Below are 53785 nucleotides of genomic sequence, written 5' to 3' on the forward strand. Positions count from 1 at the left end.
CAACCTCGCCGAAGCCGCCGCGCAGTCCGGGCTTTCCGAGTATGAGTTGCTGACTGGGCTCGGCGCCCGCTATGAGCGCGTCTACACATGAACGCACTCGTCACCTTCTTCGCCCACCCGGGCCGCGCCACGCTCGGCGCGCTCGCCAGCATCGGCCGGGTCGCGCTGTTCACGCTGCGCGCACTCGGCGCTGCGGTGCGTCCGCCGTATTATTTCGGCCGTCTCATCGAGCAGATGCTGATCATCGGCTGGTTCTCGCTGCCGGTCGTCGGCCTCACCGCCGTGTTCACCGGCGCGGCGCTCGCGCAGCAGATTTTCGTCGGCGGCAGCCGCTTCAACGCGGAAAGCACCGTGCCCGCCGTCACCGTCATCGCCATCGTGCGCGAGCTCGGCCCCGTGCTCGGCGGGCTGATGGTGGCGGGCCGCGTCTCCTCCGCGATGGCGGCGGAACTCGGCACGATGCGCGTCACCGAACAGATCGATGCACTGACGACGCTGCGCACGGACCCGTTCCAGTATCTGATCGCGCCGCGCCTCGTTGCCGCCGTGATCGTGCTGCCGCTGCTGGTGCTCGTCTCGAACGCGCTCGGGGTGATGGGCGGCTTCCTCATCGGCACGCAGCGCCTCGGCTTCAACGTCACGTCCTACCTCGCCACGACGCGCCAGTACCTCGAATGGGACGACGTCTCGTCGAGCCTCGTGAAGGCCGCCGTGTTCGGTTTCATCATCGCGATGATGGGCTGCTACCACGGCTTCCGCAGCATGGGCGGCGCGGCAGGTGTCGGCCGCTCGACGACGAACGCCGTCGTTAGCGCGTTCGTGCTCATCCTGCTCGCGAACCTCATCATCACCGTGCTGGTGTTCGGCACATGAAGGGCGGCAGCATCGAACTCATCGGGGTCCGCAAGGCGTTCGGGCCGAAGGTCGTGCTCGATCATATCGATCTCAACGTCACGCCGGGCGAATCGCTCGTTGTCATCGGCGGTTCGGGTACGGGCAAATCGGTTATGCTGAAATGCGTGCTCGGCATCCTGCCCATCGACGGCGGCACGATCCGGCTGGACGGCGTCGACCTCGCCGCTGCCTCGCGTGCCGAGCGCACCGAGCTTAGGAACCGCATCGGCATGTTGTTCCAGGGCGGCGCGCTGTTCGATTCGCTGCCCGTATGGCGCAACATCACCTTCGGGCTGACGCGCGGCCGCGCGACGAACGCGAAAGCGATGCACGCGAAGGCGGTCGAGCTGCTCGCGAAGGTCGGCCTCGATGCGCCGGTCGCGGATTTGAAGCCATCCGAGCTTTCGGGCGGGATGCAGAAGCGCGTCGCGCTCGCCCGCGCCATCGCCGCAGAGCCGGAGATCATCTTTTTCGATGAGCCGACCACGGGTCTAGATCCCATTCGCGCCGACACCATCAACCGCCTGATCCGCAGCCTCGTTACCGATCTCGGCGTCACCGCCGTCACCATCACGCACGATATGGCGAGCGTCCGCCGCATCGCCGACCGCGTCGCCATGCTGAAGGACGGGCGCATTCACTGGGAAGGCAAGGTCGCCGACCTCGAAAACAGCGGCAACGACTATGTCGACCGCTTCGTCCACGGTCGCGCCGAAGACGGCGAGGCTGGTTAGACGCCGCCCGCCGCCCTATATCGGCCGCGATGTCCGAACCCCTCTACAACACCGCGATCCTGCGCCTCGCCGCCACGATCCCGCACCAGGCGCGCCTCGCCGCGCCGCAAGGCACGAGCCGGAAGGTCTCGCCGATCTGCGGCAGCCGTGTCACTGCCGACGTCGATCTCGACGACGCGGGCCGCATCACGGCATTCGGGCAGGAGGTACGCGCCTGCGCGCTCGGGCAGGCCTCAGCCTCGATCCTCGGCAGCGGTGTCATCGGCAAGTCCGCGTCAGAGCTTCGTAATGCCCATACTGCGCTCGCCGCGTTCCTGAAAGGTGAAGGCGATGTCCCGGCAGGCTGGCCGGACCTCGAAATCTTCCGCCCCGCGCAGGCCTACAAGGCCCGCCACCCCTCCATCCTTCTCGCCTTCGACGCGGCGGCAAGCGCGGCGGAGGACGCGGCGGTTACAGCCAGCGCCTGACCTTTTCCTTGTAGGCGCGGTATTCGTCGCCGAACTTCGCTTCGAGATAGCGCTCCTCGCGCGCGATTACCTGCCGGTCGATCAGGATCACCACGAAGGGCAGCAACAGCAGCGTCGCAAGACTGTCGAAGATGAGCGCGAGCCCGGCGAAGATCAGCGCCATGCCGAGGTACATCGGGTTCCGCGTCCAGCGGTAGACGCCGCTCGCCACGAACGCCGTCGTTTGCCGCCACGGCTCGGGATGCGTGCCCGCCCGGCGGAAACGCAGCAGCGCTGCGGAGATGAGGCCGAGCCCCGCGATGGCCAGAATCATGCCGGCAATGCTCGCCGCCTTGATGTCGAGCCCGATCGGCGGGTCCCCGAGCAGCCGCCCGATTCCCAGCCCCAGAAGCAGCATCCCGGCGTAGACGAACGGCGGCGGGAAGCGTACCTGTGGGCTGTCCTCGTCGATCTTCATAACCGGTGCCGATGCCTCCGTTTCGCTCTCTTCCTATCTATCGGCCTGTCTCGCGCATCGCAAATCGGGCCGCGCGCTGATGGCGGTTGGCGGCGATTCGACCCTGCTTCGGGACGGTGTGGTGTATCTTGCGGCAGCGGTCGCGGTGGTGCCGCTGTTCCACCGGCTGAAGCTTGGCGCTGTACTCGGCTACCTCGTCGCGGGCATGATCATCGGCCCGCATCTGCTCGGCCTCGTCACCGATCCTGAAGCGACACTCGGCTTCGCCGAGTTCGGCGTCGTGCTGCTGCTGTTCGTGATCGGCCTCGAGCTGCGCCCGAAGCGGCTATGGGATCTGCGCTACGACATCTTCGGGCTGGGCAGCGCGCAGGTGTTGCTCTGCGGGTTCGCGATCACCGGCGCGCTGCTCGTCACGACCGAATTCACATGGCAGGCCGCGCTCGTCATCGGCCTCGCATTAGCGCTGTCCTCCACCGCGCTCGACGTGCAGATCCTGCGCGATCAGGGCAAAATCAACACGCCGCTCGGCACGCGCATCATCTCGATCCACCTGATGCAGGACCTCGCGATCGTCCCGCTGCTGATCGTGACGACCGCCCTTTCCCGCACGCCGGTCGCCGAGGCGCCGGAAGGCTGGGAACTCGTCTGGAAGTCGCTCGTCGCGATCGGCGCGCTGGTGCTTGCCGGTCGTTTCCTCGTGAACCCGCTGTTCCGCCTGATCGCGCAGACGGGCACGCGCGAGGTGTTCGTGATCGGCGCGCTGCTGATGGTCGTCGGTTCCGCGTTCCTGATGGCGAGCTTCGGGCTTTCGATGGCGCTCGGCGCCTTCATCGCGGGCGTGATGCTGGCAGACAGCCCCTACCGGCACGAGGTGGAGGCGGATATCGATCCGTTCCGCGGGCTTCTGCTCGGCCTGTTCTTCATGGCCGTGGGCATGATGCTCGACCTGTCGATCATCCTGCAGCAGCCCGGCCGCATCCTCCTCTACGTCACCATCCTGCTCGGCGTGAAATTTGCGGTGATCGCCATCCTCGCGCGCCTGTTCGGCTCGAACTGGCGGGATGCGGCGCTCACCGGTGTCCATCTCGCGCAGGGCGGCGAGTTCGCCTTTGTCGTGCTGACAGCGGCCGAAAGCGGGCTTCTGCTTGCCTCCGAAGCCTCCAGCCTGTTCGCAGCCGCCGTCACCGTCTCGATGGCGCTGACCCCGCTCCTCATCGCCGGCGTCGACAGGCTCGTTGAGCGCGAAAGCGAGGACCATGACGTCGAAGGCCCGGAAAAGGCCGAGAACGCACCCGCGATCATCGTCGGCTACGGCCGCTTCGGCCAGACGGTGAACCAGCTTCTCGCCGCACGCGGCATCCCGGTCACACTCATCGACCGCAAGCCTGGGCAGATCGAGCTTTCGGGCCGCTTCGGCCAGAAGGTCTATTACGGAGACGGCACCCGCCTCGACGTGCTGCGCATTGCGGGCGCGGAGGAAGCGCAGCTTCTCATCTACTGCAACGACGGCCACCAGATGACGAACGAGATGCTGGGCGCCGTGCGCCGGGCTTTTCCGAACCTGAAGGTGCTGATCCGCGCCTTCGATCGTCGGCACGTCATCCAGCTCGTGAACGCGGACTGCGACGCGGTGGTGCGCGAGGTGCATGAAAGCGCCGTGATGATGGGCCGCGCGGCGCTCAAGGCCGCGGACGTTGACGACGAAGCCATCGACCGGATCGAAACGGAATACCGCCAGCGCGACAGCGAACGCCTCGCCCTCCAGATCGCCAGCGGCGACCTGCGCGCCGGCCTCGATCTCACCTACGGCACCTATCCGCTGCCTGCGAACGAAGGCCTCGGCGAGATCCCGCAGGATATCGACGACGAGGCCGTCCCGGAACGCAGCGCGTAGGCTACAAGAGCACGTCCCGCCGCCGCGCGACAACCTCGTCGATCCACTGCGAAAATGCCGCGATGCGCGCAAAGCGGCGCATGTCCCGGTGCATCACCAGCCAGAAGCTGCGCCTGATCGACACGTCCTCCGCCAGCACCGGCACAACACGCGCATCCTGCGCCGCCATGAATCGCGGCAACACACCGATGCCGCCCCCGCCTGCGACCATCTCGTACTGCGCGCTGATGCTGGTGCTGCGGATGGCGGGCTCAAGGCCGGGCAGCACCTCGCCCAGATAGTCGAGTTCGGGCGTGAAGATGTGATCGGGCACGTAGCCGACGATGCTGTGATCGAGGAGGTCGGCGCGCGCGCCGGGCATTCCCGCGTTTTCGATATAGGCGGGGCTCGCATAGAGGCCGAGCCGATAGTCGGTGAGCTTGCGCGCCACGAGCGGGCCGTGCTGCGGGCGCGCGAGCATGATGGCGATATCCGCCTCGCGGCGCGACGGGCTCAGCACGCCGCTGCCTGCGACGAGATCGATGACGATGCGCGGGTGGCGACGATGGAAATCCGGAAGCGCGCGCGCCACGATCCACGTGCCGAAGCCCTCGACGACACTGACCCGCACCATGCCGCCCGGCCCGGCCTCGCCGGAAACCTCGCCGCCAAAGCGCAGCGCCGCCTGCTCCGCCGCCTCGGCATGTTCCACGAGGGCGCGGCCCCGCTCCGTCAGCACATAGCCTGCAGGCCCCTGCTCGAAGAGTGTCGCGTCGACGTCGCGCTCCAGCCGCGCCAGCCGCCGGCCGATCGTCGTCGCATCGACGCCGAGTTCGCGCGCCGCCGCATTCAGGCGCTGCGTGCGTGCGACGCACAGGAAAATGCGCAGGTCATCCCAGTTCACTGGGCTTCCATACTGCAAAATCGCAGCAGCGTAATGCGAATCTGGGGAATTGCCCGCCGCAGACCGAAAGCGGATAAGCGCGCCAACGCCACTTTCGGCCTATCCTTGGGGAACGAGCATGTCCGGCACCTTGCGCGAAATCGACCTTTTCATCGGCGGCGAGACCGTCCGCAGCACGAGCGGCCGCTTCGGCGACGTGTTCAACCCCAACACCGGCAAGGTGCAGGCGCGCGTCCAGTTCGCGACCGACGCCGAGATCGCCCGCGCGGTCGAGGTGGCGAAGGCTGCACAGATCGGCTGGGCCGCGACCAATCCGCAGCGCCGCGCCCGCGTGATGTTCGAATTCAAGCGCCTGATCGAGCGCGACATGGACAAGCTCGCCGAGCTGCTCTCGTCCGAGCACGGCAAGGTGATCGCCGATTCGAAGGGCGACATCCAGCGGGGGCTTGAGGTCATCGAGTTCTCCTGCGGCATCCCGCACGCGCTGAAGGGCGAATACACGCAGGGCGCCGGCCCCGGCATCGATGTCTACTCGATGCGCCAGCCGCTCGGTGTCGTCGCGGGCATCACGCCGTTCAACTTCCCGGCGATGATCCCCATGTGGATGTTCGGTGTCGCCATCGCTGTGGGCAACGCCTTCATCCTGAAGCCGTCGGAGCGCGACCCTTCCGTGCCGGTGGAGCTTGCCAAGCTGATGATGGAAGCGGGCCTTCCAGCGGGCGTGCTCAACGTCGTCCACGGCGACAAGAGCGCGGTGGACGCCATCCTCGACCATGCCGATATCCACGCCGTCAGCTTCGTCGGCTCGTCGGACATCGCGCACTATGTCTACCAGCGCGGCGCGGCCGCCGGTAAGCGCGTGCAGGCGATGGGCGGCGCCAAGAACCACGGCATCGTCATGCCCGACGCCGATCTCGATCAGGTGGTGAACGATCTCGCGGGCGCTGCCTTCGGCTCGGCGGGCGAGCGCTGCATGGCGCTTCCCGTCGTCGTTCCGGTCGGCGAGAAGACCGCCGCGAACCTCCGCGAAAAGCTCCTGCCCGCCATCGCTGCGCTGCGTGTCGGCGTTTCCACGGATGCCGAGGCGCACTACGGCCCGGTCGTCACCGCCGCGCACAAGGCGAAGATCGAGAACTATATCCAGATGGGCGTCGATGAAGGCGCCGAGCTCGTCGTCGACGGCCGCGGCTTCAGCCTGCAGGGCCACGAGGACGGTTTCTTCGTGGGGCCGAGCCTGTTCGACCGCGTGAAGACAAACATGCGCACCTATCAGGAAGAGATCTTCGGCCCCGTGCTGCAGATGCTCCGGGCCGACAGCTTCGAAGAGGCGCTGCAGCTCCCCACGCAGCACCAGTACGGCAACGGCGTCGCCATCTTCACGCGCAACGGCCACGCCGCCCGCGAGTTCGCGGCGCGCGTCAACGTCGGCATGGTCGGCATCAACGTACCGATCCCGGTGCCGGTCGCCTACCACACCTTCGGCGGCTGGAAGCGCTCGGCATTCGGTGACACCAACCAGCACGGCATGGAAGGCGTGAAGTTCTGGACCAAGGTGAAAACCATCACCCAGCGCTGGCCGGACGGCTCCGCCGACGGCGGCAACGCCTTCGTCATCCCGACGATGGGATAAACAGGTGCCGCGCCAGCGCACCGGGTCCGCCTCACCTTACGAGGCTGAAATCGGCTTCTCCCGCGCCATTCGCGTGGGAGACCGCATTCTCGTTTCGGGCACCGCACCCGTCGAGCCGGACGGAAGCTCAACGCCCGGCGATGCCGAGGCGCAGGCCCGGCGCTGCTTTGCGATCATCCTTGCCGCGATCGAACAGCTCGGCGGCAGCACCGCGGACGTCGTACGCACACGCATGTTCATCACCGATCCCACCGATGCCGACGCTGTCGGCCGCGCCCACGGTGCCGTTTTCCGCGAAATCCGCCCTGCCGCGACCATGGTCGTGATCGCCGCGCTGCTGCGCCCGGAATGGAAGGTGGAAATCGAGGCCGAGGCCATTATAGGAACGAGCGCATGACCCAATTCGATCTCACCGACGACCAGCGCGCGATCCAGGAAATGGCGCAGCGATTCACCGCCGACGCCATCACGCCCTTCGCGGCGAAGTGGGACGAAGACCACGTCTTCCCGCGCGACACGATCAAGTCCGCCGCCGAGCTCGGCTTCGCGGCGATCTACGTGTCGGAAGCCTCGGGCGGCATCGGCCTCGGGCGGCTCGAATCCGCGCTCATCATGGAAGCGATGGCCTACGGCTGCCCGGCAGTCTCCGCGTTCATCTCGATCCACAACATGGCGTCGTGGATGATCGACAGCTTCGGCTCCGAAACCGTGAAGACGAAGTACCTGCCGAGCCTCGTCACGATGGACCGGATCGCGAGCTACTGCCTCACCGAGCCGGGCTCGGGGTCGGACGCCGCCGCGCTCAAGACCAAGGCGGTGCTTGATGGCGACCATTATGTCGTCACCGGCTCGAAGGCATTCATCTCGGGCGCCGGGCAGAACGAGGTGTACGTCACCATGGTCCGCACCGGCGGCGAGGGCCCCAAGGGCATCTCCTGCCTCGTGATCGAAAAGGACATGCCGGGCGTCAGCTTCGGTGCGAACGAGCGCAAGATGGGCTGGCGCGCCCAGCCGACCGCGCAGGTCAATTTCGACGGCGTGCGCGTTCCGGTCGAAAACCTCGTCGGCGCCGAGGGCGACGGCTTCAAGATCGCGATGGCGGGCCTTGACGGCGGCCGTCTCAACATTGGCGCGTGCAGCCTCGGCGGCGCGCAGCGCGCGATCGACGAGGCGCTTGCCTACACGCGCCAGCGCAGCCAGTTCGGCAAGGCGATCGCCGATTTCCAGAACACGCAGTTCCGCCTCGCCGACATGGAGACGGAGCTTCAGGCCGCGCGTATCCTGCTCTATGCCGCCGCTGCGAAGGTGACGGCGAAGTCGCCCGACAAGACCAAGTTCTCGGCGATGGCGAAGCGCTTCGCGACCGACACCGGTATGTCGGTGGTGGACCGCGCGCTGCAGATGTTCGGCGGTTATGGCTATCTGCAGGATTATCCGGTCGAGAAGCTGTACCGCGACCTTCGTGTCCACCAGATCCTCGAAGGCACGAACGAGATCATGCGCGTCGTCATCGCACGCGAATTGATGCGGGCCGCAAACTAGTGGCGCCGCTCGCCGCGCTCGCCGCCCTCAACGGTCTTCTTGCCGTTGCGGTCGGCGCGTTCGGTGCGCACGCGATGACGGACCCGCAGGCGAAGGCCTGGGTCACGACCGGTGCCGTCTATGGTCTCGCTCATGCTGCGACGGCGCTTGCCGTGCTGACGCGTGCGCCCACGGCAGCATGGAGCATGACGCTCGGCGCGCTCATCTTTTCGGGCACGCTCTATCTGATGGCACTCGGCCTGCCGCGCTGGCTCGGCGCGGTGACGCCGATCGGCGGCGTGCTGATGATCGTCGGCTGGGCGCTCCTCATCTGGCACGCGCTTCGCGCCTGACGGCTTAAATAGCGGTGCCGTTCGCCGAAACACGCTAGCTTCCCCTCGATTCGAATCGAGGGAAGACACGCCATGACCATCTCGCAGCAATGGACACTCGCCAGCCGCCCGCAGGGCGCGCCCACGGCAGAGAACTTCAAGTGGGTCGAGACCGAGCTTCCTGCGCCCGGCGAGGGGCAGGTGCTTGCCCGCACGCTGTGGATGTCGCTCGATCCCTATATGCGCGGCCGCATGTCGGAGGGTGCCTCCTACGCTTCGCCCGTGCCGATCGGCGGCGTGATGGAAGGCGAAACGGTCGGCGAGATCATCGAGTCTCGCGACAGCCGCTTCAAGCCGGGCGATATCGTCGCCGGGCGTTCGGGTTGGCAATCGCACTGGGTGCTTCCCGCCACCGAACTGCGCCCGCTCCCCAAAGGCCCCTTCCCGCTCTCCTACCACCTCGGGATACTCGGGATGCCCGGCCTCACCGCCTACACCGGCCTCATGCGGATCGGTCAGCCGAAAGCAGGCGAAACCGTCTGCGTCGCCGCCGCCTCAGGCGCCGTCGGCGCCATCGTCGGACAGATCGCGCAGCGTCTCGGTTGTCGCACCGTCGGCATCGCGGGCGGCAAGGCGAAGTGCGATTTCGTCGTGAACGAACTCGGCTTCGACACCTGCCTCGATCACCATGACGCAAACCTCGGCACCGCGCTCAAGGAAGCGGCCCCCAAGGGCATCGACATCTATTTCGAGAACGTCGGCGGCAAAGTCTGGGAAGCCGTGCTCCCTCGCCTCAACGACTTCGCTCGCGTCCCCGTCTGCGGTCTCATCGCCGGCTACAATGCCGCGAGCCGCGAGGAGCTCTCCGGCAGCATCCTGATGGCCGAGCTGATGCGCGCCGTTCTCGTGAAGCGCCTCCACCTCGAAGGCTTCATCGTCAGCGATTACTGGGCCGAGACGATGCCGAAGTTCGCCGCCGACATGACGCGCTGGCAGGGCGAGAAGCCCTTCGTCTACCGCGAGGACGTGACCGAGGGGCTGGAGAACGCGCCCAAGGCCTTCATCGGGCTCCTTGAGGGCAAGAACTTCGGCAAAGCCGTGGTGAAGGTGGCGGACTAAGCCGCGCGGAGTTCCGCGAGGACGCTTCGCACCGTCTGATCGAGTTCATTCGATCGCTCCGACACGCTGGTCGCGATCTGGTCGGCCTGCTGCATCGCGTTCGCGACTTCACCAAGAACGCGGCCAAGCGCCTCAACGTCGCCCGACGCAGCGTCGATCTGCACGGCCATCTCATCGGCAGCGGATGCGATCTCGGTCGTTGCCCGGATCTGATGGCTGACAGCATCCGCGATGCCCGCTGTCGAGGTGTCGATCGAATGCACCTTGCCTGTTGCATCCGAGATCGCGCTCGAAACGCTGGCGGTCGCCGCGCGGATGTCCGCGAGGTGGCGCTCGATCTGACGCGTCGCGTCTGCGGTCTGAGACGACAGCAGTTTCATCTCGTTCGCAACGATCAGGAAGCCCGACCCGTCACCGGACTGACGCGCGGCCTCGATCGCTGCGTTGAACGAGAGCATGTGGCTCTGCGCAGCGACCTGCGAAATGATGCCGAGAATCTGGCTCGCGGCATCAACGGTGTTGCCGAGCGCCTTGATCTCCGGCTCCAGCTGCTGCGTTGCGCTTGCCGCTTCCCGCGCCGTGTCGCGTGCTTGCCCTGAATTAGCGCCGACGGCGTGGATCGATGACACGAGCGCGCCCGTGTCGGCGACGACGGCCCGCACTTCCTGCTCGGCGCGCCGGTGGGATTTGCGCAGTTGCTCGGAACGGAGAGCCGCACCGGAGAGCAGGCGCACCAACTCCTCCTTGCTGCTCGCGAGCTGCACACCCATGCTGTTGAGATCGGAAACAATCGCGCCGAGCCGCGCCTCCAGTGCATCGGCGACGAGGCGTCTGCGGTCCGCCGCCTCGGCGGCACGGCGCATACTTTCTTCCGCGACGCGATGATGTTCTGCTTCCGCCTGCGCGATCTTCAGTGCCTTCAGACTGGCTTCGGCCTCGCCCCTCGCCACATCGGCTTCCACGCGCAGCGCAAGGCTGCGCTGCGCCTCTTCCGCCTTGCCGTTGACGAATTCGGAGAGCTGACCGACGATCCACAGCAGCATCCCCGTTTGCAGCACCACGATCACGGCATGTAGCAGAACCCGCGGAATATCGCCGCCGCCGGCGAAGACCCAGTCCGGCGCGAGGACGCTGAGCGCAAGATGATGAACGGCGATAAGCCCGGCAGCCGCGATCAGTGCGCGGCGATCACACAGGACTGTGAGCCCGGCCAGCATGGAGAAGAAGTACATGTGCATGTCCATCTGCCACGGGTGGCCGTTCATCAGGTACAAGAACATACCCGGAAAACACACTGCCGTGAGCGCCAGCGTGGTACGCTGGGCAGCATCGACCACCGGAGACCGTAAAACCCAAAGCGTCGGAACAACGGTAAGGGCGAGCGCAATGGCGACGACCGAGAACGTCTCAGCCTTGCCGGTCATTACGCCGACGGCACTGAGGGCAATGCAATTCGCTGCGAACGCGCCAACGAGAAGCCGCGCACCGGCGCGGCGGATCGGGAAAAGGGCGGCGGCGCTCATGCCCGCCTCACCGTTCGGGAAGCGCACGCATTGTCCGTGCCCACAAGTGGCAGCGGCAAGGCTCCTGCGCGAAACAGCGCGGCGACCATCGCGCCCGGCGAGCCACTTGCAACGATCGCGCTGCCGTCAGGGCTGATCTGCAGGATGCGCGCATTGACCGCGCTGAGGTGGGGCACAAGACGCCCCGCGTCGCCGCCCTGCAAATCGACACCCCTGACGAATGCCGTGGGCGCGGAAAGCCAGAGCGCAAGCGGCGCTGCGGCAATGCATATGAGTTGAACGAAAGTCCGCACCTTCACCATACGCAACTCCCTGCCTGTTCAAAGGCTTAGAGCTTAAATGGTTAAGGACACGTTTGCCGTGGCACGCTCATTCACTTCCTGGTGCGCGCGGCGCCGTTACGCCAAAGCGGACGCTGACCATCCGCAAAGCGAATGTCGCCAACGCGCCCACGATGCCCACGGCGGCCGACGGCAGGCCGAGCGCGTCGCCCACGACGACGACCGCAGCGCCGAGCATTGCCGCGAGCGCATAGAGTTCGCCGACCTTGAGGACGCGTGGCACCTCTGCGAGGAGGACGTCGCGGAGCGCGCCGCCACCAACGGCTGTGAGCACGCCGAGCAGCACCGCGGGGAGCGGATCGATACCGTAGGTAAGCGCCTTGCGCGCACCGGCGACGGCGAAGAAGCCGAGCGCCATCGCATCGAACAACATCACGGGCTGGCTCGCCCGTTCGATCAGGCGGTGCCCGAAGAACACCACGATCGCGGCCGCCAGCGCGGAGGGCAGGTATAAGGGATTCGCCAACGCCGCAACGGGGGTTGCGCCGATGAGCATGTCGCGCGCCATGCCGCCCGCGAGACCGGTGACAATCGCCAGTACGAACACCCCGAACACATCAAGCTTGTGCCGCACAGCGAGCAGCGCGCCGCCAAGCGCGGAGACGAAGATCCCGGCAAGGTCTGCCCAGAGCTCGACGGGGCCGAGCACGACCGGAGGAAGTTCGTTCATTGCGCCGGCTCCTGCACGGTCGCTTCTATGCGGAACAAGGCCGGGCCCCGACTTTCCACGAAACGCGCGTCGTTGAGTACAACGCGGGCGGCACCGCTTTCCCGCGTCACCTCGGCGAACGGTAGCCGCGACCAGTAGAGGAAGTCGGCGATTTCCTTGCTTTGCGCCTTAGCGGCGAGAATGGCCGGGTCGTCCATGTGCGTCGCGAACGGCACCTCCACAGACAAACGCGGCGGGAGCAGGCTCGCCTCGCCGTAGCCGTAGCGGCCTCCCACGTCGTAAATCATCTGGCGCCGGAACGGGTTGATCGGCGGCGTGTTCGCCACAACCTGTTGCGGCTTTCCATAGCCCGCGGCGTCCACGGCTTCCGCCATTTTCACCTCCGCGACGTGGCTACCGTAGCCCATCAGACCGATATAGGCCGCCACAACGACGAGTGCCGCACGCGCCGGGCCCTCGCGCTTTCGGCGGCGGGCAAGGAACACACCGAGGCCGAGCGCAAGCCAGACCCACAGGTCGATGATGAACAACGTGTCGCCGTAGAACCAGCGCTCGGAAAACGGCATCAGCAGGCGGATACCGTAGACGTTCAGGAAATCGAGCGCTGGATGCGAGAGCACGCCGATCGCCGAGAGCACGAAGAGCCAGCCGAGATGCACCGGCAGCCGGCTTTCCGGCCGCGTTCCGCGCCGGGCCTGCCAGCGATCGAACGCCTGCATTGCAAAGGCAAGGCCGGGGATCATGATCGCCCACGCCAGCGGCCCGTGCGTGATGCCGCGTCGGAATGCGAGGTTCTCGCCAAACGCGAGCCCGATCACATCGATGTCGGGCAGGTTGGCTGCGATGACGAGCGTGGCGACGCCAAGCCCCGTCCTGCGTTTCAGCCCCGCTTCGCCGAGCGCCCATCCGGCGAGTGCGTGTGTGAGATTATCCATTGGCCGCGCACCTTATTGGGCGGTGCGCCCGCGTTCAACGGCGCTCGGTCAGTTACGGAACGAGGGGTCGATCCGGTCCAGCTTCCGAAGGAGTGCAGGCCATGCGAGCATCTTGTTGAGCATCATCATCCCCGGCCCGGTCGACTGGTCCTTCACCTTTTCGGGCGTGCCCTGCGGCGGCGTGTTCAGGTTTTCGCGCCCGGCAGCGAGCATGTGGACCTGCGCTTCGCAGGCACGCTCCAGGAAATACATGCGCATGAACGCGTCAGCCACCGTCTCGCCCACGGTGAGCGTGCCGTGGTTACGCAGGATCATGGCGTTCTTCGTACCCATGTCCGCGACCAGCCGCTCGCGCTCATCAAGGTCGGTCGCGATGCCTTCATAGTCGTGGTAGGCGATGTCGTGCTGCGCGACCATCGCGGTCTGCGTGTGCGGCAGCAGGCCGAAATCCATCGCCGAAACTGCCTGCCCATAAGGCGTGTGCAGGTGAACCACGGCCTTTGCATCCTCGCGCGCCATGTGGATCGCAGAGTGGATGGTGAAGCCAGCCGGATTGGTGACGTAGGGCGTTTCGCCGACAGCGTTGCCGTGCACGTCGATCTTCACGAGGCTCGACGCGGTGATCTCTTCGAACATCAGGTTGTACGGGTTTATCAGGAAGTGATGCTCCGGCCCCGGCACGCGCACCGAGAGGTGCGTGAAGATGAGGTCGTCCCACCCGTAGTGCGCGACGAGGCGGTATGCCGCCGCGAGATCGACGCGGGCGCTCCACTCCTCGTCCGAAACCTTGCTCTGCACCGACGGCATCTGGATCGCGGTGGCCATGATCGTCTCCCCGGCATTGTTCAGCCTTTCAACAAGTGTGCCCCAGCCGGCGCGCAATGCAAAGCTGGCAGGTTTTGGGGTTTGGGGCGCGTGATCTCAGTGTCACATTCCGGGCCTAACAGGCTGCCGAACGCTACCCTGAAAGGCCACCATGAGCATCAACCTCCGCCGCCGCGATCTTTTCGGTGCCGGTCTCGCCGGTCTCGCCACCATCCCCGGCCGCGCATGGGCGACCGCGCTGAACCGGGGCTTCACGCACAACGTGGCAAGCGGCGAACCGTCGCAGACGGGCGTGCTGCTGTGGACGCGCTACGTGCCCGCCGGGGATGCGGCCGCACTCACCGCCGAGGTCGCCGAAGACGCGGGCTTCACCCGGATCGTGACGCGGAGCGAAACGGCGGCGGCGGCTTCGACCGATTACTGCGCCCGCGCCCGCGCCGAGGGGCTGGAGCCGGGGCGCTGGTACTATTACCGCTTCCGCACCGCGAGCGGCGAAACCTCGCCCACGGGACGGACCCGGACGCTGCCGGCGGGGCGCTTGGGGCGCTTCAACATCGCGGTCTTCTCCTGCTCCAACCTGCCGTTCGGTCTGTTCAACGCCTATGCCCACGCAGCGGAGCGGCAGGACATCGACCTTCTCGTCCACCTCGGCGACTACATCTACGAATATGGCCGCGGCACCTACCCGAGCACGGCCGACGCGATGCCGGGACGCATCCTCGAACCGGCAAACGAGATCGTGACGCCCGCCGACTATCATGCCCGCTACGCAACCTATCGCCGCGATCAGGACCTGCAGGCGCTGCACCAGCGCTTTCCGATGATCTCGATCTGGGACGACCACGAGTTCGCGAACGACACGTGGAAGGACGGCGCGCAGAACCACCAGAGCGAGAGCGAAGGCCCATGGGAGGCACGCAAGGCGGCGGCGAAGGCGGCGTACCGGCACTGGCTGCCAATGTCGGACGAACCCTACAAAGCCTATGAGATCGGCGACCTCGCGACGCTGATCCGGCTCGATACGCGCGCCGAGGGCCGCGACGAGCAGCTTGAACTCGCCGACGCTTTCAAGCTTTCCGACGACCCGGCGAAAGCACTTGCCACGTTCCGCGATACCGTGTGGGCCGACCCTGCGCGGCAGATGCTCGGCGCGCCGCAGGAGGCGTTTCTTGCGGATGCGATCAGCCGTTCCGTGAAAGGCGGCACGCGCTGGCAGGTGGTGGCGCAGCAGATCCTCGCGGGCGAGACGAAAACGCCCGTGGACGCCGACGCCTCATGGCTCGGCGGCACGCCGCCCGACTATGTGAAGCAGCGTTTTCAGGCAGGCGTGCTCGCCGGAAAAGTGGGCCTGCCGTTCAACTTCGATTCGTGGGGCGGCTATCCGGCGGCGCGGGCGCGCTACCTCGGCGCGGCGCAGGCGGCAGGCGCGAACCTGCTGAACCTCGCCGGAGACAGTCACAACGCGTGGGCCTACGACCTTGCGAACGGCGGCAAGCCGGCGGGCGTCGAGTTCGGCGTGCAGGGCGTCACTTCGCCGGGGATGGAGACTTACATGCGCGGGGCGGACCCGAAGCAGGTGGCGGCGGCGCTGGTCGGTGCGAACTCCGAACTCAAATGGTGCGAAACCCAGCACCGGGGCTACATGACGCTGTCGCTGACACCCGACGCTGCGCAGTGCGACTGGCATTTCCTCGAAACGATCCGGGCACGATCGACGGCGATTGCGGCGACGCACAGCGCGTTGGTGCGGCCGGGCACGAACCGCATCGCGTAACCGGGCTTGTAAAATAGGACGGGAGGCGCTGGAGTGATCGCTCCGGTGCGCCGCTGAGGCCCGGATTTCCTGGGAAGTTGATGAAGTTGAGACATGCCCCGCGCGGGCGTGCGTGAGTTTGCTCGCATTTCGTGCACGGCGAGCCCCCGCGCGTTCGATGTTGACGATTTCCATGCGCGCAGGACGCCGCGCGCTTCAAAGAGCAGCGGCCCTGCCTTGCATGGCAAACCCTATTTCGGAAGCCTCTTTGTCCACTCGTCATACCGGCGAAGGCCGGGATGACGAGTGAAGGAAGGCTCAGAGCCTTGGTGCGAGGAAGGCGGCGACATCGGCCAGCGCAACGGTTTTGTCGAGATAGGCGTTGCCGATCGCGCGGGCGAGGACGAAGGGGGTGGTGCCGCCTGCGGATTTCTTGTCCTGCTGCATGTGGTGGATGAGCGCCTCGACGTTGAAGCCGAAGCCCGCCGGGCTGACGGGCAGGCCCGACGCGGCGAGGTGCGCTTCGGCGCGGGCGGCGTCCTGCGCGCTGCAGAGGCCCCGATGCGCCGAGAAGGCGAAGGCCATGACCATGCCCATCGCGACGGCTTCGCCGTGCAGAAGCCGGTCGGAGAAGCCGGTTTCGGCTTCGAAGGCATGGCCGAAGGTGTGGCCGAGGTTGAGGAGCGCGCGGCGGCCGCTCGTTTCGCGCTCGTCCTCCGCGACGATCACCGCTTTCATACGGCAGCTGCGCGCGATGGCGTGGACCTGCGCGGCGCGGTCTCCGGCGAGGAGCGCGGTGCCGTTTGCCTCGCACCACGCGAAGAACGCCGTGTCGCCGAGGAGCCCGTATTTCACGACCTCGGCATAGCCTGCGCGCATTTCGCGGGGGCCGAGCGTATCGAGAAGTTCGGGATCGATGAGCACACGGGAGGGCTGGTGGAAGGCGCCGACGAGATTCTTGCCTGCCGCTGCGTTGATCGCCGTCTTGCCGCCGACCGACGAATCGACCTGCGCGAGCAGCGTCGTCGGGATCTGCACGAATTCGCAGCCGCGCCGCGCGACGGCGGCGGCAAAGCCGGTGAGATCGCCAATGACACCGCCGCCGAACGCGATGACGGCATCGCCGCGCTCGACACCCGCCGCGAGAATGCGCTCGACGAGCGTTTCCAGCGACCGCCAGTTCTTGGTCGCCTCGCCTGCCGGGAAGATCACGGGATCGACCGGGCGGCCGAGCGCGTCCACGAGCCGCTCAAGATGCGCGGCGGCAACGGTTTCATCGGTGACGACGAGCTGCGGACGTCCACTCTTCGGTGGCGCGATCTCGCGCCCCGCTTCGGCGAGGATGCCCGGCGCGATGACGATATCGTAGGCGCGCGCGCCAAGCTCGACCCGAACCACTTCCTTCACGCGGATTCCCCCAGACGGCGGAGCTCCGCCACAATGGCCTCGACGGCGATATGATGCGGCGCCGGCTGGCTCGGCACACGAATCTGCGCCTCGGCATAGAGCGGATTGCGCACCGCCGCGAGATCGCGAAGCACCTGCCCGGCATCCTTGTCCTTGAGCAGCGGGCGGTGATCGCGCTTGGAAACACGCTCGACGAGCGTGTCGATATCGGCATCGAGCCAGACGGCGATCGCGTTTTCGAGGACGCGCGCGCGCGTTTCGGGATCGACGAAGGCGCCGCCGCCAGTGGCGATCACCTTCGGCATACCGGAGATGAGGCGCGCGATCACGCGGCGTTCGCCTTCACGGAAATGCGCCTCGCCATAGCGCGTGAAAATCTCCGAAACCGTAAGGCCCGCCGCCTCCTCGATCGCCTCGTCGGCATCCACGAATTCAAGGCCCAGCCGCTTCGCAAGGCGGCGCCCGATCGTGGTTTTCCCCGCGCCCATCAGCCCCACCAGCACGACGGAACGGCTGACACCGCGCCTGCGGCGAACAGGCGGCGGGGAGGCGTTTTTTGGTTCGCAAGCGTTCATCGCACTCGCTATACACAGGCGCCTTGCCGAAGGCCAAGCGCGCTCCGCCGCGCTCACGTCTGGAGCGAACCGAAACCAACGCGATTGCCCCGGAGATACGATTGTCCCGCCTGATTTTCTGGCTGTTTGTCATCATCCTCGCCGTCGTCGTCATCGGCGGCGTGGTGCTGATGTTCGTCGATATTCCGCACACGACTGCGCGCGTGGAGCAACCGGTTTCGAATGAAACGCTGGGTCTCTAGCACCGCCCTTGCCGCGCTCCTGATAGCAACGGCGGCATCCGGGCAGGACGCCCCGAAGTCGCTGCTGCCTGACGTGTTCGGCGCGCCGCCGCCCGAAGCGCCGCCCCCGGCGCCGCGGCCTGTGGCACCCGCTGCGGCGGGCGCGGACGAGACACCAGCCGCCGCGGCTGAGGGTGTGCCCGTGCCGGGGCTTCCCGGTGCACCTGCGCCGGCAACGCCGGTTGCCGCCGATCCCTTCGCGGGGCCAGCGCGCGCGGGCAGCTTCGATGTCGCGGGGCCGCTGACCGCGCGGCTCGGCGGATACGGCATGGGCGCGTTCCAGAACAGCGACGGGCGCTTCCTGAACGGGCTTCTGCAGCGCACCAAGCCGCCGATCGCGTCGCGCTGGGGGCATATCGTGCTGCGCCGCGCACTGCTTTCGCACGTGCCGACGCCGCAGGGCGTGCGCCCGGCCGATTGGCTTGCCGAGCGCGCGCTGCTGCTGCTGCGGATGGGTGAGGTGGACGGCGCCAAGCTGCTCGTCGATGCGCTGCCGCTCGATCGCTACACACCGCGGCTTTACGCCGTGGCGAGCCAGGTGCACCTCGCTGCCGGAGACTTGCCGGCACTCTGTCCACTCGCGCCGAACGCGAAAGCGTTTTCGAAGCTGCCGTTCTGGGAAGCCGCGAATGCGATCTGCGCGGGGCTTGAAGGCGACGACATCACCGCCGCCGCGCAGTTCGACCGGCTGCGCGCACGCCGTGCGATGCCGATGATCGACATCGTGCTTGCCGAACGCGCCGCGACCGTGGTGACGGGCGAAGGCCGGGGCGCCAATGTCGATTGGGACGAGGCGAAGACCCTTAGCGCATACCGCTTCGGGCTGGCGACGGCTGCGGGGATCGAGATTCCCGAAACGCTGCTGGCGAATCCGTCGGTCGCGCTTTCCGGGTGGATGATGCGCGCGCCGGGGCTTTCGATCGCCGAGCGCTCCAAAGCGGCGCCGATCGCGGCTGCATACGGCATCGCTTCGGCGCGTGAACTCGCCGCCATCGCCGCCGCGCGCATCGCCGCGATCGAGCCGGGCGCCGAAGGCGAAGACGCGATCGCCGACATCCGTGCCGCCTATGCGGGCCGCAACGCCGAAGAGCGCATCGCCGCGATGCAGCGCATCTGGCAGGCCGCCGAAACGCCGCAGGAACGCTATGGTGCGCTCGTACGTACCGCCGCCGCCGCCGCGCGCATCCCGCCCGCCGCCGCGCAGGCGGACGACGCGCCGGGGCTTATCGAATCGATGCTTTCGGCGGGCTATGTGCGCGAGGCGCTGAAGTGGTGGCCGGTGCTGGCGGACGGGCCGGAGGACGCGCGGCGCGCGGCGTGGCCGTACCTTGCGCTCGCCGACCGCACCGGGAAAATCGCGAACGGCGACGTCGGCGAGGCGCGCGCGTGGCACGGATCGCTTTCGGGCAAGCGCGGTGATCGCAAGGCCGCGATGTTCGCCGCCGCGATGCAGGCGCTCGACCCCAAGGGCGACTGGAGCGGCCTTGCCGAAGACTTCGGCGTCAAGGCGCTCGACAATCGCTATACGCGGCGGATCGCGGCGGCGGCGGTGGAAAAGCGGCGCGGTGAAGTGGCGATCCTGGCCGGGGTCGGCCTGCAATCGAGCTGGGCGGGCGTGTCCCCTGCGCAGCTTTCGGTCGTCGTCGGTGCGCTCAATCGCGCGGGGTTCACGCGCGAGGCGCGGATGATGGCGATCGAGGCGGTGACGCGGAGTTGAGCCTCCCGGACGACGCCCGCGCGATCGCGCTGTTCCTCGATATGATGGCAGCCGAGCGCGGCGCGGCGGCGAACACCATCGCTGCCTATGGCCGCGACCTTGCGCAGGCGAGCGAGGCGCTTTCGGGCGGGCTTGCAGCCGCTGACGCGCGGACGCTCGAACGGCTGATCCACGAATGGCGCGATCTTGCGGCAACGAGCCTTGCGCGCAAACTCTCGGCGGTGCGGCGCTTCTTTGCGTTCCTCGTGTCGGAAGGGCTGCGCGCCGACAATCCGGCGGGCGACCTTGCGTCTCCCACAAAGGGTCGGCCGCTGCCGAAGACGCTGTCGCGCGAGGAGGTGGACCGGATCTTCGCCGTTGTCGAAGAGGAGGCCGCCAGCCCGGCGGGGCTGCGGCTGAAGGCGCTGATCGAACTGCTCTACGGATCGGGACTGCGCGCGACCGAGCTCGTCTCGCTGCCGCGCGCAGCGATCAAGCCGGGTACGCCTTATGCGGTGCTGAAGGGCAAGGGCGACAAGGAACGGATGGTGCCTGTGTCCTCACGCGCCGGGGAAGCCGTGGCGGTGTGGGCGGCAACGCTGGCGCCGGGTGAGAAATACCTGTTCCCCTCCGGCAAGACGCACATGTCGCGCGTGCGGCTGTTCCAGATCGTGAAGACGCTGGCGGCGGCGGCCGGAATCTCGCCGCTGCGCGTCTCCCCGCACGTGCTGCGCCACGCCTTCGCAACGCATCTTCTGGAGGGCGGCGCGGACCTTCGCGCGCTGCAATCGATGCTGGGCCACGCCGACATCGCGACGACGCAAATCTACACGCACGTGCAGTCCGCGCACCTCGTCGAACTCGTCAACCGCGCGCATCCGCTTGCGGGCACGGGCCAAGACGATTAGGCGGGGGCGATGATTACGTATCTCGAATTCGAGAAGCCCGTCGCCGAGCTGGAGACGCGCATCAAGGAACTGAAGGCGTCGGCCGGCGAAGGCGCGGTCAACATCGACGCTGAAGTGAAAAAGCTGGAAGCCAAGGTCGAGGCGCAGCTGAAGGCGATCTACGCGAAGCTGACGCCGTGGCAGAAGACACAGGTGGCGCGCCACCCGGCGCGGCCGCACCTGAAAGACATCACCGCCGCGCTCATCACCGACTTCACGCCGCTCGCGGGCGACCGCAAGTTCGGCGAGGACTGCGCGATCATCGGCGGACCGGGGCGCTTCCGGGGCCGGCCGGTGATGATGATGGGCCACGAGAAAGGCTCCGACACGGCGAGCCGCCTCAAACACAATTTCGGCATGGCGAAGCCCGAAGGCTACCGCAAAGCCGTGCGACTGATGGAAATGGCGGACCGCTTCGGGCTGCCCGTGATCAGCTTCGTCGATACCTCGGGCGCGTTTCCCGGCATCCACGCCGAGGAGCGCGGACAGGCGGAAGCCATCGCCCGCTCGACGGAAGCCTGCCTGAAGCTCGGCACACCGATGGTCGCCGCGATCGTCGGCGAAGGCGGATCGGGCGGTGCGGTGGCGCTGGCGACGGCAAACCGGATCATCATGCTCGAACATTCCGTCTATGCGGTGATCTCGCCCGAAGGCTGCGCCTCGATCCTGTGGCGCACGTCGGACAAGGCGGCGGACGCGGCGGCGGCGATGAAGCAGACCGCGCAGGACCTGAAAGCGCTGAGCCTGATCGACATGATCGTGCCCGAACCCGTGGGCGGCGCGCACAGGAGCCCGCAGGCCGCGATCAAGATGCTGGGCGATGCGGTCGAGACGCAGCTCGCGACGATGGACGGCATGGGCGCCGACGCCGTGCGCGACGACCGGCGCGCGAAATTCCTCGCGATGGGGCGGTAGCATCTTGCCCCTCCCTTCCAGGGAGGGGTTGGGGAGGGTCTGAGCCATCGACCCCCACCCGGCCTCCCCCTTGCCAGGGGGAGGAGAAGGTGGAGCTACTTCTTGCCGAGCTTTTCGAGCTTCGCCTGAAGCTCCGCCATCTCGCGCTTGAGATCGGCGAGTTCGGAGGCTTCGTCGGCGGGCGGGGAACCTTCCGGCGGATTCTTGCCCGACATCATGCTGGCCGCCGCCTCGAACATCGCCATGTTCTGCTTGGCGATCGCCTCGAACGGGTTGAACGCGCCCGCCATCGATTTGCGGAACTGTTCCTGATTGCGCCGCAGCGCAGCCATCGAGGCTTCGAGATAGGGCGGCACCATTGATTGCATCGAATCGCCGTACATCGCGATGAGCTGGCGAAGGAACGGCGTCGGCAGCATGGTCTGGCCGCGGTTTTCCTCTTCCATGATGATCTGCGTGAGGACGGAGCGGGTGATGTCGTCCCCCGACTTCGCATCGACGACCTTGAAGTCCACGCCCGCACGCGTCATCTCGCCGAGGTGATCGAGCGTGATATAGCTCGACGAGCCGGTGTTATAGAGGCGGCGGTTGGCGTATTTCTTGATGATGATCGGGTCGGATTTGGTTTCTTCGTCGGACATGAACGACCTCGATGCTGCGGGTGCGAAAGCCATAGCACGCGGCGATGCTGCGCAGCAACACGCAGCATCGGGCGCCCCGCGCGGCCCGCATCCGCTGCCGCTGTTCCTGGATCACGCCCGGCAGGCGATCGGAGACGATCGGGCGCGCATGGAACGCTTCCTCGCTGCGCTTGCCGCCTACCAGCAGTCCGGCTGGCGGCGCGACCTGCCGGAGATGCCGGTGATCGCATCGTCTGGGAGCGCACTGCTGCGCGATTACAGCGGCAGCGGACGCCCCGTCGTGTTCGTGCCGTCGCTGATCAACACAGCCAACGTGCTCGACCTGACGGCAGAGCGCTCGCTGTTGCGGTATCTCGCGGGTCGGGGCGTGCGGCCGCTGCTCGTCGACTGGCAGTCTCCCGGTGCGGCGGAGGCCGATCTCTCCGTGGGCGGGTATGTGACACAGCGGCTGCGGCCGCTGCTCGACAGCGTGGGCGAACCGCTTGATCTCGTGGGCTATTGCCTCGGCGGCACGATGACGCTCGCCGCCGCGTCGCATCCGCTGGTGCGGCGCGTGGCGACGATCGCCGCGCCGTGGGATTTCGCGGGCTACCCGGCGGCGCGGCGGCAGGACTTGCTCTCCCACTGGCGCAGCCTCGCCCCTTCCCTCCCCCCGCTCGGCGGGATGCCGATGGATCTGATCCAGCCTGCGTTCTGGTCGCTCGATCCGGCAGGCGCAGTTGCGAAGTATGAGCGCTTCGGGCGCCTTGATCCGGCCTCCGAGGAGGCGCGGCTGTTCGTCGCGGTCGAGGACTGGGCGAACACCGGCCCCGCGCTCACCATCCCCGCCGCGCGCGAATGCTTCGAAGACTTCTTCGGCGCCAACGTGCCGATCGAGGGCGGGTGGCGCGTGGGCGGCGAAATCGTTCCCCCGCCGCGCAAGCCGACACTCAACATCGTCTCGCGCACCGACCGGCTGGTGCCCGCCATCGCGGTGGAGCCGTTCGGCGAAACGCGGCTGATCGATGCGGGGCATGTGGGGATGATGGTGGGATCGAATGCGCGCGCGCAGCTCTGGCAACCGCTCGCCGATTGGCTCACGGCCTGAAGCGCACTACATAGGCGGGGAAATCGGAAAGGATTCCCCATGGACGCAGTCATCGTCGCCGCCAAACGCACTCCGGTCGGCAGTTTCCTCGGCAGCTTCGCGAATACCCCCGCGCACGAACTCGGACGCATCGCCATTTCCGCGGCGCTTGCCGAGGCAGGCGTGGAAGCGGACGCGGTTTCCGAAGTGATCCTCGGGCAGGTGCTGACCGCGGCGCAGGGCCAGAACCCGGCGCGGCAGGCGGCCATGGCTGCGGGTATCGCCAAGGAAACGCCCGCGTGGAGCGTCAACCAGGTGTGCGGGTCGGGCCTCCGTGCCGTCGCGCTCGCTGCGCAGGCAATCGAGAACGGCGACGCCAGCATCATGATCGCGGGCGGGCAGGAATCGATGAGCCTCGCGCCCCATGCACAGCACCTGCGCGCCGGGCAGAAGATGGGCGCGATCGAATTCGTCGACACGATGATCAAGGACGGCCTTTGGGATGCCTTCAACGGCTATCACATGGGTATCACGGCAGAGAACCTGGCCGAGAAATATCAGGTGAACCGCGAGGCGCAGGATGCCTTCGCGGTGAGTTCCCAGAACAAGGCCGAGGCCGCGCGCGCCGCAGGACGTTTCAAGGACGAAATCGTCCCCGTGACGATCAAGGGCCGCAAGGGCGACACGGTCGTCGACCAGGACGAATATATCCGCGCCGGCGCCACGATCGAAGGCATGCAGAGCCTGAAGCCCGCCTTCAAGAAGGACGGCACCGTGACCGCCGCGAACGCCAGTGGCCTGAACGACGGCGCAGCCGCGCTGGTGCTGATGTCGGCGGACGAAGCGGCGAAGCGCGGCGCCAAGGTGCTGGCGCGCGTCGCATCCTGGGCGAGCGCGGGCGTTGACCCCGCGATCATGGGCATCGGGCCGGTTCCCGCCTCGAAAAAGGCGCTGGCGAAGGCTGGATGGAGCGTCGGCGACCTCGACCTTATCGAAGCCAACGAAGCCTTTGCCGCGCAGGCGCTGTGCGTGGGACAGGAACTCGGGTTTGATCCGGCGAAGCTCAACGTCAACGGCGGTGCCATCGCGATCGGCCACCCGATCGGCGCATCGGGCGCACGCATCCTGACGACACTCCTCTACGAGATGCAGCGCCGCGACGCGAAAAAGGGCCTCGCCACGCTCTGCATCGGCGGCGGCATGGGCATCGCGCTGTGCGTGGAGCGGTAGCACCGTCACTGTGATGCGGCCGGGCCTGGATACGCTCAGGGCCTATTATGCGGGCGCGGACGGGCGCCGGACTGCGCGGCTGCTCGCGCAGATCGTCGCCCCCGCCGTCCGTACCGATGCATCGGCGCGGCTGCTTGCACTCGGCTATCCGGCGCCGTTGCTGCAGGGTCTGGACCCCGCGCGGATCGAGCGTCTGTGCATGGTGATGCCTGCCGATCAGGGCGCCCGCGCATGGCCCCGCCGGGGACCATCCTGCGCTGTGAGCGCCCGCGAAACCGCGCTGCCGTTCGTGGAGGCGCTGTTCGATCAGGCGCTGCTCGTACACGCGCTCGAATTCGCCGATCCGCCGAAGCTGCTGCGCGAACTGTGGCGTGTTCTCGCGCCCGCGGGGGAACTGATCCTGATCGTTCCCAACCGCGCCGGCATGTGGACGCATTTCGAATCGACACCGTTCGGTCAGGGACATCCTTATGGCCGCAGCGGCCTTGGCGCCGTTCTGCGGGAGGCGATGTTCGAGCCGGTGGCTTGGAAAACCGCACTGGTGGCGCCGCCCGTGCGCGGGCTCAAATGGCTGGACCGGCCGCTGACACGACTGCTGCCCGCGCTAGGCGGCATTCACTTCGTGCTGGCGAGGAAGACGGACGGGCTTGCTGTCAGCCCCGTAGGCCGCGCGCACCGCGTGTCACGCGCAGGAGCCGCCGCTCGGCAGCCAGCTCCGGATTTGCCGCGCGAACCCCATCGACGAGCGCCGCCCCAGCCATGAGCACCGCGAGCATACACGCCGCGAAGAGCGCCCAGCCGAAGCCGCCCGGATATGCCTTGAGATATGCCTCGCCGCGAAGCGCCGCACCGAGAGCGAGCGCATAAATGATCACCCCGGCCTCGAAGCCGTTGGTAATCTTGAACAAGCGTCCAATGCGATGCAGCCTGCGCATGGCATATTGATAACACTGATGCCGCGGTCGCCAAGGCAGAAATTTACGACTCGTTAACTTTTGGCGGCAGAGCCCCTCAGTTGTGCCAGTCTCGTTCGATCCGGCGGGAGGCCAACCAAAGGAAGGCGGCGGCGAGGAGGTAAAATCCAAGACCGGTGAGGATGGCGTAGCGGAGTGATTCGGCGCCGAAACGGCTGCCGTAGAGATCGGACACCGCGCCAAAGAAGAGCGTGCCCGCGCCGATGCCGAGGAGATTGTTCACGAACAGGAAGCAGGCCGACGCGGTCGCGCGCATCGTGGGCGGCACGAGGCCCTGCACGGCATTGATGACAGGGCCAAGCCACATCAGCGCCAGCGCCTGCGGCACGAGGAACAGTACGAACGCCAGCGCCAGCGACGATTGCAGGATGCCCGCCGCATACAGGGGAACAGCGACGACAAAGGCGGCCGCGGGAACGAGGACATAAGCGCGCTTGTTCGCACGGCCGAGGCGATCGCCAAGCCAGCCGCCCGCCCACACACCCGCGATGCCGCCGAAGAACAGGATCGCGCCCATGTAGAGGCCGATCTCCGCAAGGCCGAGCCCGAGGCTTCGCCCGAAGTAGGACGGCAGCCAGAACATGAGACCGTATCCGCACATCGAGCTGCAGGAAGCCCCGAGCGAGATGAACCAGAAGGTGGGCTTGCCGACCACCGTTGCGAGCACGCGCCCCACCGGCGGGCGGTCTCCGGCAGGCGGATCGAAGCGACCGCGCTCCGGCTCCGGCACGCCGAGCTTGAACACGGGCACGATGAGGAGACCGGCCAAACCCACGGCAATGAAGGCGAAACGCCAGTCGACCGTGCTTGCGACCCAGCCGCCGAGCATGACGCCGAGCGCCGAACCCACCGGAATGCCGAACGAGAACACGGCTAGCGCCCGCGCGCGCTGTTCGGGCGGAAAATAGTCGGCGATCAGGGAATAGGACGGGGCGACGCCGCCCGCCTCCCCCACCCCGACGCCGAGCCGGGCGAGAAAGAGCTGCCAGAAGTTCGTCGCGAAACCGCAGAGCGCGGTGAACAGACTCCAGAGCGCGAGCGAGATGGCGATGATGCGGCTGCGGCTCATGCGGTCCGCCGCGATGGCGATCGGGATGCCGAGCCCCGAATAGAAGAGCGCGAAGGCAAGCCCGCCCATCAGGCCGAGTTCGGTGTCGCTGAGGCCGAGCTCCGCCTTGATCGGCCCCGCGAGGATGCCGATGATCTGCCGGTCGATGAAGTTGAACGTATAGACGAGCAGAAGAAGCCCCAGCACGCGCGTTTGCATGCCGGGGCCCAGGTTGGGGGTGGAGGAACCGTTCAGAACTTATACCCGGCTGTGACGAACACCTGGCGCGGGTTGCCGTAGTAGGCGGTGAGCACGCCGTCTGCGCCGAGCGAGGAGATCAGCGCGCCGGTGCCGGTGCGCAGATATTCGCCGGTATCCGGGTTCTGGCGAAGGAACACGTAGCCCGAGGTGATGTACTTCTTGTTGAGCAGGTTCTTGCCGTGGACGCCGAGGCTGAAGCGGTCGCTGTCCGACGTCCAGACCAGGCTCGCGTCCCAGAGCGAATAGCCCTTCTGATCGAGGCCGGGCGCCGGCAGCTCGAACTGGTAGGTCTTGCTGCGGTACGAAAGCGTCGTGCTTGCGTTGAGCGTGCCCGAGGCGACCGGCACGGCGTAAGCAAGCGTACCCGAGGCTGTCCATTCCGGCGTGTTCTGGAAGTTGCGGCGATCGGCGACGTCGATGCCGCGGCTGTCAATGAACTGCTTGTAGTCGGCATTGATGTAGCCGAGCGCCCAGTTGAAGCTGAGCTGATCGTCAGTCGCGCCGAAGCTCTCGGCAAGCACGGCGTTGCCTTCGAATTCGATGCCCTGGATGCGCGCCTTGCCGGCGTTCGTCGTCACGCCGATGAAGGTCTGCTGGCCGCCGATGACGGTGCCGACCGAGCCCGGAATCTGCACGTCCTTGTAATCGGCATGGAAGGCCGCGAGGCTGAAGCGCAGACGGCGATCGAACAGCGAGGCTTTCCAGCCGATCTCGTAGCTGTCGACGGTTTCGGGCTCGAACGAGATGAAATCGTAGATCTCGTCGTAGCTGCGCACGCCGTCGCCGTTCGCGTCGGGCGCAGCGGTGCTGACGCCGCGCGGATCGAAGCCGCCGCCCTTGAAGCCCTTCGAATAGCTTGCGTAGAGGTTGTGGTTCTCGCTCGGCTTGAAGCTGATCGAGGCGCGCGGCGTGAACTCCTTGAAGGTCGCCTTGCCCGTGAAATCGGACGTTGTGGCGAAGAGCGTGCCGCCGCCGCCGAAGAACGGCGAACCGCCGCCGAGGAAGGTTTGCCGCAGGACCGTGGAGCTGCGCTCGTCCCACGTGTAGCGACCACCGACCGAGACGCTGAACTGCTCGCTGAGATCGTAGGTGAAATCGCCGAAGATCGCGAACGTCTCCGTATCGACATCGCCGAAGGTGAGCGCGGTGACGCCGCCCGGCAGGCGCACGTCGAACGCCGTCTTCGCGCTCGCATCGAGGAAGTAGCCGCCGATGAGGCCGCTGAAACCGCCGTTCTGGTAAAGGAACTGGATTTCCTGCGAGAGCTGCTTGTTGTTGTAGGTCGCGGGCACGTCCACGTCGACGGCGGGCAGCGCGTCGAAATCGATCGGCGTGCCGCTGTCGTCCTTGCGATAGGACGTGATGCTGCGCAGCGTGACGTAATCGGACGGGTTCGCTTCAACGAATAGCGTTGTGCCCCACGCCTTCACTTCCTGCTTCGGATCATCGAGAGCGCCCTGGCTATCGAACACGTCGCTCAGCACCGGCGCACCGCTGGAAATGCCCGCGATCAGGCGGTGGCCGCCGCGCGGGTTGCTCTTGTCCTTGGTGTAGTCGCCCGACAGGCGCACGAAGACGGCGTCGCCGTGGATTTCGGCCGTGGCGCGGCCGGCCCAGATGTCCTTGTTGTAGTTGTCGTCGCCCGTGGTGAGGTTCTTGCCGAAACCCCCGCGGCTGAGGCGCGCGATCGAACCGCCGAGCCGGAGCGTGCCGTCGCCGACGGGCATGCTGCCGGTGACGACGAGGTCCGCCTGCTCGTCGGTGCCGAGCGTGCCGCGCAGGCGCAGCATCGGATCAGCGTCGAGCTTCTTCGTCACGTACTTCACCGCGCCGCCGATGGTGTTGCGGCCATAGAGCGTACCCTGCGGCCCGCGCAGCACCTCGATGCGCTCGACATCGTAGATATCGAGCACGGCGGCCTGCGGGCGGTTGAGGTAAACGTCATCGAGATAGAGGCCGACGCCCGCCTCGAAGCCCGCGACCGGATCCTGCTGGCCGACGCCGCGAATGAAGGCGGTGAGCGTGGTGTTGGTTCCGCGCGACACTTCGAGCGTCACGTTCGGGGCGCTTTCGCTGATCTCGGTGATGTCGAGGGCGCCCTGCTGTTCGAGCTGGGCGCCGCTGACCGCCGTTACGGCGATCGGAACATCCTGCAGGCTTTCCTCGCGGCGGCGAGCAGTAACGACGATCGCGTCCTCGATGGTTTCGCTCACCGCTGCGTCCTGCGCGAAGGCCGGAAGCGGCCCGAAAGCGGCCAGCGCGGTGGTTGCGACAAGTACGGAATGAATCGAAATGCGGCGCATTCTTCCTCCCCAATGCTGTAAAGCCGAGCCCGATGGCTCTTGTGTTGAATCGCCAATACTGAAAGTTGAACCACCTTTCAAATTGAATTATGGGGTCGGGAAAGAATGAAGGGGAGGTCGATGGCAACCGATGCAATTCCGCAACAGGCGGACCGCGAGCCGCGAACCGCGCGCGGACGCAAGACGCAGCGCGCGCTGCTCGACGCAGCGGCCGTCGAATTCGGCGAAAAAGGGTTCCACGAAGGCTCGATCAGCGGGATCACGCGGCGGGCGGGTGTGGCGCTCGGCAGCTTCTACACCTACTTCGAATCGAAGGACGAAATCTTCCGCGCGCTGGTGCGCGACATGTCCGCCCGTGTTGGCCAGCGCGCCGGCGAGGCGATCGCGCGCACCACGGACACGCTTTCAGGCGAGCGCGCGGCGCTGAAGGCCTTTCTGGAGTTCGCGCGCGAACACAAGGAAGTGTACCGAATCATCGACGAGGCCGAGTTTGCGGACCCCGAAAGCTACCGGCAGCACTATCAGGGAACGGCGCGCCGCATCCTCGACAGGCTGAAGGTGGGCGCCGAACGCGGCGAGATTCGCGAGGACGTGAGCGAGGCCCACGCCTGGGCGATCATGGGCATCAACGTCTTCCTCGGCCTGCGCTACTGCGTGCTCGACGATTCGTCCGACCCGGAAACCGTGGCGACACTCGCCAACGAGATGATCGCCGAGGGGATTCGGCGGCGCTAGTCCTCGATCGCGGGAAGCGGCGCGGCCTCAATTTGGTGCGTGGGCGGTTCGGCGAGGGCTTCGCGGCCTTCGATCGCGGGACCTTCCTGCGGCAGCGACGCAGCGGCGCCCCGCGTTTTTGCGACTGACGGATTGGCGATGCCCGCGCGAACGGCGGCCGAGATCGTGGGCAGCGTCGCCGAAGGCGGGCGGTAGCCCGGCGTCGCGGCATCGGGCACCGGGGGCGGCACCACGGTGCTGCCGTCCGACAGCGTTTCGGTGAGCGCGGGAAGCGGGACCGGCTCGTCGATGATATCGCCGGTGTCAGGCAGTACGGCGAGTTCGGGCTCAGAGAAGCCCGGCGCCGCGCCTTGCAGAACCGGACGCAGTTCGCTGGTTGCGGGCTGCGCGATATCGGGAAGGTGCAGGAACGCGGAGATGCGGTCCCACCCGAAAGTGTCGACCGCGTAGGCGAGCGCTGCCGCGATCAGAAGGCCGAGCGCGCCCGTGGCCACGACGAAGCCGCGCACACCGAGACGACGGCGCGGCTCTTCCGGCACCCACGGTATCATGGACCCCGGCGCTTGGGATTCCGGCTCCGCAACCACGATCGGCGCGGGCTGCAGCGGCGTGGCGCGCTGCGGCCACTGCGGCGCTTCGAGGACATAATCGGGCTCGGCCGCGGGGAGCGGCGGGCGCGCGGCAATCGCGGCGAGCACGTGGCGCTGCTCGACGACGACCCCGCCCTCGAACATCGCTTCCAGAAGCGCAGCCCCGGCGATCTGCTTCAGAACGCGCGGATTGCCCGAGACCGCCTCGACGACCGCTTCCTGCGCAGCGACCGTGAACAGGTCCGGCCGACCTGCTGCGGCGGACGCGTCCACGAGGAAATCCGCGATTTCGCTGCCCGCCATCGGCGCCAGTCGGACGAGCCGCCCCGGTTTGCCGAGCCGCGAGGGATCGAGCGCGGCAAGCACGGCGGTGACACGGTGCTGTGCGGCCTTGGCGAGCACGGCTTCAAGCACGCGCGGCGCAGCGGCATCGGCCTCGTCGACGAGGATCGCATCAAGATTGGCGAAATCGGCCTGCGCAGCGAGCGTGGGACCGGCGAAGCTCGCCGCCGAAACGCCGCGCGCGGCAAGCTCACGCGCTGCCGCCGCCAGCAGCTGCGATTTGCCCATGCCCGCAGCGCCCGTGAGCGCCACACCCTCGCACGCCAGCACGGCGTCCACGATTTCCGAGAGTGCCGTTTCGAAAGCATGATGCAGATAGAGCTGCCCGTGCGGTTCCTGCCGGAACAACACATGCTTCAAACCAAAATGCCGAAGAACGTCCATGAAGATCCATCGCGCCGTGGGGCCGGTGAAAGAGGAACGCCTACAGACCCGATACCGCGCATGTGCCGCAGCGCGGCCAGAGCGTCAACGTCATGACGTCATGAAAGTCGCCGATTCGGCCTTGCGCTCATTCGATGCGTCCACCACGCCCGGCACCGTCGGCGAAGCGCGCCGCACCGGCACGGCTTTCGTCCGATGCCAGCGTTTCCATGCCAAGCGCGAACTCACGCGCCATCGCCTCCGCTTCCGGTGCGCCCCACTGGCCCCGTGCGCTGGCGCGATCGTTGCGCAGGCAGGTTTGCGGGAACGCCGAGATCGCTTCCGCGAGCGCGACCGCCGCCTCCAGCGCCGCACCGTCCTCCACGACGCGGTTCGCGAGGCCCCAGCGGAGCGCCTCCTCCGCCGCGACCGCCCGCCCGGTGAGGATCATGTCGAGCGCGTGCGATTCGCCGACGAGGCGCGGCAGCCGCACGGTGCCGCCGTCGATCAGCGGCACGCCCCAGCGGCGGCAGAACACGCCGAACACCGCCGAGCGCGCCGCGACGCGCATGTCGCACCAGACGGCAAGCTCCAACCCGCCCGCCACTGCAAAGCCCTCGATCGCGGCGATCACGGGCTTCGAAAGCACGAGACGGCTCGGCCCCATCGGGCCGTCGCCCGCGACATCGACGCGGTTGCCGCGCGCAGTCCCCATCGCTTTCAGGTCCGCGCCCGCGCAGAAATTGCCGCCCGCACCGGTCAGCACGGCAACCGACAGCGACGCATCGGCATCGAACGCACGGAAAGCTTCGACGAGCGCGGCGGCGGTGGGACCATCGACGGCATTCCGCGCATCCGGACGATTGATCGTCACGACGAACACCGGACCCCGGCGTTCGGTGAGGACGTTTATTTCGGAAGAACCTGCCGCCATGCCGTTACCGCGACCGAGGCGAACAGCCCGGCCTGCGCATAGGGATCATCCGCCGCAAACTGGATCGCGGCCTTGCGATCATCGAAGTCGATGATGAGCAGCGAGCCGATCGGCCGCCCCTCTTCATCGAGCAGCGGCCCGGCGACGAGGAGACGATCGCCGACGCTTTCCAGATGTTCGAGGTGCGCGGGCCGGGTTGCGGTGCGCAGGTCGGCGCTGGCGGGCTTGTCGATGCAGTGGATCGCGAAAAGAGGCATGATTCCCGTCTAGAACGGAAAGATCGGCGATGAAAGAGCGGTTTGCGCGCACCCGGCCCGGCGAGACTTTTGGGATACACTGCGCTATGCCGGAGCATCAGCAAGGCGGGCGGGGGTGCGGTGCCGCAGTGGCTTGAAGCAGGCTTGTGGGGGTTCGGCAGCGGCTGTGCGCTGCTGATCGGCGCCGCGTTCGCCACGCTCCGCCGCCCCTCGCAGCGGCTGATCGCGGTGGTGATGGCGTTCGGTTCGGGCGTGCTGATCTCCGCCGTCGCCTTCGACCTGATGGACGAGGCCTATCGCCAGGGCGGCTTCGATGCCGCCGCCGTGGGCTTCCTGGGCGGCGCGATCCTCTACACCGCCGCCAACATCGCGATCTCCCGCCGGGGGGCGCAGCACCGCAAGCGATCCGGCTACAACCCCGGCGAAAGCCAGACGCCAGCCGCGGAAAGCGGCGGGCTTGCCATCGCGGTCGGCGCACTGCTCGACGGCATTCCCGAATCGATCGCGATCGGCGTCAGCCTGCTTGACGGCACGGGCGTCAGCCTCGTGATGGTCGCCGCCGTGTTCCTCTCGAACGTGCCTGAGGGGCTTTCGAGCGCCGCCGGGATGCGCGCGGCGGGGCGCGGGCCCGCGTATATCTTCAGCGTTTGGGGCGGCATCGCACTTGCCTCGGGGCTGGCGGCGATGCTCGGCAACCTGCTGCTCGCGGGTGCAGATCCGAACGTGCTCGCCGCGACGACGGCAGTTGCGGCAGGCGGCATCCTCGCCATGCTCGTCGACACGATGATCCCCGAGGCCACCGAGGAAACGCCCGAATTCGCAGGGCTCATCGCGGTGACCGGGTTTCTGTTCGCCTTCGTGCTTTCGAAGCTCGGCAGCGGATGAGCGCGGTTGACGGGGAGGCCTCCCTCCCCTATAGGCGCCCACTTTCAAGCCACGGCTGAAACACAAGATTCGAGGACGAAAAGCATGTCGCGCGTTTGCGAGCTGACCGGTAAGGGCCGCCAGGTGGGTCACAATGTGTCCCACGCCAACAACAAGACCAAGCGGGTGTTCCTGCCGAACCTCCAGAACGTGTCGCTGATTTCCGACGCGCTCGGCCGCACGGTTCGCCTCAAGGTTTCGACGCACGGCCTGCGCTCGGTGGAGCACAACGGCGGCCTCGACAACTGGCTGGTCAAGACCCGTGACGAGAAGCTGAGCCTGAAGGCGCGCCGCCTGAAGCGCGACATCAAGAAGAAGCTGAACGCCGCCGCAGCCGCCTGAGCGCGTTCGTTTCTGACGATTTGAAGGGGCCGGTGGAGCGATCCGCCGGCCCCTTTCTTATTCCGGGAGCAGCTCGAACTTCAGCAGCAGCGTGCGCTGCGCGGCGTTGAAGTTGTCGTCGCTGACGAGATAGACGAACACCCGCCCGTCCTCGCGGCGGATGTCGATCCCCTCCATATTGTCGATGCTGACAGGCGGCCGCAGCCGCGCGATCTCGCGGCCCTGCACGGTGGCGCCCTCCTTGATCTCCGCGAGCGGCAGCTCGACAAGCGCCATCGCCACGCCGGTAAGCGGCGAGAAGGCGCGATTGAGAACAATGAGGCGTTCATCATCGAGCAGCGCGGCGTCGGTCGGCGAGAAATTCGCAGGTGGGCGGTAACGGAACGCGAGGTTCGCGCGCGTGCCGTCCGGGCGTTTCACCGCGCCGATGGCGATGGCGGGACGGTCGCCGCCGTCCGGCGCCTCCTCGGCGATAACGAGCGGCACGCCGCCCGGCAGCATGGCAAGTGTCTCCGCGCCGCCGTTCAGCGGCCAGTCCTTCATTTCGGGAAGGGTGTAGACCTGCCTTGCGCGCCATTCCGGTTGCCCCAGAGGCACGACCCACAGGCTGTTAGACCGCTCGAAACCGACCAGCGCCTCCGCGCCGCCGGGACTGAGCACCAGCGATTCCGCATCGCGCGTCGCCTTGGCCCCGGCCGCGCCTTCGCGATCGAGGAGCGCACGGCCACGGACGTTTTGAATGCCGACGAGCCGGCCGTCCCGCTCCACGCGGTCGAAGCTCAGAAGAACACCGGCGTCACCGACTGCATAACAGCGATCGGGGCAGCGAAGTCCCGAAAGGCCACCGAACCACGGTGTCGACGAGCGCAGCGCTACGCCGCCCGCATAGCTGAGGCGCCCCTCCCCCTGCCGCGCCGCGTCGCGCGCATCGAAAGGCACGGCAATGCTTTCAACGGCAACGGGTTCGATCGCGGGCGGAGCGGCGTTGCCGCAGGCGGCGATGGCGAGCGAAAGCAGGACGGGGACGCGCATGGGCAAGCGGCATAAGCGGCGCCAACGGCGAATGCAAACAGCGGCCCGCGGACGAGGGATGCCGCGAGCCGCTGTACGCGTCTATCCTGGGATCACCAGTAGGGGTTCACACCATAATGCGAATAGACGCGATGCTGGTACGCACGGTCGAGTGCCGTCTCCGTATGCGCATCGTCGAACGTCGGGCCGCTGCGAAGCTGATCCTCGGTCACATCGAGGCGGTAGCCATCCACATCCGTGTCGTATTTCAGAGTGGACCACGGCAGGCTGTGATACTTCTCGCCGATCCCCAGAAAGCCGCCGACGGAAACGACAGCGTCCGTTACACGGCCGCCGCGCTTCTCGATCATCAGCGACTTGACCGACCCGATGCGTTCGCCGTCGCGGGCATAGACGGAGGTGCCATCCACCTTCTCCGAAGAGATGAGATCGCTGGTCTCGCGCGTTCGTTCGTTCTGCATGATGAACTCTCCTCCTTTGGTGTGCCTGACCAACGGAAGCACCCCCGGCCGGTTCCGCGTCTTCGCGACGAGCCGTTAGGCGAAACAAGCGGTTCATCGCATCCGCCCCGTTGACGCGCGGCGCGCAGACGGCATTGTGCGCGCGAGGAGACAGGTATGCGCATCGGAATTCCGGGAGTTACGGCACGGCTGGCAATGATCGCGATGGCGGGAGGCCTTGTCCTCGCCGGGTGCGAGAAGAAGAAGGACGCGGAAAAGCCGGCGGGAAGCGAGGTTGCCGCGCCGCAGCAGGCACAGACACCTGCGGCCGCCCCTGCCGGGCGGCTGCCCGAGGGCAATCCGCCGCCGCCCTCCGAACTCTCGCGCGACGTTCCCGCCATCACGCGCGGCAAGGCACTCGCCGACGCGAACTGCACGCGCTGTCACGCGACCCAGCCGGGACAGAAGAGCGCGCATGCTTCCGCACCGTCGTTCGCGACGCTGTTCACGAGCTATCCGCCCGACTACATCGCAGAGGCCTTTGCCGAGGGCGTGTTCGTCGGCCACGGCGACATGCCAGCGTTCGAATTCTCACCCGAGCAGATCAACGACCTCGTCGCCTATCTCAAGACGCTCGGTCCTCCGGGCTGAGCGGACCGCAGACCGCCGGCAGGCGGCGTGCATCGTCGACCCCGTCGGCAAGGCGCTTCATCACGACGTCGAGAAGCGCGCGGCCCGCCATTCGCGCATCCTCATCCTGCCCTGCGTCGAACAATCCGCCGACATTGATGGCATCGAGCAGCGCTTTCGCCTCGCTGACCCGCCCGGCCAGCGCGAACGCCGCGCATGACCGACAATCACTACACATTCGATTTGCCGATTGGCATCTCGCGGAAACGCACGGCATCGCGCCGCGAATCCGCGACTCTCGTGTCCAGCATGTTTCGAACCCGTCACCCCTTTCGGGACGACGCCTCCTCAGGCAACCGCTGAAAGCGCCTCTTCGGCCGGCAGCAGCGATTCCTTCACTCCCCAGTTGCGGCGGATCAGCGTCAGCGTTTCAGGCGTGACGTTGATCCGCATCGCGGCGATCGATTCCGTGCCGTCCTCGCGCGGCAGGCCGAGCAGCTCGATGTCCCAGCCCACCGACAGGATCGTGGGCACCCAGCTCGAATGCGTGACGAAGATCAGCTGCTTGATATCGCGCATCAGCGCGAACTCGATCGCGGCGACGGTGATGTTCTTGCGGCCCGTCCACTGGGCGAGCTTGTCCTTCACGTTCGGATTGGCGCACAGGCGCGTCATCTCCCACGCGGTATCGTCCGCCGGGACCGGGTTCTGCACCATGTCCGCGAAATGCTCCGCCATGAGCGTCGGCACCGAGCACGGCAGCAGGCGGATCGAGGCGACGTGGTTGCCCTCCGCATCCACGTCGATGATGTAGATGGCGTCGTCGGTGTCGTACTGGTCGATTTCCTTGTCGCCGACGACCGGGATATCCCACTTCAGCCAGTCCACGAACACGCGCTTGCGGTCCTGGTGCATCTGATCGATGAGCGCCCGATATTGCGACTTGTTCTTCGCCGTTATGAACTTGATCATAGCCCCCTCACGAAACACCGCGCCGTACAGCGCACCAGCAGTATTTCCTTCTTAACTCAAAAATATGCATGGTTACTATCCCGGTAACTACCGGGGACAGCAAACGTGTTTCACCTTTGAGGCAATTTTGAGTCACGTGCGCCCGAATGCAGCGCTCAGCTCAGGATATCCGCGAAGCTGAGCTGGCCGTTCCAGAGCACGCGCGCGAGCAGTTGCTGACGGGTCGCGACGCCGTAGCGGCGCTTGGCGATCTCGATATGCTCGTTGCATGTCTTGGGGCTGATGCCGAGCAGCCGCGCCATCATCGCATCGCTCTTGCCGCGCGCGTAGAGCACGATGCAATCGAGCTGGCGCGGAGTGAGCGCTGCCGCCGGGGGCAACAGGATCGGCTCGTGCGCGCTGATACGGCGGGCCGCCTCGAACGCGAACCAGCCGACGGACTGCGCAGCGGCCGCGCCGTGGTGGTCGTTCCCGCGTTCGCGGCGGGTCGCGAACGAGCAGAGGCCGACCGTGGTGCCGCCCTTGGGCATCGGAACGGTGAAGCCGTCGAGCAGGCCTTCGTCGCGCGCGATGCGCATCACTTCGCGCTGGCGTTCGCTCAGCACGACCATTTCGGGAATATGCTTCCATGGGAAGCCAGCAACCGCAATCTCGCAGGCCGCGAACACCGGATCATCCACCCAGTAGGCGCGGTCGCGCACCATTTCGACCCACGCACCCGGATAGGTGGTGAGCTGCACGGTTTCGGCCGGCACGCGGTTTTGCCGCGGCGAATGCAGCAATGCGAAACAATCGAAACCGAGCTCTTCGGTGATGGCTTGTGTAAGATCGGACAGGGTCAGCAGGTCGTCGGCCTTCTTGGCCTTGTCCACGAACGCCTGCACTTTTTTGAACAGCATTTCTCGTCCCTTGCGGTGACGACCCCTTGCACTCCCGGAACCCATGATTCGGATAAAATCTATCCGGCATCGGCACTTAGACTCAAATGTTGATGCGAGTGTTAACGCCGCGCCGCAAAAAATTCGCGCAGCAGAACCGCCGCGGGGGACGCGGAAATGTCCGGGTACACCTCCGGCCGGTGATGACAGGAGGGGCTCGCGAAGATACGCGGGCCGTGCTCGACACCGCCGCTCTTGGGATCGGACGCGCCGTAATAGAGCCGCCGAATCCGTGCCGCACTGATCGCCGCCGCGCACATCGGACACGGCTCCAGCGTGACATAGAGGTCGCATCCGGCGAGGCGCTCGGAACCGAGGCGCGCGGCCGCGGCGCGGATCACCAGCATCTCGGCATGCGCGGTGGGATCAGAATGTTCGCGCGTCCTGTTGCCGTCTGCCGCGAGCACGGTTCCATCCGCATCGACGATGACGGCGCCCACCGGCACCTCGCCGCGTGCCGCCGCCGCCCGTGCCGCGCCGAGCGCCACGCTCATCGGGCCTTCCTGCCCCGGATTCGCTTCGTACTTGGTGCCCATGCCGATGCTGCATAGAGCATCGCGGTGCAGCGGTCATGGGGTGCTCGGAACTCGAAATACTGAGCGCCCCGGCGGGGGGGGATTCCGGCCGGGGCGCTCGACGGCAATGCCTGGCTTACTGCTTGGCGCTGCCGTCGTCTCCGGCCGGCTTGATATCCACCGTCGGAACGTCGATTTCGACCTCGTCGGTTTTCACGTCGACCTTGGGGACCGGAACGGCTGCCTTTTCGGTACCGACATCGATCTCGCCGGTTTCGACCTGAACTTCAGGTATCTCACCGCCCGTGACGCTGACTTCGGGCGTCTTCAGATCGCCGCTCGCGTCCACATTGAACAGACCGAGCGCATAACCCACCACGGCCAGCAGAACGATCACGGCAACAACGATCACTATGGTGCGACTGCCTTTATCCACAGCATGTCTCCCTGTTGTTTTCACTGAGCCGCCAACGCGCGGTGCGCGCGTTTGGTTTCATTCCTTGTTTCAGGGGTGATACGATTTTCCGACAGCGTTCTCTTGCAACCGCGCGCCGCATCGTCCAATGCGCGTGCCGTTCGAACCCGAGAGCAGAAAGCCCGAAACGATGACTGAGGCCCCGACCGCGAAGCCCTGGATCAGCGCCATCGAGGCTTATGTGCCGGGCCGCGCGAAGGCCGCGCCGGGCGTGACGCTGGTCAAGCTCTCCTCGAACGAGAACCCGCTGGGCGCGAGCCCCAAGGCGATCGAGGCAATGCGCGCCGCCGTCGGCAAGGCGAACCGCTACCCGGACGGCAGCAGCCACGAACTGCGCGAAGCGATCGCCGCGCAGCACGGTATCGAGGCGGACCGGATCGTCTGCGGCACCGGCTCCGACGAAATTCTGCAGTGCATCGCGCTCGCCTACGCGGGGCCGGGCGACGAGGTGCTCTATGTGCGTCACGGCTTCATGGTCTACCCGATCGCCGCCGAGCGCGCGGGCGCGACGCCGGTCGCGGCACCGGATACCGATTACACCGCCGATGTCGACGCGCTGCTCGCCGCCGTCACCGCGCGGACGAAAATCGTGTACCTCGCCAATCCCAACAACCCCACGGGCACGCTGATCGCACAGAGCGAGGTCGAGCGGCTGCACGCCGGGCTGCCGCCGCACGTGCTGTTGGTGATCGACTCCGCTTATGCCGAATATGTCGAGGAACCGGGCTACGACGACGGCACCGCGCTCGCGCGCGTGCACCCGAACGTCGTGATGGCGCGCACCTTCTCCAAGATCTACGGACTTGCCGCCGAGCGGGTCGGCTGGGCCTATGGCGCGCCCGATGTGATCGACATGGTGAACCGCATTCGCGGGCCGTTCAACGTGACGAGCGCGGGACAGGCGGGTGCGGTCGCGGCGCTTGCCGATCAGGCGTGGGTGGCGACGTGCCGCGCCGACAACGCCCGCAACCGCGCGGCGCTGGTCGAAGCGGTCGAGGCGCTTGGCAACAAGGGGCTGCGCGCGGTGCCTTCGGCCGCGAACTTCGTGCTGGTGACGTTCCCCGAAACGGGCGCGCACACGGCGGAGGCAGCGAACGCCTACCTCACCGAACGCGGCTTCCTGACGCGCTGGCTGCCGAACCAGGGCCTCGGCCACGCGCTCCGCATCTCGATCGGCACGGACGAGGAAACGCAGGCCGTTATAGGCGCGCTGCGCGCCTTCCTCGGCTGATGCTGCCTTTCTCCCGCGTCGCCATCATCGGGCTCGGGCTTATCGGCTCGTCGCTCGCACGCGCCGTGCGGCTGCACATGCCGACCGTGCGGCTCGTCGGCTACGACGGCAGCGCCGCGGTTCGCACGCGTGTCGATGAGCTTGGCCTCGTCGACGATGTCGCCGACACGCCCGGTGCCGCCGTGATCGACGCCGACCTCGTGGTGCTGTGCGTGCCGGTGGGGCAGATGGGCGCGGCGATCGAGGAAATGCGCGACGACCTGCCCCAGGGCGCCATCGTCAGCGACGTCGGATCGGTGAAGGCGAGCGTCGCGGCGCTGGCCGGGCTGCTGCCCGAAGGCGTGCATTTCATTCCCGCGCACCCGGTGGCGGGCACCGAGAAATCGGGGCCGGACGCTGGCTTTGCTGAACTGTTCCACCAGCGCTGGTGCATCCTGACGCCGCTTCCCGGCACGGACGAGACGGCGATCGAGCGCCTTGCCGAGTTCTGGCGGCGGCTGGACAGCAAGGTGGAGACGATGGACCCGCAGCACCACGATCTGGTGCTGGCGGTGACGAGCCACCTGCCCCACCTGATCGCCTATTCGATCGTCGGCACGGCTTCAGACCTTGAAGGCGTGACACGCTCCGAGGTGATCAAATACTCGGCAGGCGGTTTTCGCGACTTCACGCGCATCGCCGCGTCCGACCCGCAGATGTGGCGCGACGTGTTCCTTGCCAACAAGGACGCGGTGCTCGAGGTGCTGCAGCGCTTTACGGAAGACCTGACCGCGCTTCAGCGCGCGATCCGCTGGGGCGACGGCGACACGCTGTTCAACCTGTTCACGCGCACGCGCGATATTCGCCGCACAATCATCGATGCGGGACAGGACACGGCGGCTCCTGACTTCGGACGGGACCACCGGTAGCGCCTTCGGGATCGCCGATGGTGAAGCCCGCCGCGCTGTCTCCGGTAAGCACCATCGTGCGGGCACGGCGCGCACGGTATTCGGCCGCCGGGGCCGTGCCTTCCAGAAGCGCCTTCACGGTGAACGGACATTCGCTCCGGATCGTGCCGGAGACGGCAATGCGCCCATCGGGGAGCGGCGCGAGCGTCGCGTCGATGTCGGCAAGCGGCTTGTCCTGCGCGAGAAGCTGCGCGCCCTTCACCTCGATCGTGCCGCCGTTCCGCCAGCCGTCGATCGCGCCGATCGGCGCGCGCGCGGTTACGAACAGCGGAATGTCGATGCCGAGGCTGGCGCCCGCGCGGTCGAGCGTTCCGGCGATACGCGCCTCGGCCTGAACGGGGAGCGTCGGAGACTTGCCCTGCGGCGCGGCGCCGGGCGTTTCGCGCAGGTGCAGCTCGAAATTCTTCGCATCGAACGGCCCGCCCGCAAACGGCAGCCAAACCTTCGCGGTTTCGAACTGCATGGACAGCCGCTCGAGCGTATCGCCAGGCCGACGCACGCTCGCCAGCATCGCCGGGGCTTCGACATCGAGACGCATTCCCGCGAGCCGCGTGAGCGCGATCTGCAGACGCGGCTGTTCCGCCACGATCACGACATGGCCCGTACGCCACGGCTGACGATTGACTGTCATCGAAGACGCATGGGCCGCGAAGGAAAGCTCGCGCGTCTGCCGGCGGACCGCGATGTCGGCGGCGCGCGCCTCGATCCGGTAGGGAAAGCCTGCGGTTTCGACAGGCACACCGATCCGCGCCGCGACGACCGCGCCAAAGGCCTTCGCCTCGCCCTGCCAATACAGCCAATAGGCGGCGAGGCCCAACAGCAGCGGCAGCACCGGCACCCAGAACGGCAGGCGACGCATCACGGCACCTCGTTGATGGCGGCGTGCAGCCGCGCCTCGAACGTCTTGCGGTCGAGCCCGGCGGGAATCACCTCGCCGAAGCGCATGGTGATCGTGCCGGGCCGCTTCCAGAAACTGCGGCGCGGCCAAAGCGTTCCCGAATCGAGCGCAACGGGGACGACCGGTAGCTTCATCAGCCTGTAGAGCCCCGCCACGCCGGGCTTCAGCGGCGGCGCTTCACCCACGGGCGTGCGCGTGCCTTCGGGGAAGATCACGATCTCGCGGCCTTCGTCGACCGCCTGCTCGGCAACGCGCAGCATCAGGCGCATCGCCGCCGACGACGCATCGCGGTCCACCGGGATCGAGCCGTGACGGCGCGCGACCCAGCCCCACACCGGGATCTGCATCAGCTCCGCTTTCATCACCACGGCAGGCCATTTGAACAGGCGCGGCGCGGCCATCGTTTCGTAAGCCGCCTGATGCTTCATCGCGACGATCACCGGGCCCTTCGGCAGGTCGCCGACGATCTTCAGCCGCACGCCCGCGATCCGCGACGACGACCACAGGAAGAACGCCGACCAGCGCCGCGCGCCGACGTGGGCACGGCGGCGCGAGATCAGCGCATCAAACCCCGCGGCAATCACGAGGAGCGCGCCCACGACATAGAAGACAAGGGCAAAGGCAATCGAACGCAGCACAACCATCAGGCCTCACCCATCAGCAGCAGCAAGCTTCGGAACAGGAACTTGCTGTATTCAAGCGCAAGCAGGCGCGCAGACAGGCGCGCAGGCACCGCGTCGGGCACGAGCGTGACCCCCGCCCCGATCCGCGCGCGCGCTTCCGCCGTCGCACGCTTGATGTGGAACTGCGAGGTGACGAGGCGCACGGATTTGTATTTGTGCTGCTTCACCCATGCGGCCATCTCCTCACCGTTACCGCGCGTGTCGGCAGCCTCCTTGCCGAGATCGATGCAGCATTCGAACACGTCCGCCGGCACATTCAGCTCGACGGCAAGCTCGATCGGCCGGACGCTCGCGTCGACGCCGGAGATGAGCAGCCGTTCAGCTTTCTCCGCGCGCAGCAGATCGACGCCGCGCGCGATGCGGCCGGGGCCGCCCGTGAGCACGACGATGCCTTCGGTGCGTATGTCATCCGGCGCGGGTTCGGGCAGGCTCAACACAAACCAGACGAAACCCGCGATCCATGCGAGCGCGAGCAGCATGGCGGAGCGCACGAGAACCGCGGTCATAGCTGCTGTCTCAGCCTCCGCCCGACCGTGATGCGCACCGTGAAGATCGTGAGCAGCGCCACGAGCAGCGGCACGGCGGCAAGCGCGGTCCAGCCGAGCGGCGACAGACCGATTTCACCCGCAAGCCCGCCGCCGAACTGGCCGAGCAGATTGCCGATGAAGAGGATGACGGCGAGCCCGGCGATCGCGCCGATCGCGCCGCCGACGAGGCCCTGAATGGCGTAGCGATATTCGAACAGCGCCGCGACGGTGCGATCCTCGGCGCCCATGATGTGCAGCGTTTCGATCGTCGGCCCGTGCGTGCTGAGCGCGGCGCGGACGGAGAGCGCGACGATCGCCGCGGTGGTCGCAACGACGAGTACGCCGATCGAGACGGCAAGCCATTTCAGCACCTCGACGACACCCGCGAGCGGGCGGAACCACTGGGCGTGCGTGTCGATGCGCGCTGTGGGGGCGAGCGCGCGAACCGCCTCGCCGATCGCAGCCATATCGCCCGTACCGGTCTTCCAGCGCGCGTCGATCATCGCCGGGAGCGGCAATTCCTCGCCGATGTTGCCGGAACCGAGCCACGGCTCCACGAGCGCGCGCAGCTCGCTGTCGCCGAGCACCACCACGTCCGCAAGGTCGGCACGCGCGCGCAGCAAAGCGGCGACGGCGGCGGTCTGCTCGCGCTTCAGATCAGGGTTCGGCTCGACGATCTGCACGGTGAAGCTGCGCGAGAGGCCGCCGGTGAGCGCCGTCGCGCCGTTCGAAAGCGCCATGCCGCCGGCGAGCGCGAGCGTCGCGAGAAACGTCATCATGCCGATGATCCACGGCAAGGCGCCGCCCGCCCATCTGCCTTCAGGCAGGAATCGATAACGCTGCGCGCGCGGCTGCAGCCAGGCGATCACAGGCTCAGTTCCGCGGTTTCGACGGGTGGCGGGTTGCGCAGCACGCCCATCGGATCGAGCATCTCGCCGCGATCGAGCCGCAGCGTGATCGCCGAAGGCACGCGCGACATCAGGTGCAGCGCGTGCGTCGCCACGACGACCGTGGTGCCAAGCCGGTTGAGCTCGTGGAACAGGTGCAGGAGCCGCCCGGCCATCTCGGGGTCGACGTTGCCGGTGGGCTCGTCGGCAAGCAGGATATCGGGCCGCGCGATCACTGCACGCGCGATGGCGACGCGCTGCTGCTCGCCGCCCGAAAGCACGGCGGGCCGCGCATCGCGCCGCTCGGCAAGGCCGACCCACGCCATGAGTTCGTCGACATGCGCCTTCACCTCCGCCTCGTGCACGCCCGCGATGCGGAGCGGCAGCGCGATATTGTCGAACGCGGTGAGGTGCTCGATCAGGCGGAAATCCTGAAGCACGACGCCGATCCGGCGGCGGAGCGCGGGAAGCGCCGTGCGCGGCAGGCTGGTGATATCGCGCCCGAACATGTCGATGCGGCCGCGCGACGGTCGCTGCGCGAGATAGAGCAGGCGCAGCAGCGAGGTCTTGCCCGCGCCCGACGAGCCCACGAGAAACATGAACGCGCCGGTTTCCAAACGGAACCCGATGTCGCGCAGCACCTCCGCGCCTGTGCCGTAGCGCAGGCCGACATTGTCGAAGCGGACGATCGTGCTCATGGCGTGCTCACGAAAACATCACGGCGCGCTGAGCCAGTCCGGCACCGGCAGGCCTTTTTCCGCCAGCCACGCGGGATTGTAGAGACTGGAGAGGTAACGCAGCCCGGAATCGCAAAGCACGGTGACGATCGTGTGCCCCGGCCCCATCTCGGCCGCGAGCTTTTCCGCGCCGACGATGTTGATCCCCGAGGAGAGCCCGAGACTGATCCCCTCCTCGATGAGCAGGTCATGGATGACGCGCAGACCCTCCTCGTCGCTGACGCGGAACTGCGTATCGACCGGCGCGCCGTCGATGTTCGGCGTGACGCGGCCCTGCCCGATGCCTTCGGCAAGCGACGAGCCCTCCGGCTCCAGCACGCCGCGCGCGAACCACGAATACATGGCGGCGCCATAGGGATCGGTGAGCGCGATGCGGATATCCGCGTTCTTCGCCTTGAGGCCCATCGCCGTGCCCGCGAGCGTGCCCCCGGTGCCGACCGAGCAGGTGAAGCCGTCCACCGCACCACCGGTATCCGCCCAGATTTCCTCGGCGGTGGTCTCGATATGCGCCTGCCGGTTCGCGAGATTATCGAACTGCCCCGCCCAGATCGCGCCCGGCGTTTCCTCCGCGATGCGCCGCGAGCGATGCTGGAAATGCTCCGGGTCCGCATATTTCGTGGGGGGCACCAGCACCAGCTCGGCGCCGAGCGCGCGCAGCGTCGCCATCTTTTCGACCGACTGGTTCGAGGGCATCACGATGATCGTGCGATACCCCTTGGCGTTCGCCACCACGGCAAGCCCGATGCCGGTGTTCCCGGCCGTACCTTCCACGACAACGCCGCCAGGCTTCAGGCGACCTTCGCGCTCGGCCGCCTCGATCATGTAGAGCGCCGCGCGGTCCTTCACCGAACCGCCGGGATTGAGGAACTCGCACTTGCCGAGGATCGTGCAGCCGGTCCGCTCGGACGGGCCGCGCAGGCGGACAAGCGGCGTACCGCCGATAAGCTTCAGGATATCGTGCGCGGGCGCGCGGGAGGCGTGACTTGGCATGGTGAATGCAAGGCTTACCGACGCGCGCCGCCCCATGCAATCGCGCCTTCATGACAGGGTGCACGAAAGATCGGCGGCGCATTTCTGCGCCGCCGGCAAAGTCGGTTTGGGGGAACCGCAGCGCGAAGGGAAAGACCCGTCGGCGCTTCGAGAACTCAAGCCTAGCGCACGTGCGGGTCAGATTCGTGACGAAAGCGAAAATGCGCGGCTGAAATTGCCACACTGCTGGTCTAGACCGGGCGGGATGATCCGCCCTGCCCTCATAACTGCGTGCCTCGTTATCGCCCTCGGCGGCTGCGACCGCGCTTCGGACGGCGACGGCGACAGCACGCTCCGCATGGCTTTCGTGAACGACGACGGCGCGAGCCTCGTCGCCGACGACAGCCTTGAGAGCGCCGCGGCGCGCGCCATGCACATCGGGCTCACCACGCTGGAGCCGAGCGGACGGGTCGTGCCGTCACTGGCGCTCAGCTGGCGCGTGAGCGACGACGGCCTCACCTATGTGTTCAAACTGCGCGAGGCCTATTGGGCGGACGGACGGCGGCTTACCTCCGGCGATGTCGTTGCCGTGATGCGGCGCATCGTCAGCCCCGGCTCCGGAAATCCGCTGCGCGACGAGCTGATGATGATCGAGAACGCCGCGCTGATCACGGCGAACCGGCGGCCGGCACGGATGCTCGGCGTTTCCGATCCGCGGCCCGACACGGTGGTGATCGCGCTCGCCAAGCCCGAACCGGCGTTGCTGCAGCTGCTCGCCGATCCGGCGGCGGCAATCGTCCGCGCGGGCAAGGCCCCGCCGGCTTCGGGCGCGTTCACGAAGGCCGACGATACAGGCGATGCGGACGGCGCGCTGCACCTCGTGAAGAACAGCGCTTATTATGCGGCCGATACGGTTTCGCTCGCCGGGGCGTTGCTCTCCCGCACCGATGCGGAGAGCGCAATCCGGCGCTTCAAGGCGGGCGAACTCGATATCGTGAGCGGAGGCCGCCTCACAGGGCTGCGCGCCGTGCGGACGGGCATCGATTCGCAGGCGCTGCGGCTGGAGCCGACGTGGGGGCTCTATTTCTATCTGGCGCGCACAAGCTCGGGCCCGCTCGCCGACGTCCGCGTGCGCCGCGCGCTTGCCATGTCGTTCGATCGCGGGGCGATCCTCTCGCGCCTGTTCGGCGTCGCGGGTTTGCAGCCTGCCTATTCGGCATTGCCGCCGACGCTGCCCGATGCCTATGCCGGAAGCGCTGGCGACTGGGCCGTCTGGTCGCCGGACGCGCGGGAGAGCGAGGCGGTTCGGCTGCTCGCCGAGGCCGGCTATACGTTCGACCAACCGCTGACGCTGTCGGTCGCGATCCCCCACGGCCGCGAACATGCCGACCTGCTCGCCGCGATCAGCAATTCGTGGGGCGCGATCGGCGTGCGCGTAAAGGCCTATGCGCGCGGCACGCTTTCGCACCGGCGCGCGATCGAGAAGGGCGCTTTCGACCTTGCCGCTGTTGAGCGCATGGCGCGCGCACCGGTTGCGGACACCTTCCTGCAGCCCTTCACCTGCGCGGTGCGGCTTGGCGGCTATTGCAACCCCGCGGTCGACCAGCTACTCGCCGACGCGGCCGCCGAGGACGATCCCGGTACGCGTATCCAGCTCCAGCGGCGCGCGAACCGGCTGATTTCCGAGGATGCGCCGCTGATTGCCGTCCTGTCGCCGATCCGCTGGTCGCTGGTATCGCCGCGCGTGACGGGCTGGGAAAACAATGTCGCCGGCGCGCACCCGCTCTCGGGTCTCGCGATGAGCGGAACGAAAAAGGAGTAGCACCCATGGACCCCATCGTGATCGTCGGCGCGAAGCGCACCCCCATGGGCGGCTTTCAGGGCGACCTTGCCAGCCTCACCGCGAGCCAGCTCGGCGGCACCGCGATCCGCGCCGCGCTTGAAGAGGCGGGCGTGCCGGCCGCCGATGTCGATCAGGTCATCATGGGCAACGTGCTTGGCGCGGGCCAGGGCCAGGCCCCGGCGCGGCAGGCGCTGTTCGGCGCCGGACTTCCCGAAAGCGTCGGCGCAACAACGATCAACAAGATGTGCGGATCGGGCATGAAGGCCACGATGGACGCGCACGACATCATCCTCGCGGGCAGCGCCGAGATCATGGTCGCGGGCGGCATGGAATCGATGACGAACGCCCCTTACCTGCTGCCGAAGGCGCGCAGCGGCTATCGCATGGGCCACGGCGAGGTGAAGGACCACATGTTCCTCGACGGCCTTGAGGATGCCTACGACAAGGGCCGCGCGATGGGCACGTTCGCCGAGGAAACCGCGCGCCACTATCAATTCACGCGCGAGGCGCAGGACGTTTACGCCGTACGCTCAACGACGCGCGCGCAAGCCGCGATCGCGAACGGCAAGTTCGCGGACGAAATCGTGCCGGTAACGGTTTCCGGCCGTGGCGGCGACGTGACGGTGAGCATCGACGAGCAGCCCGGCAAGGCGAAGCTCGACAAGATCCCGACGCTGAAGCCCGCCTTTGCGAAGGACGGCACGGTAACGGCGGCGAACAGCTCTTCGATCTCGGACGGCGCCGCGGCGCTGGTGCTGATGCGCGAATCGACCGCGAAGGCCCGCGGCCTGACGCCGATCGCCCGCATCCTCGGCCACGCGACGCACGCGCAGGCTCCGGCGTGGTTCACCACCGCGCCGGTGTTCGCGATCGAGAAGCTGCTGAAGAAGGTCGGCTGGTCCGCCAGCGACGTGGACCGCTACGAGATCAACGAGGCCTTCGCCGTGGTGGCGATGTGCGCGATCCGCGACCTCGGACTCGACGAGGACAAGGTGAACGTCCACGGCGGCGCCTGCGCGCTCGGCCACCCGATCGGGGCGAGCGGTGCACGCGTGATCGTCACGCTGCTCGGCGCGCTGCGCGATGCAGGGCTCACGAAGGGCGTCGCCAGCCTCTGCATCGGCGGCGGCGAAGCGACGGCCCTGGCGGTTGAGCGCCTGAACTAGGACGGATTGCCATTCAGAAGATGGCGTGCCGAAAATGGTGGATCTCCGTGACCCGGAGCGGAGCGTACTAAAGGTACGTGAGCACCGGAAGCGCGGAGAGCCGCCATTTGCAGGCCGTCAGAGCTGAATGGCGACCCGTCCTAGGGCTGCATTACGGGAAGCGTGTCCAGCGCCCGGTCGATCCGGGCGACGGCCTCCGCATATTCAGCGCTGGAGACGTCGCGGTAGCGGTGTTCGAAGACACCGGTGCTCATCCCCTCATTGAAGCCGAGCGCCGTCAGCGGCAGCAACTCGGGCGCGTCCGCTCCGAAACGGCGCAAAAGCCGGGAGGCGCGTGCCGGATCGGCTGCGGTTTCTCCCAGCCGCAGCCCGGCGCGGTCCGCCGCGAGATCGACAAACGAGAAGCCGCTGCCGCCCGCAAGACTGTCGTCGAGTTCCTTCCATGTGCCGAGCGCGCGCCCGATCGCGGGGTCGGCCGCAGCGGCAAGTGCTGCCGACAGCGTGAAGTGCTTGGCAAGATCCTCACGCCCCGCCAGCGTCACGGGCAGCGTGGCAGGTAGCATCGGGCTGAACGAGGCCTCCCCATCGCGCGCGAGGCGTCCCGCGCGCGGCCCGACGACAAGCATCGCGGCCGCGACCATCGCTGCGCGCGCATGTGCCCGCGCGGAATCCCCGGTCTGAGGCGCGCCTTCGAAGAGCGCGGCATAGACCTCCGGCAGATCGAGCGGCCGTCCTTCCAGCCGCTCATGCCCCGCAACGTAGAGCCGGTTGGCAAGACGTCCATCGATGGCATCGTCCGAAGGCGCGAGTTTGCTGACGCCTTTCAGCAGGCCTTGCGGGAGATCAAGCACGACGTTCGCCGTACCCTTCCCCGCCTCGAACGCGAGGATCGCCTCGCGCGTCGTAGGGAAACGCTGCCCGGCGCGCATTTCCGCCGCCTTGTGGGCAACGCCCAGCAGCGGCTCAAGCAGCAGCGCGGGGATCGGCAGCGTACCGATGTTCGCGGAAATCTGCGGGTAGCCGTAGTCCTCGACCTCGGTGATGCGCACACCGCCTGTGAGCCACGTGCCGCCGGAGAGGCGGAACGCGGCCTTTACGGCGAGCGCGTCGTCCGCGACGCGGGGGGACAGGCGAAGCCGGGGTACGCCGTTGGTGAGTACGCGCGCCGCGCCCTCCATGTCCGCGATCGAGGCCGTGACCGGCGAAGGCTCGTCTGCGGCCGCGACTTTAGCCAGCGCAACCGCAAGATTGCGCGCGGCGCGCACGTCGGATGCGCTCGGCACAGCGGGCACGGCGATCCCCTCGCCGGTGAGCGCTGCAGCCCCGGCGAACAGGATAAGAGCCAGCAATCCAAGCACGAATCGAATGGGGGCCACTCCCGCCAGATACGGCAGCGTTCTACCCGCGCGCCGGGCACGCTCACAAGCGACAGATACCGCAGTGGGCGACGACCTACAGCGTGGGCGGGCTGAGCGCCGCGTCGCGCAGGCCCCGCCAGACGCGGATCGCCTGCACCGATTCGAAGGTATCGTGCACGCGCACCATCTGCACGCCCTGCCCGATCGCGGTCATCACCAGTGCGAGCGAACCGCCGAGGCGGCGATCGACAGGCGCCTCGTTCGAAAGCGCACCGACGATGCGCTTGCGGCTGGCGCCGAGCAGCACGGGCACGCCAAGGCCGTGGAACAGCGAGAGGCCGTTCAGGATTTCAAGGTTGTGCCGCACGGTCTTACCGAAGCCGATGCCCGGATCGACGATGATCTTGTCGCGCACGATACCTGCCGCAACCGCTGCATCGATTCGCGTTTCCAGCCAGTCGTAAACGTCGAGCAGCGCGTCTTCGTACTGCGGATCGCGCTGCATCGTCTCGGGGCCGCCCTGCGTGTGCATGATGACGACGGGACAACCGGCGTTTGCGATGGTTTCGCGCGACCGATCGTCGTGCGTGAGACCGGAGACGTCGTTGACCATGCCGGCACCGCGCGACAGGGCATCGGCCATGACGGCGCTCTTGCGCGTATCGATCGAGACCGCGACGCCTGCCTTCGCCAGCCGCTCGATCACGGGCACGACGCGTGCGATTTCGTCCTGCTCCCAGACCTCTGCAGCACCGGGGCGCGTGGATTCGCCGCCGACATCGATGATCGCCGCGCCTTCTGCGGCCATCGCGACCGCAGCCGCAGCCGCCTCGTCGTCAGTCGTATGCCGGCCGCCGTCCGAGAAGCTGTCGGGGGTTCGGTTCAGGATCGCCATCACCGAGGGTTCGGAGAAACGCACGGTACGCTCGCCAAGCTGGATCGGTGTGCGCGGCGCTGTCAGCCGCGCCCAGAGCGGATCCGTCGTATCGATTTCCGATACCGGCACGAGCCGCTGCGACACGCGCCTGCTGCCGCTGCGCTCAATGATCTCGACCGCCGAAAACCACGTGAGCCCGCCCGCAAGCCGCTGCACCTGCCCATCGTAGCCGAAGGGCGCATCAACAAAGCCGGTAGGACGGAAATAGGTTTTCACGGATCAGGCCGCGAGATCGCGCCTATACGCCTCACGCACCGTATCGATCGGTTCGAGCGTCCCGCCGCGTTCCATGTGCCAGAAGGTCCAGCCGTTGCACGAAGGCGCGCCCTGCGCCGCCGCACCCATCTGGTGGATCGAGCCCGCATCGCCCCGGAAGGCGAGGCTGCCGTCCGCGCGGACGCGCGCCTTGTAGCGGCGCGCGGTGTCGACGAGTTCCTGACCCGGCAGGATGAGCCCCGCCTCGACAAGCGTACCGAACGCGACGCGGGGCGCCTGCCGCTTGCCGCGCGTGATCTGCATGGCGTCAGGCGAAAGCGGCTTCGTTTCCGCGATGCGTTTCTCAGCGACTTCGACATAGGCCTGCTCCCGGTCGATACCGATGAAGCTGCGGCCCAGCATCTTCGCCATCGCGCCGGTGGTGCCGGAGCCGAGGAACGGATCGAGCACCGTGTCGCCGGGGTTCGAAGCCGCCATCATCACGCGGTAGAGCAGTGCTTCGGGCTTCTGCGTCGGGTGCGCCTTGACGCCGCCGACCTTGACGCGCTCGCCGCCGGTGCAGATCGGGATCGTCCAGTCCGAGCGCATCTGCACGTCGTCGTTCATCATCTTGAGCGCGTGATAGTTGAACGTGTAGCGCGCCTTTTCGGACTTCGAACACCAGATCATCGTCTCGTGCGCGTTGGTGAAGCGCGTGCCCTTGAAGTTCGGCATCGGGTTCGTCTTGCGCCAGACGATATCGTTCAGGATCCAGTAACCGAGATCCTGCAGCACCGTGCCAACGCGGAAGATGTTGTGGTAGCTGCCGATCACCCAGATCGTGCCGTCGTCCTTCAGGATGCGGCGCGCGGCGGAGAGCCAGCGGCAGGTGAAATTGTCGTAGGCGCCGAACGTATCGAACTTGTCCCAGTCGTTGTCGACCGCATCGACGCGGCTGCCTTCGGGGCGGAACAGGTCGCCGTTCAGCTGGAGGTTGTAGGGCGGATCGGCGAAGATGAGGTCTACCGACTTCGCGGGCATCGTCTCCATCTCCGCGATGCAATCGCCGAGAATGATGCGCGAGGAGACGCGCGACGCCTCGTCGATGCTGTCCGGTCTGGCCGCCATAATGCCCCCTGTTCGCCCACTTGATCCAAAAGCGCGCGGACCTTGGCCCGGCACGGACTCTTGCGTCAAGAGTCCATGGATTCAAAGAGTTGCAGAGTTAACTTAAGATTTCATTAAACATGAAGTCTTGACCGCAACCCCTTGCGATGGCGCAGAACGGCATACGCCAGCCCTTGTGGGTGTGGCGGAAACGACTCAATGGGAAAATTCAGGCAGAAACTTCGGATGCATGCCGCACCGGGCCGAAGCTGCGGCGGTGATGGACGGTGACGCCCAGCCGTGAAACGGCCTCAAGATGCGTGCGCGTCGGGTAGCCCTTGTTCTCGTGCCAGCCATAATCGGGATGCGTTTCGTGGAGCCGGACCATGAACCGATCACGTGTCACCTTCGCAACGATCGAAGCCGCCGCAATCGACACCGAGCGCGCATCGCCGCCGACGATCGTGTCCGAGCGATAGCTCCAGCGCGGCGCCCGGTTGCCGTCGACCAGCACGTGATCAGGCGCAATCGGCAGCGCAGCGACTGCGCGCGTCATCGCAAGGAAGGTCGCCTGCAGAATGTTGATCCGGTCGATCTCCTCGGGGCTCGCCTCGCCGATGCCGACGCGCGCGCAGCCGAGGATGATGTCGAACAGCGCCTCCCGCCGCGCGTGCGTGAGCTTCTTGCTGTCGTTTAGGCCGTCCGGAATGCAGGCGGGATCGAGGATCACGGCTGCCGCAACGACGGGACCGGCGAGCGGCCCTCTTCCCGCTTCGTCCACGCCCGCGACGAGTCCCAGGCAGCGTGCCTCGTGACTGTAGTCCGGCCCCGCGTGTTTCACCGCGCGAGCGGCCAGCCGTGACCGAGCGGCCCGTGGCCGGCGCCGAACCCCGGTGCAGCGAGGATCGCCTGCCGCACATAATCGCGCGCACGCCATGCCGCCTGTTCGAGCGGCATGTTCTGCGCAAGGCCCACGGCGAGCGCCGAGGCGAGCGTGCAGCCCGTGCCGTGCGTATGCTTGGTGGCAATGCGGGAATCGACCCATTCCTTGGCGCGGCCCGGCGTCACCAGCCAGTCGCTGATCTGGTCGCCTTTTAGATGCGCACCTTTCACCAGCACGGCCTTTGCGCCGAGCTCGAGGATCGCCTCTCCGGCATCACGGGCATCTTCAGGCGATCGGATCTTCTTGCCCGAGAGCGCCTCCGCTTCGACGATGTTGGGTGTCACCACATCCGCCATCGGCACGAGCAGCGACGTCAGCGCCTCGACCGCATCGGGGCGCAGCAGGTGCGCGCCGCCCTTTGCGATCATGACCGGATCAAGCACGATCGGCACGGCAACGTCGGTGAGCGCACCGGCGACCGCCTCGATCACCGCCTGACTGCCGAGCATGCCGATCTTGATCGCATCGGCGCCGATATCGGCAAGCACCGTTTCGATCTGCGCCGCGATCACACTGACCGGGACAGCGTGCACATCGTGGACGCCA

59 protein-coding genes (2 of these 59 running past the window's edge) are annotated in these 53785 nt (G+C 67.1%); 26 read left to right on the plus strand and 33 right to left on the minus strand.

Translation table 11 applies throughout. The annotated features are described in order from the left end of the window. The 4 genes in view from alr to ACE3TJ_RS05300 are tightly spaced (at most 29 nt apart) and all read left to right on the plus strand, a layout consistent with a single transcriptional unit that may run on beyond the window. Nucleotides 1–91 carry the 3' end of an alanine racemase gene (gene alr / locus ACE3TJ_RS05285; protein WP_374594576.1) on the plus strand. Its footprint begins 932 nt before the window's first position, so 91 of the gene's 1023 nt are visible here — the last part of the coding sequence; its start codon lies off the left edge, out of view; the stop codon is at nt 89–91. Continuing rightward, nucleotides 88–873, plus strand: coding sequence for an MlaE family ABC transporter permease (locus tag ACE3TJ_RS05290; protein ID WP_374594578.1), 786 nt, complete (start codon nt 88–90; stop codon nt 871–873). Before alr ends, ACE3TJ_RS05290 begins: the two co-directional genes overlap by 4 nt. Further along, nucleotides 870–1628 (plus strand): ABC transporter ATP-binding protein, encoded by a 759-nt coding sequence (locus ACE3TJ_RS05295; RefSeq protein ID WP_374594580.1) that lies wholly within the window; start codon nt 870–872, stop codon nt 1626–1628. The genes ACE3TJ_RS05290 and ACE3TJ_RS05295 overlap by 4 nt, the downstream gene beginning before the upstream one ends. Before the next feature lie 29 nt (nt 1629–1657). Then, nucleotides 1658–2095 carry an iron-sulfur cluster assembly scaffold protein gene (locus tag ACE3TJ_RS05300; protein ID WP_374594582.1) on the plus strand — a complete coding sequence of 146 codons (438 nt, stop codon included), beginning with the start codon at nt 1658–1660 and terminating at the stop codon, nt 2093–2095. Here the strand turns inward: ACE3TJ_RS05300 and ACE3TJ_RS05305 are convergent. Then, on the minus strand, nt 2079–2552 hold the full coding sequence (locus tag ACE3TJ_RS05305) for an isoprenylcysteine carboxylmethyltransferase family protein (protein WP_374594584.1): 474 nt from the start codon (nt 2550–2552) through the stop codon (nt 2079–2081). The genes ACE3TJ_RS05300 and ACE3TJ_RS05305 overlap by 17 nt on opposite strands. Nucleotides 2553–2631: 79 nt before the next feature. Here ACE3TJ_RS05305 and ACE3TJ_RS05310 point away from each other — a divergent pair, with 79 nt between their 5' ends. Further along, entirely contained in the window at nt 2632–4446 is a 1815-nt protein-coding gene (locus ACE3TJ_RS05310) for a monovalent cation:proton antiporter-2 (CPA2) family protein (protein WP_374594586.1), read from the plus strand. 1 nt (nt 4447) lies between these two features. Here the strand turns inward: ACE3TJ_RS05310 and ACE3TJ_RS05315 are convergent, their stop codons facing one another. Then, nucleotides 4448–5329, minus strand: coding sequence for a LysR family transcriptional regulator (locus tag ACE3TJ_RS05315; protein WP_374594588.1), 882 nt, complete (start codon nt 5327–5329; stop codon nt 4448–4450). Nucleotides 5330–5447: 118 nt separating this feature from the next. On the opposite strand from ACE3TJ_RS05315, the gene ACE3TJ_RS05320 reads away from it, so the two are divergent. From ACE3TJ_RS05320 to ACE3TJ_RS05340, 5 genes are all read left to right on the plus strand, one after another. Continuing rightward, complete coding sequence (locus tag ACE3TJ_RS05320; protein ID WP_374594590.1) at nt 5448–6959, plus strand: CoA-acylating methylmalonate-semialdehyde dehydrogenase; 1512 nt, start codon at nt 5448–5450, stop codon at nt 6957–6959. A gap of 4 nt (nt 6960–6963) precedes the next feature. Beyond that, nucleotides 6964–7356, plus strand: coding sequence for a RidA family protein (locus ACE3TJ_RS05325; RefSeq protein WP_374594592.1), 393 nt, complete (start codon nt 6964–6966; stop codon nt 7354–7356). Continuing rightward, nucleotides 7353–8501 carry an acyl-CoA dehydrogenase family protein gene (locus ACE3TJ_RS05330; RefSeq protein ID WP_374594594.1) on the plus strand — a complete coding sequence of 383 codons (1149 nt, stop codon included), beginning with the start codon at nt 7353–7355 and terminating at the stop codon, nt 8499–8501. The genes ACE3TJ_RS05325 and ACE3TJ_RS05330 overlap by 4 nt, the downstream gene beginning before the upstream one ends. Further along, the gene (locus tag ACE3TJ_RS05335; RefSeq protein WP_374594596.1) at nt 8501–8833 is read left to right on the plus strand and encodes a DUF423 domain-containing protein; all 333 of its coding nucleotides are present in this window, start codon (nt 8501–8503) and stop codon (nt 8831–8833) included. Before ACE3TJ_RS05330 ends, ACE3TJ_RS05335 begins: the two co-directional genes overlap by 1 nt. Before the next feature lie 72 nt (nt 8834–8905). Then, nucleotides 8906–9931: an NADP-dependent oxidoreductase gene (locus tag ACE3TJ_RS05340; protein ID WP_374594598.1), complete on the plus strand. Its 1026-nt coding sequence runs from the start codon at nt 8906–8908 to the stop codon at nt 9929–9931. Here ACE3TJ_RS05340 and ACE3TJ_RS05345 read toward each other — a convergent pair. The 5 genes from ACE3TJ_RS05345 to ACE3TJ_RS05365 form a co-directional block, all read right to left on the minus strand. Next, complete coding sequence (locus ACE3TJ_RS05345; RefSeq protein WP_374594600.1) at nt 9928–11454, minus strand: methyl-accepting chemotaxis protein; 1527 nt, start codon at nt 11452–11454, stop codon at nt 9928–9930. The two genes, ACE3TJ_RS05340 and ACE3TJ_RS05345, sit on opposite strands and share 4 nt — an antisense overlap. Beyond that, nucleotides 11451–11756 carry a hypothetical protein gene (locus ACE3TJ_RS05350; protein ID WP_374594602.1) on the minus strand — a complete coding sequence of 102 codons (306 nt, stop codon included), beginning with the start codon at nt 11754–11756 and terminating at the stop codon, nt 11451–11453. The genes ACE3TJ_RS05345 and ACE3TJ_RS05350 overlap by 4 nt, the downstream gene beginning before the upstream one ends. Nucleotides 11757–11823: 67 nt before the next feature. Next, on the minus strand, nt 11824–12465 hold the full coding sequence (locus tag ACE3TJ_RS05355) for a trimeric intracellular cation channel family protein (RefSeq protein ID WP_374594604.1): 642 nt from the start codon (nt 12463–12465) through the stop codon (nt 11824–11826). Then, complete coding sequence (locus ACE3TJ_RS05360) at nt 12462–13400, minus strand: metal-dependent hydrolase (RefSeq protein WP_374594606.1); 939 nt, start codon at nt 13398–13400, stop codon at nt 12462–12464. Before ACE3TJ_RS05360 ends, ACE3TJ_RS05355 begins: the two co-directional genes overlap by 4 nt. A 48-nt stretch (nt 13401–13448) precedes the next feature. Beyond that, complete coding sequence (locus ACE3TJ_RS05365) at nt 13449–14225, minus strand: class II aldolase/adducin family protein (protein ID WP_374594608.1); 777 nt, start codon at nt 14223–14225, stop codon at nt 13449–13451. A 151-nt stretch (nt 14226–14376) separates the two neighbouring features. Here ACE3TJ_RS05365 and ACE3TJ_RS05370 point away from each other — a divergent pair, with 151 nt between their 5' ends. Beyond that, nucleotides 14377–15999, plus strand: a complete 1623-nt coding sequence (locus ACE3TJ_RS05370; protein WP_374594610.1) for an alkaline phosphatase — start codon at nt 14377–14379, stop codon at nt 15997–15999. Between the two features lie 297 nt (nt 16000–16296). Here the strand turns inward: ACE3TJ_RS05370 and aroB are convergent, their stop codons facing one another. After that, nucleotides 16297–17385: a 3-dehydroquinate synthase gene (gene aroB / locus ACE3TJ_RS05375; protein WP_374594612.1), complete on the minus strand. Its 1089-nt coding sequence runs from the start codon at nt 17383–17385 to the stop codon at nt 16297–16299. Continuing rightward, nucleotides 17382–17960, minus strand: coding sequence for a shikimate kinase (locus ACE3TJ_RS05380; RefSeq protein ID WP_374594614.1), 579 nt, complete (start codon nt 17958–17960; stop codon nt 17382–17384). Before ACE3TJ_RS05380 ends, aroB begins: the two co-directional genes overlap by 4 nt. Nucleotides 17961–18061: 101 nt before the next feature. Here ACE3TJ_RS05380 and ACE3TJ_RS05385 point away from each other — a divergent pair, with 101 nt between their 5' ends. The 4 genes from ACE3TJ_RS05385 to ACE3TJ_RS05400 are packed head-to-tail and all read left to right on the plus strand — an operon-like array spanning nt 18062 to nt 21799. After that, on the plus strand, nt 18062–18202 hold the full coding sequence (locus ACE3TJ_RS05385) for a hypothetical protein (RefSeq protein ID WP_374594616.1): 141 nt from the start codon (nt 18062–18064) through the stop codon (nt 18200–18202). Further along, entirely contained in the window at nt 18183–19958 is a 1776-nt protein-coding gene (locus ACE3TJ_RS05390) for a hypothetical protein (protein ID WP_374594618.1), read from the plus strand. Before ACE3TJ_RS05385 ends, ACE3TJ_RS05390 begins: the two co-directional genes overlap by 20 nt. A 41-nt stretch (nt 19959–19999) precedes the next feature. Further along, complete coding sequence (locus ACE3TJ_RS05395) at nt 20000–20845, plus strand: tyrosine recombinase (RefSeq protein WP_374599319.1); 846 nt, start codon at nt 20000–20002, stop codon at nt 20843–20845. Between the two features lie 9 nt (nt 20846–20854). After that, the gene (locus ACE3TJ_RS05400; RefSeq protein ID WP_374594620.1) at nt 20855–21799 is read left to right on the plus strand and encodes an acetyl-CoA carboxylase carboxyltransferase subunit alpha; all 945 of its coding nucleotides are present in this window, start codon (nt 20855–20857) and stop codon (nt 21797–21799) included. A 95-nt stretch (nt 21800–21894) separates the two neighbouring features. Here ACE3TJ_RS05400 and phaR read toward each other — a convergent pair whose 3' ends face one another. After that, on the minus strand, nt 21895–22440 hold the full coding sequence (gene phaR, locus ACE3TJ_RS05405; protein ID WP_374594622.1) for a polyhydroxyalkanoate synthesis repressor PhaR: 546 nt from the start codon (nt 22438–22440) through the stop codon (nt 21895–21897). Between phaR and ACE3TJ_RS05410 the strand changes: the two genes are divergently transcribed. The 3 genes from ACE3TJ_RS05410 to ACE3TJ_RS05420 are packed head-to-tail and all read left to right on the plus strand — an operon-like array spanning nt 22439 to nt 25499. Beyond that, entirely contained in the window at nt 22439–23527 is a 1089-nt protein-coding gene (locus tag ACE3TJ_RS05410; RefSeq protein WP_374594624.1) for an alpha/beta hydrolase, read from the plus strand. The two genes, phaR and ACE3TJ_RS05410, sit on opposite strands and share 2 nt — an antisense overlap. 39 nt (nt 23528–23566) lie before the next feature. Beyond that, nucleotides 23567–24736, plus strand: coding sequence for an acetyl-CoA C-acetyltransferase (locus ACE3TJ_RS05415; RefSeq protein WP_121052105.1), 1170 nt, complete (start codon nt 23567–23569; stop codon nt 24734–24736). Between the two features lie 13 nt (nt 24737–24749). Then, nucleotides 24750–25499 carry a class I SAM-dependent methyltransferase gene (locus tag ACE3TJ_RS05420; RefSeq protein WP_121052107.1) on the plus strand — a complete coding sequence of 250 codons (750 nt, stop codon included), beginning with the start codon at nt 24750–24752 and terminating at the stop codon, nt 25497–25499. Between the two features lie 248 nt (nt 25500–25747). On the opposite strand, the gene ACE3TJ_RS05425 is transcribed toward ACE3TJ_RS05420, so the two are convergent. Continuing rightward, nucleotides 25748–26965 carry a spinster family MFS transporter gene (locus ACE3TJ_RS05425; protein WP_374594627.1) on the minus strand — a complete coding sequence of 406 codons (1218 nt, stop codon included), beginning with the start codon at nt 26963–26965 and terminating at the stop codon, nt 25748–25750. Between the two features lie 44 nt (nt 26966–27009). Further along, nucleotides 27010–29322 carry a TonB-dependent receptor gene (locus ACE3TJ_RS05430; protein ID WP_374594629.1) on the minus strand — a complete coding sequence of 771 codons (2313 nt, stop codon included), beginning with the start codon at nt 29320–29322 and terminating at the stop codon, nt 27010–27012. Between the two features lie 120 nt (nt 29323–29442). Here ACE3TJ_RS05430 and ACE3TJ_RS05435 point away from each other — a divergent pair, with 120 nt between their 5' ends. Continuing rightward, nucleotides 29443–30057, plus strand: a complete 615-nt coding sequence (locus ACE3TJ_RS05435; RefSeq protein WP_121052112.1) for a TetR/AcrR family transcriptional regulator — start codon at nt 29443–29445, stop codon at nt 30055–30057. On the opposite strand, the gene ACE3TJ_RS05440 is transcribed toward ACE3TJ_RS05435, so the two are convergent. The 3 genes from ACE3TJ_RS05440 to ACE3TJ_RS05450 form a co-directional block, all read right to left on the minus strand. Next, nucleotides 30054–31373: a hypothetical protein gene (locus tag ACE3TJ_RS05440; RefSeq protein WP_374594631.1), complete on the minus strand. Its 1320-nt coding sequence runs from the start codon at nt 31371–31373 to the stop codon at nt 30054–30056. The two genes, ACE3TJ_RS05435 and ACE3TJ_RS05440, sit on opposite strands and share 4 nt — an antisense overlap. A gap of 127 nt (nt 31374–31500) precedes the next feature. Next, on the minus strand, nt 31501–32286 hold the full coding sequence (locus ACE3TJ_RS05445) for a crotonase/enoyl-CoA hydratase family protein (protein ID WP_374594633.1): 786 nt from the start codon (nt 32284–32286) through the stop codon (nt 31501–31503). Beyond that, a complete protein-coding gene (locus ACE3TJ_RS05450; protein ID WP_374594635.1) occupies nt 32262–32543 on the minus strand; it encodes a YciI family protein in 282 nt (93 codons plus the stop codon). The genes ACE3TJ_RS05445 and ACE3TJ_RS05450 overlap by 25 nt, the downstream gene beginning before the upstream one ends. Nucleotides 32544–32663: 120 nt before the next feature. Between ACE3TJ_RS05450 and ACE3TJ_RS05455 the strand changes: the two genes are divergently transcribed. Together ACE3TJ_RS05455 and rpmB are read left to right on the plus strand one after the other, a co-directional pair. Continuing rightward, nucleotides 32664–33428 (plus strand): ZIP family metal transporter, encoded by a 765-nt coding sequence (locus tag ACE3TJ_RS05455; protein ID WP_374594637.1) that lies wholly within the window; start codon nt 32664–32666, stop codon nt 33426–33428. Between the two features lie 84 nt (nt 33429–33512). Beyond that, nucleotides 33513–33809 (plus strand): 50S ribosomal protein L28, encoded by a 297-nt coding sequence (gene rpmB, locus ACE3TJ_RS05460; RefSeq protein ID WP_121052122.1) that lies wholly within the window; start codon nt 33513–33515, stop codon nt 33807–33809. Between the two features lie 57 nt (nt 33810–33866). Here rpmB and ACE3TJ_RS05465 read toward each other — a convergent pair whose 3' ends face one another. After that, nucleotides 33867–34841: an esterase-like activity of phytase family protein gene (locus tag ACE3TJ_RS05465; RefSeq protein ID WP_374594639.1), complete on the minus strand. Its 975-nt coding sequence runs from the start codon at nt 34839–34841 to the stop codon at nt 33867–33869. 92 nt (nt 34842–34933) lie between these two features. Further along, nucleotides 34934–35302 carry a PRC-barrel domain-containing protein gene (locus tag ACE3TJ_RS05470; protein WP_374594641.1) on the minus strand — a complete coding sequence of 123 codons (369 nt, stop codon included), beginning with the start codon at nt 35300–35302 and terminating at the stop codon, nt 34934–34936. 156 nt (nt 35303–35458) lie between these two features. On the opposite strand from ACE3TJ_RS05470, the gene ACE3TJ_RS05475 reads away from it, so the two are divergent. Beyond that, nucleotides 35459–35932 carry a cytochrome c gene (locus ACE3TJ_RS05475; protein ID WP_374594643.1) on the plus strand — a complete coding sequence of 158 codons (474 nt, stop codon included), beginning with the start codon at nt 35459–35461 and terminating at the stop codon, nt 35930–35932. Here ACE3TJ_RS05475 and ACE3TJ_RS05480 read toward each other — a convergent pair. The 5 genes from ACE3TJ_RS05480 to ACE3TJ_RS05500 form a co-directional block, all read right to left on the minus strand. Continuing rightward, nucleotides 35907–36149 (minus strand): hypothetical protein, encoded by a 243-nt coding sequence (locus ACE3TJ_RS05480; RefSeq protein WP_374594645.1) that lies wholly within the window; start codon nt 36147–36149, stop codon nt 35907–35909. The genes ACE3TJ_RS05475 and ACE3TJ_RS05480 overlap by 26 nt on opposite strands. A gap of 110 nt (nt 36150–36259) precedes the next feature. Then, nucleotides 36260–36883: an acyl-homoserine-lactone synthase gene (locus ACE3TJ_RS05485; protein ID WP_374594647.1), complete on the minus strand. Its 624-nt coding sequence runs from the start codon at nt 36881–36883 to the stop codon at nt 36260–36262. A 155-nt stretch (nt 36884–37038) separates the two neighbouring features. Continuing rightward, entirely contained in the window at nt 37039–37782 is a 744-nt protein-coding gene (locus tag ACE3TJ_RS05490) for an autoinducer binding domain-containing protein (protein WP_374594649.1), read from the minus strand. A 101-nt stretch (nt 37783–37883) separates the two neighbouring features. Then, nucleotides 37884–38357 carry a nucleoside deaminase gene (locus ACE3TJ_RS05495; RefSeq protein WP_374594651.1) on the minus strand — a complete coding sequence of 158 codons (474 nt, stop codon included), beginning with the start codon at nt 38355–38357 and terminating at the stop codon, nt 37884–37886. 115 nt (nt 38358–38472) lie between these two features. Continuing rightward, nucleotides 38473–38772, minus strand: a complete 300-nt coding sequence (locus ACE3TJ_RS05500) for a hypothetical protein (RefSeq protein WP_374594653.1) — start codon at nt 38770–38772, stop codon at nt 38473–38475. Between the two features lie 169 nt (nt 38773–38941). On the opposite strand from ACE3TJ_RS05500, the gene hisC reads away from it, so the two are divergent. Together hisC and ACE3TJ_RS05510 are read left to right on the plus strand one after the other, a co-directional pair. Then, nucleotides 38942–40042 carry a histidinol-phosphate transaminase gene (gene hisC / locus ACE3TJ_RS05505; protein ID WP_374594655.1) on the plus strand — a complete coding sequence of 367 codons (1101 nt, stop codon included), beginning with the start codon at nt 38942–38944 and terminating at the stop codon, nt 40040–40042. Then, entirely contained in the window at nt 40042–40950 is a 909-nt protein-coding gene (locus ACE3TJ_RS05510) for a prephenate/arogenate dehydrogenase family protein (RefSeq protein ID WP_374594657.1), read from the plus strand. The genes hisC and ACE3TJ_RS05510 overlap by 1 nt, the downstream gene beginning before the upstream one ends. On the opposite strand, the gene ACE3TJ_RS05515 is transcribed toward ACE3TJ_RS05510, so the two are convergent. Genes ACE3TJ_RS05515 through ACE3TJ_RS05540 form a run of 6 tightly spaced genes read right to left on the minus strand, consistent with a single transcriptional unit; the run spans nt 40895 to nt 45711 of the window. Next, nucleotides 40895–41848 carry a DUF2125 domain-containing protein gene (locus ACE3TJ_RS05515; RefSeq protein ID WP_374594659.1) on the minus strand — a complete coding sequence of 318 codons (954 nt, stop codon included), beginning with the start codon at nt 41846–41848 and terminating at the stop codon, nt 40895–40897. The genes ACE3TJ_RS05510 and ACE3TJ_RS05515 overlap by 56 nt on opposite strands. After that, the gene (locus ACE3TJ_RS05520; protein ID WP_374594661.1) at nt 41848–42531 is read right to left on the minus strand and encodes a lysophospholipid acyltransferase family protein; all 684 of its coding nucleotides are present in this window, start codon (nt 42529–42531) and stop codon (nt 41848–41850) included. Before ACE3TJ_RS05520 ends, ACE3TJ_RS05515 begins: the two co-directional genes overlap by 1 nt. Continuing rightward, a complete protein-coding gene (locus tag ACE3TJ_RS05525; protein ID WP_374594663.1) occupies nt 42531–43076 on the minus strand; it encodes a YdcF family protein in 546 nt (181 codons plus the stop codon). Before ACE3TJ_RS05525 ends, ACE3TJ_RS05520 begins: the two co-directional genes overlap by 1 nt. Further along, nucleotides 43073–43966, minus strand: coding sequence for a cell division protein FtsX (locus ACE3TJ_RS05530; protein ID WP_374594665.1), 894 nt, complete (start codon nt 43964–43966; stop codon nt 43073–43075). The genes ACE3TJ_RS05525 and ACE3TJ_RS05530 overlap by 4 nt, the downstream gene beginning before the upstream one ends. After that, a complete protein-coding gene (gene ftsE, locus ACE3TJ_RS05535) occupies nt 43963–44682 on the minus strand; it encodes a cell division ATP-binding protein FtsE (protein ID WP_374594667.1) in 720 nt (239 codons plus the stop codon). Before ftsE ends, ACE3TJ_RS05530 begins: the two co-directional genes overlap by 4 nt. An 18-nt stretch (nt 44683–44700) precedes the next feature. Next, entirely contained in the window at nt 44701–45711 is a 1011-nt protein-coding gene (locus ACE3TJ_RS05540; RefSeq protein ID WP_374599321.1) for a cysteine synthase A, read from the minus strand. Nucleotides 45712–45955: 244 nt separating this feature from the next. On the opposite strand from ACE3TJ_RS05540, the gene ACE3TJ_RS05545 reads away from it, so the two are divergent. Next, a complete protein-coding gene (locus tag ACE3TJ_RS05545; protein ID WP_374594669.1) occupies nt 45956–47512 on the plus strand; it encodes a peptide ABC transporter substrate-binding protein in 1557 nt (518 codons plus the stop codon). Nucleotides 47513–47517: 5 nt separating this feature from the next. Further along, nucleotides 47518–48699, plus strand: a complete 1182-nt coding sequence (locus tag ACE3TJ_RS05550) for an acetyl-CoA C-acyltransferase (protein WP_374594671.1) — start codon at nt 47518–47520, stop codon at nt 48697–48699. A gap of 140 nt (nt 48700–48839) precedes the next feature. Here the strand turns inward: ACE3TJ_RS05550 and ACE3TJ_RS05555 are convergent, their stop codons facing one another. The 5 genes from ACE3TJ_RS05555 to thiD all read right to left on the minus strand — a co-directional run. Further along, on the minus strand, nt 48840–50075 hold the full coding sequence (locus ACE3TJ_RS05555; RefSeq protein ID WP_374594673.1) for a hypothetical protein: 1236 nt from the start codon (nt 50073–50075) through the stop codon (nt 48840–48842). Between the two features lie 76 nt (nt 50076–50151). Continuing rightward, nucleotides 50152–51210 carry a dihydropteroate synthase gene (folP, locus tag ACE3TJ_RS05560; protein ID WP_374594675.1) on the minus strand — a complete coding sequence of 353 codons (1059 nt, stop codon included), beginning with the start codon at nt 51208–51210 and terminating at the stop codon, nt 50152–50154. Nucleotides 51211–51213: 3 nt separating this feature from the next. Further along, complete coding sequence (locus ACE3TJ_RS05565; protein WP_374594677.1) at nt 51214–52317, minus strand: site-specific DNA-methyltransferase; 1104 nt, start codon at nt 52315–52317, stop codon at nt 51214–51216. Nucleotides 52318–52525: 208 nt separating this feature from the next. Next, a complete protein-coding gene (gene rnhB, locus ACE3TJ_RS05570) occupies nt 52526–53137 on the minus strand; it encodes a ribonuclease HII (protein WP_374594679.1) in 612 nt (203 codons plus the stop codon). Beyond that, nucleotides 53134–53785 carry the 3' portion of a bifunctional hydroxymethylpyrimidine kinase/phosphomethylpyrimidine kinase gene (gene thiD / locus ACE3TJ_RS05575; RefSeq protein ID WP_374594681.1) on the minus strand. 149 nt of this gene lie beyond the right edge of the window, so 652 of the gene's 801 nt are visible here — the last part of the coding sequence; the start codon falls outside the window, past its right edge; its stop codon occupies nt 53134–53136. The genes rnhB and thiD overlap by 4 nt, the downstream gene beginning before the upstream one ends.

This window comes from Sphingosinicella sp., assembly GCF_041916975.1.
GTDB lineage: Bacteria > Pseudomonadota > Alphaproteobacteria > Sphingomonadales > Sphingomonadaceae > Sphingosinicella.

What these genes read in the sequence shown, in the direction of transcription:
- ACE3TJ_RS05435 (WP_121052112.1), top strand. Translation starts at nt 29,443, where the DNA reads ATGGCAACCGATGCAATTCCGCAACAGGCGGACCGCGAGCCGCGAACC.
- ACE3TJ_RS05350 (WP_374594602.1), bottom strand. Translation starts at nt 11,756, where the DNA reads ATGGTGAAGGTGCGGACTTTCGTTCAACTCATATGCATTGCCGCAGCG.
- ACE3TJ_RS05525 (WP_374594663.1), bottom strand. Translation starts at nt 43,076, where the DNA reads ATGACCGCGGTTCTCGTGCGCTCCGCCATGCTGCTCGCGCTCGCATGG.
- ACE3TJ_RS05480 (WP_374594645.1), bottom strand. Translation starts at nt 36,149, where the DNA reads ATGTGTAGTGATTGTCGGTCATGCGCGGCGTTCGCGCTGGCCGGGCGG.
- ACE3TJ_RS05355 (WP_374594604.1), bottom strand. Translation starts at nt 12,465, where the DNA reads ATGAACGAACTTCCTCCGGTCGTGCTCGGCCCCGTCGAGCTCTGGGCA.
- ACE3TJ_RS05495 (WP_374594651.1), bottom strand. Translation starts at nt 38,357, where the DNA reads ATGGGCACCAAGTACGAAGCGAATCCGGGGCAGGAAGGCCCGATGAGC.
- ACE3TJ_RS05550 (WP_374594671.1), top strand. Translation starts at nt 47,518, where the DNA reads ATGGACCCCATCGTGATCGTCGGCGCGAAGCGCACCCCCATGGGCGGC.
- ACE3TJ_RS05305 (WP_374594584.1), bottom strand. Translation starts at nt 2,552, where the DNA reads ATGAAGATCGACGAGGACAGCCCACAGGTACGCTTCCCGCCGCCGTTC.
- ACE3TJ_RS05520 (WP_374594661.1), bottom strand. Translation starts at nt 42,531, where the DNA reads ATGGTTGTGCTGCGTTCGATTGCCTTTGCCCTTGTCTTCTATGTCGTG.
- ACE3TJ_RS05565 (WP_374594677.1), bottom strand. Translation starts at nt 52,317, where the DNA reads ATGGCGGCCAGACCGGACAGCATCGACGAGGCGTCGCGCGTCTCCTCG.
- ACE3TJ_RS05380 (WP_374594614.1), bottom strand. Translation starts at nt 17,960, where the DNA reads ATGAACGCTTGCGAACCAAAAAACGCCTCCCCGCCGCCTGTTCGCCGC.
- ACE3TJ_RS05345 (WP_374594600.1), bottom strand. Translation starts at nt 11,454, where the DNA reads ATGAGCGCCGCCGCCCTTTTCCCGATCCGCCGCGCCGGTGCGCGGCTT.
- hisC (WP_374594655.1), top strand. Translation starts at nt 38,942, where the DNA reads ATGACTGAGGCCCCGACCGCGAAGCCCTGGATCAGCGCCATCGAGGCT.
- ACE3TJ_RS05545 (WP_374594669.1), top strand. Translation starts at nt 45,956, where the DNA reads ATGATCCGCCCTGCCCTCATAACTGCGTGCCTCGTTATCGCCCTCGGC.
- ACE3TJ_RS05365 (WP_374594608.1), bottom strand. Translation starts at nt 14,225, where the DNA reads ATGGCCACCGCGATCCAGATGCCGTCGGTGCAGAGCAAGGTTTCGGAC.
- ACE3TJ_RS05360 (WP_374594606.1), bottom strand. Translation starts at nt 13,400, where the DNA reads ATGGATAATCTCACACACGCACTCGCCGGATGGGCGCTCGGCGAAGCG.
- ACE3TJ_RS05340 (WP_374594598.1), top strand. Translation starts at nt 8,906, where the DNA reads ATGACCATCTCGCAGCAATGGACACTCGCCAGCCGCCCGCAGGGCGCG.
- ACE3TJ_RS05440 (WP_374594631.1), bottom strand. Translation starts at nt 31,373, where the DNA reads ATGGACGTTCTTCGGCATTTTGGTTTGAAGCATGTGTTGTTCCGGCAG.
- ACE3TJ_RS05475 (WP_374594643.1), top strand. Translation starts at nt 35,459, where the DNA reads ATGCGCATCGGAATTCCGGGAGTTACGGCACGGCTGGCAATGATCGCG.
- phaR (WP_374594622.1), bottom strand. Translation starts at nt 22,440, where the DNA reads ATGTCCGACGAAGAAACCAAATCCGACCCGATCATCATCAAGAAATAC.
- ACE3TJ_RS05485 (WP_374594647.1), bottom strand. Translation starts at nt 36,883, where the DNA reads ATGATCAAGTTCATAACGGCGAAGAACAAGTCGCAATATCGGGCGCTC.
- ACE3TJ_RS05310 (WP_374594586.1), top strand. Translation starts at nt 2,632, where the DNA reads ATGGCGGTTGGCGGCGATTCGACCCTGCTTCGGGACGGTGTGGTGTAT.
- ACE3TJ_RS05395 (WP_374599319.1), top strand. Translation starts at nt 20,000, where the DNA reads ATGATGGCAGCCGAGCGCGGCGCGGCGGCGAACACCATCGCTGCCTAT.
- rpmB (WP_121052122.1), top strand. Translation starts at nt 33,513, where the DNA reads ATGTCGCGCGTTTGCGAGCTGACCGGTAAGGGCCGCCAGGTGGGTCAC.
- ACE3TJ_RS05515 (WP_374594659.1), bottom strand. Translation starts at nt 41,848, where the DNA reads ATGCGTCGCCTGCCGTTCTGGGTGCCGGTGCTGCCGCTGCTGTTGGGC.
- ACE3TJ_RS05370 (WP_374594610.1), top strand. Translation starts at nt 14,377, where the DNA reads ATGAGCATCAACCTCCGCCGCCGCGATCTTTTCGGTGCCGGTCTCGCC.
- ACE3TJ_RS05290 (WP_374594578.1), top strand. Translation starts at nt 88, where the DNA reads ATGAACGCACTCGTCACCTTCTTCGCCCACCCGGGCCGCGCCACGCTC.
- ACE3TJ_RS05470 (WP_374594641.1), bottom strand. Translation starts at nt 35,302, where the DNA reads ATGCAGAACGAACGAACGCGCGAGACCAGCGATCTCATCTCTTCGGAG.
- ACE3TJ_RS05295 (WP_374594580.1), top strand. Translation starts at nt 870, where the DNA reads ATGAAGGGCGGCAGCATCGAACTCATCGGGGTCCGCAAGGCGTTCGGG.
- ACE3TJ_RS05400 (WP_374594620.1), top strand. Translation starts at nt 20,855, where the DNA reads ATGATTACGTATCTCGAATTCGAGAAGCCCGTCGCCGAGCTGGAGACG.
- ACE3TJ_RS05510 (WP_374594657.1), top strand. Translation starts at nt 40,042, where the DNA reads ATGCTGCCTTTCTCCCGCGTCGCCATCATCGGGCTCGGGCTTATCGGC.
- ACE3TJ_RS05390 (WP_374594618.1), top strand. Translation starts at nt 18,183, where the DNA reads ATGAAACGCTGGGTCTCTAGCACCGCCCTTGCCGCGCTCCTGATAGCA.
- ACE3TJ_RS05320 (WP_374594590.1), top strand. Translation starts at nt 5,448, where the DNA reads ATGTCCGGCACCTTGCGCGAAATCGACCTTTTCATCGGCGGCGAGACC.
- ACE3TJ_RS05300 (WP_374594582.1), top strand. Translation starts at nt 1,658, where the DNA reads ATGTCCGAACCCCTCTACAACACCGCGATCCTGCGCCTCGCCGCCACG.
- ACE3TJ_RS05490 (WP_374594649.1), bottom strand. Translation starts at nt 37,782, where the DNA reads ATGCTGTTCAAAAAAGTGCAGGCGTTCGTGGACAAGGCCAAGAAGGCC.
- ftsE (WP_374594667.1), bottom strand. Translation starts at nt 44,682, where the DNA reads ATGAGCACGATCGTCCGCTTCGACAATGTCGGCCTGCGCTACGGCACA.
- ACE3TJ_RS05450 (WP_374594635.1), bottom strand. Translation starts at nt 32,543, where the DNA reads ATGCCTCTTTTCGCGATCCACTGCATCGACAAGCCCGCCAGCGCCGAC.
- ACE3TJ_RS05540 (WP_374599321.1), bottom strand. Translation starts at nt 45,711, where the DNA reads ATGCCAAGTCACGCCTCCCGCGCGCCCGCGCACGATATCCTGAAGCTT.
- ACE3TJ_RS05420 (WP_121052107.1), top strand. Translation starts at nt 24,750, where the DNA reads ATGCGGCCGGGCCTGGATACGCTCAGGGCCTATTATGCGGGCGCGGAC.
- ACE3TJ_RS05330 (WP_374594594.1), top strand. Translation starts at nt 7,353, where the DNA reads ATGACCCAATTCGATCTCACCGACGACCAGCGCGCGATCCAGGAAATG.
- ACE3TJ_RS05445 (WP_374594633.1), bottom strand. Translation starts at nt 32,286, where the DNA reads ATGGCGGCAGGTTCTTCCGAAATAAACGTCCTCACCGAACGCCGGGGT.
- ACE3TJ_RS05430 (WP_374594629.1), bottom strand. Translation starts at nt 29,322, where the DNA reads ATGCGCCGCATTTCGATTCATTCCGTACTTGTCGCAACCACCGCGCTG.
- ACE3TJ_RS05465 (WP_374594639.1), bottom strand. Translation starts at nt 34,841, where the DNA reads ATGCGCGTCCCCGTCCTGCTTTCGCTCGCCATCGCCGCCTGCGGCAAC.
- ACE3TJ_RS05415 (WP_121052105.1), top strand. Translation starts at nt 23,567, where the DNA reads ATGGACGCAGTCATCGTCGCCGCCAAACGCACTCCGGTCGGCAGTTTC.
- ACE3TJ_RS05410 (WP_374594624.1), top strand. Translation starts at nt 22,439, where the DNA reads ATGAACGACCTCGATGCTGCGGGTGCGAAAGCCATAGCACGCGGCGAT.